The sequence below is a fragment of the Martelella sp. genome (assembly GCF_984369615.1).
The window spans coordinates 1-48,582 of record NZ_CFHTCS010000002.1 but is presented as its reverse complement, the minus strand read 5'-3'; the positions used below and the strand labels follow the sequence as shown (position 1 = coordinate 48,582).

Genomic DNA, 48,582 nt, shown 5'->3' with positions numbered 1-48,582 from the left:
ATCCTTGCGCCGAACCTGGGCATTTGTCCCACGTGCGGACAGCGGAAATGGTCGTACCCGCATCCTGATGTCGTAAGTACATGGGCGTTCGCACGGCTGGTCTAGGCCAATCAGAATGAGCGGGGTTTTATCCGTGGCTAAATCACTGGACAGTTTTGAATGTCGTTCCACACTCGATGTGGACGGAAAAGAGTATGTCTACTACAGCCTGCCGAAGGCTGAAGCGAACGGGCTCGAAGGCGTCTCGAAGCTTCCCTTCTCCATGAAGGTGCTTCTCGAAAATCTTCTGCGCAACGAAGACGGCCGCTCGGTCACCAAAGACGACATTCTTGCTGTCGCCAAGTGGCTTAACGACAAGGGCACGGCCGGCGCCGAGATCGCCTACCGCCCGGCCCGCGTGCTGATGCAGGACTTCACCGGCGTTCCCGCCGTCGTCGATCTCGCCGCCATGCGCGACGGCATCGTCAATCTCGGCGGCGATCCGGAAAAGATCAATCCGCTGGTGCCCGTCGACCTCGTCATCGACCACTCCGTCATCGTCGACGAATTCGGCACGCCGCAGGCTTTCGCCCACAATGTCGAATATGAATACAAGCGCAACGGCGAGCGCTACCGCTTCCTGAAGTGGGGCCAGCAGGCGTTCAAGAATTTCCGCGTTGTTCCCCCCGGCACCGGCATCTGTCACCAGGTGAACCTCGAATATCTCGGCCAGACCGTCTGGACCAAGGAAGAGGATGGTGCCGAGATCGCCTATCCCGACACCTGCGTCGGCACCGACAGCCACACCACCATGATCAACGGACTTGGCGTTCTCGGCTGGGGCGTCGGCGGCATCGAGGCGGAAGCCGCGATGCTCGGCCAGCCGGTCTCGATGTTGCTGCCGGAAGTCATCGGCTTCAAGCTGACGGGCGAGCTCAAGGAAGGCGTGACCGCGACCGACCTCGTGCTGACCGTCGTGCAGATGCTGCGCAAGAAGGGCGTCGTCTCCAAGTTCGTCGAGTTCTACGGCGCCGGCCTTGATTCGATGACGCTCGCCGACCGCGCAACCATCGGCAATATGGGCCCGGAATACGGCGCGACCTGCGGCTTCTTCCCGGTTGACTTCGAAACGCTCCGCTACCTCGATATGTCTGGCCGCACCAGGGAGCGCATCGCGCTGGTCGATGCCTACACCAAGGCGCAGGGCATGTACCGCGAATCGGGCGGCGAGGATCCGGTCTTCACAGACACGCTGGAACTCGACCTCGGCGACGTCGTTCCGTCCATGGCCGGCCCGAAGCGCCCGGAAGGCCGCATCGCGCTCGAAAACATCGCTTCCGGCTTTTCCGAAGCCATGGTCGACATGTACAAGAAGGACAAGGGCGAGATCGACAAGCGCTATGCCGTGGAAGGCACCGATTACGATCTCGGCCATGGCGATGTCGCGATCGCCGCGATCACATCCTGCACCAACACCTCCAACCCCTCGGTGCTGATCGCCGCCGGGCTGCTTGCCCGCAACGCCGTTGCCAAGGGGCTGAAGACAAAACCCTGGGTGAAGACCTCGCTCGCGCCCGGATCGCAGGTTGTCGCCGAATACCTGGAAAAGGCCGGTCTGCAGGATGACCTCGACGCGCTCGGCTTCAACCTTGTCGGCTTCGGCTGCACCACCTGCATCGGCAATTCCGGTCCGCTGCCGGCCCCGGTCTCGAAGACCATCAACGACAAGGGCCTGATTGCCGCCGGCGTTCTGTCCGGCAACCGCAACTTCGAAGGCCGCATCTCGCCGGACGTTCAGGCCAACTATCTGGCCTCCCCGCCGCTGGTTGTCGCCCATGCGCTGGCCGGCACGGTGAGGAAGGACCTGACCACCGAGCCGCTCGGCGAGGACAAGGACGGCAACCCGGTCTACCTCAAGGACATCTGGCCGTCCTCGAAGGAGGTGCAGGAGACGATCGAGAAATACGTCACCCGCGAACTCTACGAGACCAAATATGCCGACGTCTTCAAGGGCGACGAGAACTGGCAGGCGGTACAGATCCCGGATGGTCAGACCTATGCCTGGGACGACGACTCGACCTATGTCCAGAACCCGCCCTACTTCGTTGGCATGGGTAAGACGCCAACGGCCGTTTCCGATATCAAGGATGCCCGCATTCTCGGCCTGTTCGGCGACAAGATCACCACCGACCACATCTCCCCGGCCGGTTCGATCAAGGCGCAATCGCCTGCCGGCGAATATCTGATGGGCCACGATGTGGCGGTTGCCGACTTCAACCAGTACGGCACGCGGCGCGGCAATCATGAAGTGATGATGCGCGGCACCTTCGCCAATATCCGCATCCGCAACCACATGCTCGGCCCGAACGGCAAGGAAGGCGGCTACACCATCCACTATCCGTCCAAGGAAGAGATGTCGATCTTCGACGCGGCCATGGAATACAAGAAGGAAGGCGTTCCGCTCGTCATCTTCGCCGGCGGCGAATATGGCAACGGCTCCTCGCGTGACTGGGCGGCCAAGGGCACCAACCTTCTCGGCGTGCGCGCCGTGATTGCCGAGAGCTACGAGCGTATCCACCGCTCCAACCTCGTCGGCATGGGCGTCATCCCGTTCACCTTCGAAGACGGCGCGACATGGGAAAACCTGGGCCTGAAGGGCGACGAGACCGTTTCGATCGAAGGTCTTGCCGACATCAAGCCGCGCGAGAAGAAGATCGCCAAAGTCACCTTTGCCGACGGCACGGTGAAGGAGGTTCCGATCCTCTGCCGCATCGATACGCTCGACGAACTCACCTACGTCAACAATGGCGGCATCCTGCAGACGGTGCTGCGCGATCTGGCCGCCTGAGAAGGCCACAGCCATTGATGTGAGATTTGAAGCCGGGCGGCGCAAGCTGCCCGGTTTTTTTGTGGTCTTGAAACCCGGCGCCTGAAAAAAGGTCAGGCCGCCTCGCCGAGCAATCCGGCTTCGATGATAGTCAAAAAGCGCTGAACATCTTCAGCGGTTAGCTTAGAATCCAGGTCACCATGAATGAGCCTGTTCCGTCGTTTGGAAAGTTCTCTCAGGAGATCCGCTTCGGCCGGTGTGAAGTACCCCTCCTGAGCGAGCACCTCAACAATACGTCCCGGCGTTTGCGGCTTCGCAAACTGATCGGATTTCGTCACCCTCGCCAGAGCCTCCAGGCTGGCCCAAGCGAGAAGGAATGCGGCCTGTGGGTGATCACCTGACAGATGCCTTGCCTCTTCGAGGAAAATTCTCGCCTTTTCAGGTGTCAGCAGAGGCAAAGCGGCTGTCGGCTCACCATCAAATGAGACGACACGCAGGCTCCAATCGGAGTGTGTTGCTAGCACCGTCGTCAACTGCTCGAGCTTGTGTTTCTTTTCTGATGAACGAGAAACAACTTCTACGATAAGTTTCGTGTCCGCTCTAAAAGCCGCCATGTCGGGCCGCAATAGACTGAGATCAGTTGGTATGATTGGACTGACAGGCCCTATCACAACCGAGAACCCTTCCGCGCGAAGACCGGCTGCGACATTTTCGATGATTTCCGTTTCAATCAGCATGGTCATCGAGCTGCATCCTCCAGCGGGGTGTCTGAAATACGAATATACAACACGGGTCTTTCAGCGACCAGAGCCTCCGTCAGACGTTGCGTTGGAGCAACAAAGGTCACGGTGCGTTCGGGCTCGAATTTCTGCACGACCAGCCGTTCCACTTGTCTGTCGTCCAAGTAAATGTACTGGCAGAACGCATCAAGGATCGGTTTGACGATGTTGTCGATGTCTCCCTGCATAGGCTCGCTCGGAAAATAAAGCAGCGTCACGGCGACCGACGCATCGCTTGCGAAATGGTTCTCAGGAAGAGCTGCCTTACTCGCCTCGCGAACAAGCGCTTTCCAAGCGTCACGCGTCGCTGGCCGCTTGGCCTGAAGCGAGACCGGCGTCCCGAACACAAGAAATTCCATCGGGAACTTCAAATCCATCTCGCCTCCACGGCGCTAGGTCGGCAACAGAACTGCAACTTTGAATAGTAAACACAACAAGGATAATGGTGAGAAGCTAAAATAGTCATTCCGACTTCGGTTGTCTCAACCTTCCTTGAGTTCTAGTAATAGGCAGCCTCAAAAGCACGGAATCATCGAGCATGTCACCCATACCCTTCGCAGTCATCGGTTCGGGATGGCGGGCGTCTTTCTTTCTCAAGATCGCCGGAGCTTTTCCCGACCATTTCCGCGCCGTCGGCATCGTCTCAGGTCGGCCGGAGACCGAACGCAGGGCGCTGGCGGAGCGTTGGAACGTCGCGGTATTTGCTTCTGTCGACGCGCTTCTGGCGGCGACACGGCCCGAATTCGCTGTCGTGTCAGTGCGAAAGGACGAGATCGTCGAACGTATCTCGGAATTTGCCGCGCGCGATCTTCCCGTCCTCGCCGAAACCCCGGTCGCCCCCGATCACGAGGGATTGCGCGCGCTCCACGCACTGGTCGAGGCGGGCGCGAGGATCGAGGTGGCCGAGCAGTATTTCCTCCACCCGGTCATTTCGGCAATGCGGCGCCTGATCACAGACGGGCTGATCGGAACGCCCGGCTACGCCCATGTCTCGATCATGCAGACTTATCACGGCATATCCGTCATGCGGAAACTGCTCGGCATCGGCTTTGAAAACGCGACTGTCACCGCCAGCAGTTTTTCGCTGCCCGTGGTCAAGGGGCCGGGCCGCTACGACCAGCCGGAACGCCTCGAGATCATCGAGGCCGACCAGACCATCGCCACCTTCGATTTCGGCGACAGGATCGGCATCTACGACTTTGCCGAGAGCCAGCACAGAAGCCGCATCCGCGCGCCGCGCATTACCGTGCGCGGCGAACGCGGCGAGATCACGCCGGAGCGTGCAACCTATCTGATCGACGAGCGCACGCCGATGTCTGTGGAACTTGCCCGCATGGACAAGGGACATTTCACCAATTTCGAGGGCTATCACCATCACGGCATCATGGCGGGCGGACGCTATGTCTACGAAAACCCCTTCCCCGGTCCGCACCTGACGGATGATGAGATCGCGGTCGCGACCTGCCTGCAGAACATGCGGAGTTTCGTCGAAAGGGGCATTTCATCCTATAGCTTCGCCGAAGCCGCGCAGGATTGTTATCTTGCCGCGACGATGCAAAAGGCCGCCGCGGACAAGACGCCGGTGACGAGCGAGACGCAAGCCTGGCGCCGCGCCACCGTCTGAAGCCGCCAGACCGGGTTGCAAATCCTTCACACTTGAAACCGGAACGATGCGCGCGCCTTCGCGTTTTGCCGCCAAGGGACACATTGAGCGGAGCAAAGCGTGAGCAGCAACCAGGACGACGACCAAAACGCGCTGACCGGGATCACCCGCGAGGCGCTCGACCATTCCGACGGCGAGCGGGTTTCCGTTGACGACATGCTCACCACTTTCGGATCGGCCTCCTTCGTGCCGCTCCTGATCCTGCCGTCTCTGCTGGTGATGTCGCCGCTGGGAGGCGTGCCGGGGCTTTCATCACTCTTCGGCATCATGATCGTGCTGATCGCCGGCCAACGTCTGATCGGGCGGAAAAGCATCTGGCTTCCCGGCGTCATCCGCCGCCGTTCGATCGAAAGCGGCAAGGCTGCCAGGGCGATGGAGAAGATGCTGCCTGCGACCCGTTTCATCGATCGGCATTCGCGCCGGCGGCTTGCCTTTCTCTTCCGAGATCCGCTCGCCCTCATCCTGCCGCTGGCCTGCGTTCTGGCCGGCGCGTTCATGCCGGTTCTCGAACTCGTCCCCTTCGCTTCGGCCTTTCTCGGGCTTGCTGTCATGCTGATTGCCTATGCGATGCTGAGCCGCGACGGTTTGTTCGCGCTCCTGGCGCTGGTACCGATTGCAGCGGCTCTCTGGACGGGAAAGACCGTCATCTTTTGATTACATGTTTTTTCACCCCATCGTGACTTTCGGTTGAAGGGCGATGAGGCTAGATTGACGCCATGCTTGACAAGCGCCGGCTGATAATGGCCGCGCTATCCCTTTAACCGGTGAAGGTTCCTGCCGTGCTGAAGCAGACGATCATATCGGCCGCCTTTATTGCGGCTTTCGCCGTCTCCACGGCCGAGGCAGGCAAGATCCAGAACCCGCTCGGCGTTCTCGAGCTGTTCACCTCGCAGGGTTGCTCGTCCTGCCCGCCGGCCGACAAGGCAGCAGCCGAGATCGCCGGTCAAGGGGACATCATCGTCCTGAGCTTTCACGTCGATTACTGGAACTATCTCGGCTGGACGGACACGATGAGCAGCCGTCAAAACACCGAACGGCAATATGCCTATGGCGAAGCCATGGGCCGCAGCGGGGTCTACACCCCGCAGGCGATCCTCAACGGCCGCGAGCAGATGATCGGCACCAGCAGGGCCGACCTCAACGACAGCCTCGAAACGCTTGCCGCCAAAGGAGACGGCCTCAACGTGCCGGTTTCCACGCAAATGCACGGCGACGAGGTGCTGATCGATATCGGCGCGGGCTCCGGCAAGGCGGACGTCCTCGTCGTCTATCTCAAGGGCGAGGAAGAGGTCGCCATCAAGGAAGGCGAGAACAAGGGCAAGACGATCACCTACCGCAACATCGTCACCGATGTGCAAACGGTGGGCATGTGGCACGGTTCGCCGACCAGGATCACCCTCCCCGCCCGCGTTCTCGACGCGCGCGAGAGCGATGGCTGCGCCATTCTCCTGCAATCGACCGACAGGGCGGGCAATCCCGGCCCGATCCTCGGCGCCACGCTGATCACCACCCGCTGAAGTGCCTGCCGAACGGGATTTTCGGCGCCCCAACGCCGGGTTTGCCCGAGGAATTAACAACTTCTTTACCATGTTCGGCGAAAGCTAGACGCCAAGACCTTTGATGCGGTCTTGCGTGCGTGAAGGGGACAGCTTGCTTGATGCGCCGCAGGAACCGCCAACCGGAGCGGGCGAAAACCATGGCGCAAACGCGGATGACCCAGGACGCAACGGGCGGCAGGCCCTCCCTCGATGCGCTCAACCGCACGATCGAAGGGCTCGAGTCGCGCCTCAGCGATCTGATGGACGCGCGCCCCTCGCCGCAGCGTCCCACCCCGCGCCGCTTTCCAGACCCCCAACAGGAGCGGTTCCCGCGCGAGCGCTCAGCCATGCCCAACCCCGGCTCCGCCCGCGTCGATGCCGAACTGCGCGAGATCGGCCGCACGCTGAAAGACTTGCGCGCCAGCGTGCGCGAGGACTTCTCCGCAAGCCTGCGCGACGAGCTTACCGGGCTGCACACCATGCTCAGCCATCTCGACCGGCAGACCGATACGCGCGATCTCGACGAGGAAACCCGCGGTGAGTTGATCCGCATTTCCGAGGCCGTGGACTGGCTGGTTGCCAATGCGGCGGCTGACGACGACAGCCGGCTGATGGCCGAGTTCGACCATCTGCAATCGCTTCTGCGCGGCCTTGCCGACGCCAAGAGCATCACCCGGCTGGAGAACCGGTTCGAAAACATCGAACGCCAGCTTGCCCCCTTCGATGCCGGCCGGCTCGATGCCGAACTGGCAGCCCTTGCGCGCGGCATTGATGACCTCCGCCGCCAGGCCGACGACGATGACAGCGCCCGCAGCCTCGAGGATATCGAGCACCGCCTGTCGTCGCTGGCCCAGGCTATGGAGATGCTGTGCACCCGCTTTCCCGCCGTCGGCAAGAAGCTCGACGGGCAGATCGGCGCAATCGAACGGCGGATCGACGACATCAACCGCAACCTCGAAAACCTCGGACGCCGGCAGGCCGAACCCGTCCGCGATGCCGCAATCGAACGGCTCGAGGGGCGACTGTCCGAACTTGCGAGCGCGGTTACCGCCGTCGACTGGCAGATGCGCGACCAGGGCGCCAAACAGGCAACGCTTCTGGAAAACCTCGACGGCATGGCCCGTCGTTTCGAAGGCCATCGCGGCGATGACGGACATCTGAAGCTCGAGGCGCGCATCGAGAAGCTCGCCGCCGCCGTGGAACGGATCGGCCCGGGAGTGGACCGCCACGCCCTCGGCAAGGCCGTTGCCGAGCTCTCCGACAAGATCGGCGGGATCGACATGGACGGCGCGGAGCGCAGGCTTTCCGAGAAGATCGAAGCCACCGCGTCCGCCGGCTTCGGAGAGGACGACCGGCGTGAACTGAAGACACATCTGGACCGGCTGGCAGGCCTCGTCGCCGACAGCGCGCTGGAGCCGCGCGCGCTCGAAGACGTCGTCAGCCGCATCAACGAGCGGATCGGACGCATCGACGTTCAGGGCAGCGAGCGCCGCCTTGCCGCCAAACTGGATTCGCTGAGCCTTTCCGCCACGGGCGATGATGACCGGGCAGCGCTTCGCGACGAGATCAGACGGCTTGCCGGCCTCATCGAAAACGGCCGGCGCGGCATCGAGCCGGCGGCCCTCGATCAGGCCGTGGCGAAGATCAACGACAACATTTCCCGCATCGATCTCGCTGGCGCCGAGCGCAGGCTCTCCTCCCAGATTGCCGCCATGCCGGCGCGCGCAAGCGAGCCCGCCGGCAAGACGGCATCCCTGGACACGGAAGCATTCGAAAGGCGCCTTGCCGCCCGCATCGACGCGCTCGACCTCTCCGGCACCGAGGAGCGCCTCACGCGCCGGATCGCCGCGCTTGAAAACGACGGCGCGGAGGACCGGCTCAGCGCCCAGCTCTCCGCCCTTGCCAGCCGTTTCGACGAAAGCCGGCGCGACACCGGCGCGCCCGCGCTTTCCAAACTCGAACGCCAGATCGCCGAACTGACCACGCTCGTCAGCCGGCCGGATCCGAAACTGCCGCTGGCCGAGCTTGAGGACCGCATCGGCGCGCGCATCGAGAGCCTGACGGCCAGCAATGACGATTATCTCATCGAGGCGGCGCAACATGCCGCCGAGGAGGCGCTGAAGACGTTCGAAGCCCGCCGCAAGGGCGAGGCCGACGAACATATCGCCGTCATCAAGGCGCTGGCCGCCGACATGAGAAACCTCCATAAGGCCGGCCGCGACAGCGAGGGCGCCGCGTCCTTGCACGAAACGCTGAAGACGATCGCGGGCAGGCTCGACACGCTGAACGTCGATGATGACGACAAGGCGCCGACCGGTGAGCGGAGGCGCGCGGAGCCCGGCCCTTTCGTCGCGACAGCGGCGACCGCCGCACCGGAAGCGAAGCGCGATGCTGAGGAGTCACTCCGGGAAGAGCGGCAACCGCCACGCTTCGAGACCCGGTTTGCAGCGCCGGCAGCAAGGCCCGCCCCTGCCCCCGAGGTCAGGACCGACGACACGGCCAGCAACGATGTGCTCGATATCCTCTCGCGCGTGCGCGCCGGACAGAAGTCCGAAGGCCCGGTGCTGCCGGTCCATGACCGGCCCGTGGCCAGGACCGAATACAAGAAGCGCGATCCCGGCAAGCCCGCAGGCCCGCGCAACCAGCGCTTATCCGCCATCGGCCCGCAGGGCGACCTGATTGCCGCGGCGCGCCGTGCCGCCCGTTCGGCGCTCGCCAACGCCGAGGACATGACGCCCTCGGTTACGACCAAGGGAGGCAGGCACGCGAAGGACGGCGATGGCGGCAATGGCGACAATGGCGACAGGGCCGCCGGCGACGGCTTCTCGCGCAGGCCCGTCTACCTTGCCGCCGGCGCCATTCTGCTGGCCATCGTCGCCTACCCCTTCCTCACCGATTTCGGGCGCGATCGGGAAACCATCATGGAGGCGGTCAAGACCTTCGAGAACAACCCGCCGAGCCTTGCCGCGCCTGCGCGCACGCCGGCAGACCAGGCGATTCCGCAGACCCCGGCAACCCGCAACGTCGCGGCCGCCCCCTCCCTGCGCGCGCCCGAGCGCGGCGCGGTCAAGACCAACTTTGCCGCCGAGGCCCGCGAGATTGCCGCCGCACCCGCCGCCGACGCCTTCCGCATGATCGAGGCCGACAACACGCTCGTGACCGGCAGCATCAAGCCGGATGCACCCGTCGCCGCGACGGCCGGCAATTCCGGGTCGGCGCCGCGGGGGGCGCCCGCCGAGCCGCCCGTTGCCGCCGCCCCGCCGGCTGCCAGGCCGCGCGAAATGGAAGCACCGGTCGAAACCGCGTCGGTCACCACCGAGGATGTGCTCGACATGCTGGCCGCGCCGTCGGCCGCACGCGAGGCGTCGTCCGTGCCCTCGACGCCGGTCCGCAAAGACCCGCAGGCAGCAACACGGAAGACGCCGGCCGCTGCCGTCAGCAATTCGCCGCCGCCCGAGGCAAGCGGAAAGAGCGAGGCGCTGACCGCGCAGCGACCGAAGGAACCAGCACCGCTCGACATTACCGTTCCCAAAACCATAAAGCCGGTCGCACTCGCCGATGCGGCGCGGAACGGCAATCCGGACGCGCTTTACGAGATCGGCATGCGCTACCAGGAAGGCCTTGGTCTCAAGCGCGATCCGGCCGAAGCGGCCGCCTGGTTCGACGAAGCCGCCGAACGCGGTTCCGCGCCTGCCGCCTTCCAGCTCGGCAGCCTCTATGAAAAGGGCATCGGCGTCGACCAGGATGCAGCGAAGGCGATCACGCTCTACCGCTCGGCCGCCCGGGCCGGCAATGTCAGCGCCATGCACAACCTCGCCGTCATGCTCGCAAACGGCGCCGGCAGCGGCAAACCCGACTTCGCCGAAGCCGCGAAATGGTTCAGGGAAGCCGCCGAGCACGGCGTCGCCGACAGCCAGTTCAATCTCGCCATCCTGCATGCGCGCGGCGCCGGCGTCGATGCCGATCTCGCCCAGTCCTACAAATGGTTTGCGATCGCCGCGGCCGGCGGCGACGAGGAAGCCGCCAAACGGCGCAACGAAGTGGCCGAGGCCCTGTCCGACGCCGATCTCAACCGCGGCCGGAAGCTCGCAGCGGACTGGGAAGCCAGGGAGCCTCTCCCGGCCGCCAATACAGTGACCGCGCCGCCCGAATGGCTGCCGCAGGAAAAGATCGCAAGCGCGCCCGACAAGCAGGCGATCATCCGCGACATCCAGTCGATCCTCAATGAACGCGGATATGACGCCGGTCCCGAAGACGGACTTCTCGGCGCAAAGACCGATTCCGCGATCAAGGCCTTCCAGACGAAAAACGGCCTTGAGCCAAACGGCGCGATCACGCCCGCTCTGGTGGAGACATTGCTCAACAGCAACAGCGTCTGAGAAGAATAAGCGGATCGCAACCGTTTGAATTGACACAAGCGACATCAAGTCGCAGAAAGAAACCGGACCTTAAACAGGCTGGACGAGACCCGTCCGGCCCTTCCGCTATTGGGGAAACGCGTGTCGATTTACCTGCCGATTGCCGAACTTTCGGTGAATATCTTCGTCATTCTCGGCATGGGCGCGGCAGTCGGTTTCCTCTCTGGCATGTTCGGCGTCGGCGGCGGTTTCCTGATCACGCCGCTCCTGATCTTCTACCATATTCCCCCGGTCGTCGCCGTTGCCACCGGAGCGAGCCAGGTGGTCGCTTCTTCGGTCTCGGGCACACTCACCCATTTCAGGCGCGGCACGCTCGACATGAAGCTCGGGACGGTGCTTCTGACCGGCGGTCTCGTGGGCGCGACGATCGGCGTATGGCTGTTTTCGCTTCTGCGCGACCTCGGCCAACTCGATCTGGTGATCTCGATCCTCTATGTCGTGCTGTTGAGCTCGATCGGCGGGCTGATGCTGGTGGAAAGCATCAGGGCGATCCGCCGCAGCGCCAGCCAGAAGCCGGTTTCCTTCCGCAAGCCCGGCCAGCACAACTGGGTCCACCGCCTGCCTTTCAAGATGCGCTTCAAGAAGTCGAAGCTCTATCTGAGCGTCATTCCGGTGTTCCTGCTCGGCGGCACGATCGGCGTCCTGACCTCCTCACTCGGCATCGGCGGCGGCTTCATCATGGTGCCGGCGATGATCTATCTCCTGCGCATCCCGACCAATATCGTCGTCGGCACGTCACTGTTCCAGATCATCTTCGTCTCCGCCTACACAACCGTGGTTCAGGCCGTGACCAATTATGCGGTCGATATCGTGCTCGCGACGATCCTGATGCTCTCGAGCGTCATCGGCGCGCAATACGGCGTCCGCGTCGGCCAGAAGCTGAAGGGCGAACAGTTGCGAGCGCTGCTCGCGCTGCTCATCCTGGCCGTCGGCGTGCGCCTTGCCTTCGGTCTGGTCGCAACGCCGACCGACCTGTTCTCCGTCGTCTTCGAGGGAGCGCCGGAATGATGAGAAAGCTGCTGACCCTCTTCGCCCTCGTTCTTGCGCCCGCCCTTTCCGCCGCGCAGGAACAGGCGCCCGTCATCCAGCAGGAAACGCTGGAGATCGGCACATCGACCAACGAGATCGCCATCACCTCGGACTTTTCCGGCGCCGACCTCACCGTGTTCGGCGCGATCAACGATGCCGATCCGATCCTTCTGTCAAAGGGCGGTTATGACATCGTCGTGATCCTCGAAGGCCCGAAGGCGGAGGCCGACGTGCGCCGCAAGGAGCGGGTCTTCGGCATCTGGATCAACCGCCAGACCATTTCTTTCGAGCATGTACCGCGCTCCTATTCGATCTCCAGCACGCGCCCGCTGGAAGACGTCACCTCGCCGCAGGAACTGAATTCGGGCGGCATCGGCGTCACGCATCTGCGAATATCGCCGGTCGGCTATTTCGGCGATGCCAGCGATGTCGCGACCTTCCGCCAGGCGATGCTCCGGCTGAACGCGGCCGACGGGCTTTACGATACCGAGGATGACGGCGTGAAATTCGTCTCCAACAGCCTGTTTCGCGCGAGCCTGAGGCTGCCGGTGAACATTCCCGAAGGCACCCACACCGTGCAGGCTTACCTGTTCAAGGAAGGACGCCAGATATCAACACAGAACCTGCCGCTCAATGTGGTCAAGACCGGGCTCGAGGCGCAGCTCACCACCGCCGCCCACGAGTATCCGCTGTTCTACGGCCTCGGCGCGGTGTTCATTGCGCTGTTTTCCGGCTGGTTCGCCAGCGTCATTTTCAGGAAGAACTGAGATCCTCGAGCAGCCGCCCGAGCGTGCTTTCGCCAAGCATCGCCATGGCCGGCGCGGTGCGGCGGTAGTACCAGACAAGCCCCATCGCCTGCTGGAATGCCCAGGCCGCCCCGCGCTGCCATTCGGCATCGTCGCATCCCAGATGGCGGCGCAACAGCATCCGCCGTTCACGATCAAGCATATGCCAGCCTGCCACGAGATCGAGCGCGGGATCGGCAGGACCAAACCCGCCGCCGTCGAGCACCCCGAAAAGCCGGCCGTCCCCGACCAGAAGATTGCCCGGTATAAGATCCTTGTGGTTCATGACCAGCGTGGCGGCCGGCGGCAAGAGCCGAAACCGGTCCCAAAGGGCCCTCAGGCGTGCGACATCAAGCAGGCCGTCGCTCTTTTCGAAACAGACAGCCATCCAGTCATCATGGTCGGCAAGTCGTCCGCCCCTGCCTTTCCCGCCGAAAGGCCTGCCGCGGGTATCCGCCCGGCGGAAACCGGCGATCAAACGCGCGATATCCCGCGCGAATTCATCCGATGCGGCAAGTCCGTCAGGCGTCGCGACATCCCCCGCAATCCATGTCTGCACCGAAAATGGCAGCGGATAGCTCAGACCGGGACGGCCAAGACCGAGCGGTCGCGGTGACGGGACGGAGCAGTTTTCGGCGAGCTCACTCATCGCCTCGGCTTCGGCCAAAAGCAGAGCAGAACATTTCGCGGGGTCCATTGCCCGCCTGCGAAACCGAGCGGCCGCCCTGTCCCCGATGCGAAAGATCACGTTGTCGGTACCGGCCCCGGTGAGCGCCTCAACGGGCAGACCGCGAAAACGCGGGAACTGCGTTTCGATCAACCTCTTTGCAAGCGCTTCGTCGATGGGGACTTCATCGTCATGCATCATCGTGCAAGCGCTGCAAAGGGCAGCGCATAGACGCGGTCCGGCCCCAGCATGTGGACGGTGAGCGCCGCGCGGTCGAACAGGCCGGCAAAGGCCTTGTGGCGCAGATCGAGGCCGCCGCGCGCAGTTGCAAAGGCCGGCAGGATCAGCCGGTTGTCATCTGCGGCAAAACACGGACGACGGACGGACTTGCCCGGACGGGTGAGCGTGGCGGAGGGATGGAGATGACCGCAGATTTCCGCTTTTCCCCGTCGCGACGGCTCATGGCGAAAGGTCAGCCCCTCGCATGTCCATTCGTCGAACACCCGCCCCGGCAGGCCAAAAACGCCGGCGGGATCGTGATTGCCGTTGATCCAAACCCAATCACGGCCTGCGGCAAGCGCCGAAAGCGCCGCGCGGTGATCATCCGCCATCTCCCGCGCGCCCACGCGATCGTGAAAATTGTCGCCGAGCGAGACGACGCGGGCCGGACGGTGGCGGGCGATAACGGCAGCAAGAGCAGAGAGCGTGCGCGCCGTGTCGTAGGGCGGCACGAAAACGCCGCGCCGGGCATGCGCCGCGCCGCGTTCCAGATGCAGGTCGGAAACGACAAGCAAAGAGAGCGTGGGAAAGAACAGCGCGCCGGAGCAATCGAAAACGACCGGATGGCCGGCAAAGCGCGGCCCGCTGTCGTCGAAACGCTCGCTCTCCAGTGATGCTGTGCTCAAGTTCATGCGCCGGGTTTGTCCTGTCCTTCGTGAGCGTCTTCGTTTTCCGCCGCCTCAAGCGCCGCGGCGAGTTCATCGACGGCCTCGCGCAACACCGCTTCGCCGGCCCCGCCATTGACGCTTTCCCGACCGATTTCCAGGAGCACCGGCACGGCGAGCGGCGAGACGCGCTTCAGACGGTAATGCGTGAGATGGCCCTTGATTCGCTGGAGCATTGTGCCAAGGCGGGCGATATCCAGCAAGCCGGAAGCCGCATCCGCCCGCGTCGCCTGCAGCAGGATATGGTCCGGCTCGTGGCTCCTCAGGACGTCATAGATCAGATCGGCGGAAACCGTCATCTGCCGCCCGGTCTTCTCCTTGCCCGGATAGCGACGCTCGATCAGCCCGGCAATCGTCGCGCATGCGCGAAACGTGCGTTTGAGCATGTAGCTTTCATCGAGCCAGGCTTCGAGATCATCGCCCAGCATGTCCTCGTCAAACAGCGCCTTGAGGTCGAGCGCGCCGGAGGCCAACATTTCGCCGATATCCTTCAGGCCCCAGACGGCGAGCGAATAATCCGTGGACACGAAGCCGGTCGGCTGCGCGCCCGCCCGCTCCAGCCGCCGGGTTAAAAGCATGCCGAGCGTCTGGTGCGCGAGCCTGCCCTCGAAGGGATAGGCGACCATGTAGAAGCGGTTTTCCAGCGGAAAGGTTTCAACCAGGAGCTCGCCGCGCTTGGGCAGATGCGAATGCCTCTCCTGCAGCGAGAGCCATTCGCGCACGGACGCGGGCAGCGCCTTGCGCCGCTCTTCATCGTCCAGCATGGCGCGCACGCCGTCCGCCAGAAAGGTGGACAGCGGAAACTTGCCGCCGGCATAGGCCGGGATTTTCGGATCGCTGTCGAAGGCGGCGGACGCCATGCACTCGTTTTCCCGGATGCCCTCGAACCGCAGCACCTTGCCGGCGAACAGGAAGGTGTCGCCGGGCCTGAGCATCTCGATGAAATATTCCTCAACCTCGCCCAGCACCGCGCCGCCGCGCAAGGGCCCGCCGCGCTTTCCCGGCCGAACAAGTCTGATCTTCAGCATCGGCATCTCGACGATGGTGCCGAGGTTCAGCCGGTACTGGCGGGCAAAATCGGGATGCGTCAGGCGGTAGAGCCCGTCGGCGGTCTTTCTGATCTTGGCATAGCGTTCATAGGTTCTGAGCGCATAGCCGCCGGTGGCGACGAAATCGACCACGCGGAAAAAGGTCTCGCGGGCGAGCCCGTGATAGGGCAGCGCCGAGCGCACCTCGTCAAACAGCAGGTCCGGATCAAAGGGTCCGGCGCAGGCCATGCCGAGCACGTGCTGGGCCAGCACATCGAGCGCGCCATCGCCGATCGGCGGACTATCCTGCGCGCCGACATAATTGGCATCGAGCGCTGCCTGACACTCCATCACCTCGAACCGATTGGCGGGCACCAGAATGGCGCGACTCGGCTCGTCCATGCGGTGATTGGCGCGGCCGATGCGCTGGGCAAGGCGGCTTGCGCCCTTCGGCGCGCCGATATGCATCACAAGGTCGATATCGCCCCAGTCGATGCCGAGGTCGAGCGTCGAGGTGGCGACGACGGCGCAGAGCTTTCCGGCGGCCATCGCCGCTTCCACCTTGCGACGCTGGCCGACATCGAGCGAGCCGTGATGCAGCGCGATCGGCAGATTGTCGTCATTGATGCTCCAGAGCTCCTGGAACACGATCTCCGCCTGCGAGCGGGTGTTGACGAAGATCAGCGTCATCCTGCGCCGCTTGAGCTCTTCGTAGATGTCGGGGGCGGCATAGCGCGCCGAGTGACCGGACCAGGGGATGCGCTGCGAGGCTTTCAAAATCGTGATTTCCGGCCGCGCGCCGCCGGCAACGGTGATCAGCCCGGCATGGGGCGGCTCCACCTCGCCGGTCTGGGCCACCAGCCAGCGCTGCAACTCCATCGGGTCGGAGACCGTGGCCGAAAGGCCGATCGCCGTCAGTTCCGGGCGCAGCCGCCTCAGCCGCGCAAGGCCAAGCGACAGGAGATGGCCGCGCTTGGAGGTCACCAGCGAATGCAGTTCATCGAAGATCACGAAGCGCAGGTCCTCGAAGAAGCGGTCGGCATCCTTGCCCGCCAGAAGCAGCGCGAGCTGTTCCGGCGTCGTCAGCAGGATATCCGGCGGCTTCATGCGCTGGCGCTGACGCTTGGCCTGCGGCGTGTCGCCGGTGCGGGTTTCCATGGTGATGGCAAGCCCGCTTTCGCTCACCGGACGTTCCAGATTGCGGGCGATATCGACGGCCAGCGCCTTCAGCGGCGAGATATAGAGCGTATGGACCCCGCGCGGGCGCGTTCCGGGCTTCAGCGGGCCTCGGGCGTCAAGATCGGCAAGGGAGGGCAGGAAACCGGCGAGCGTCTTGCCCGCCCCGGTCGGCGCGATCAGCAGCATGTCCTCGCCGGCGCCGGCGCGGGCCAGCAGGCCAAGCTGGTGCGGCCGCGGCCGCCAGCCATTGGCGGAAAACCAGCGGCGAAAGCGCTCTGGCAGCAGAGATGTTTCCGTTTCGTTCATGAGGCCAGGTTTACAGCAAACAGGCTTCGGGGAAAGGCTTTTCTACATCGCGATATAGCGGTCGCGGCGATGGTTGAAGGAGAGGATAAGGTTGATGACCAGAGCGCCGGCAACCGAACAGGCGATGATGAAGGGCGTCGCCACGAAGAAGGACAGCACCAGCACCAAGCAATCGAGGCCAAGCTGGACATAGCCGGCCTTGAAGCCGAAGCGATCCTGCAGGAACAGCGCCAGAATGCCGAAGCCGCCGAGACTGGCGCTGTGGCGAAAGAAAATCAGAAGCGCGGTCCCGACCAGCGCGCCGCCGAAGAGGCCGGCGGCCAGCGGGTGGGTCTCGCCGATCGTCAGAAATTGCGGGATGATGCCGGTCAGCGCCGAGGTCAGTCCGACGGCGATGAAGGTTTTCAGCGTGAAGGCAAGGCCAAGCCGTTTCCAGGCGAAATAATAAAACGGCAGGTTGACCGCGAAAAAGGCAAGCCCGAAGCCGATACCGGTCGAATAGACCAGAAGAAAGGCAAGCCCCGCCGTGCCGCCGGTCAACAATCCGCCGGCCTTGAGCACGAGGACGCCGAGCGAAGCCAGCATGGCGCCCGTGACAATGCCCTGGAGATCCTCCAGCGCCGAATGATTTTCGGTGGTGGAGTTGAGGATATTCCTGAGAAACCTGTTTTCTGACACGTGGCGACATTCCGGCTGGAAAAAAGGGCGCGAACAAGTGCATTCCCGACACGACAAGGCCGGGGCGCGGCCCCGGCCTCTTCTTCAACCAAAACCGCGCTTTCGTCAAATCCTCAAACGACGTCATCCTGGTTGACGCGGCCGCCCTCGCCTTCCCAGTTGAGGATGCGGCGGGTTTCGCTCTCGGTGAACTTCAGCCGGATGCCGACTCCGCCTTCCTTGTCTTCCGGCAGGAAAACGACGCCGAGCGCCTCGAGCGTCACCTTCAGCTTGTCGTGGCTGGCCTCGCCGAAATCGGCCCTGCCGTTTTCGAATTCGGCGATCTTGTCTTCGGCAAGACCGCTCTCATGGGCAAGCGCCTCGCGATCGATATGGGCGAGGATGCGGGCAGCGTGACAGAGTTCCGGTGTCAGTGTCATGACAGGCCTCCTTGATGCGGTTTCTGAAATATGTCTTCAGAAACGCGTCACAACGGCATGATGTTCCGTTCGGCCAGAAACAGGATGCCGGGAACCGGCTCGCCGGCATCCTTGCGCAGGACCGTGCTGCGTTCCGCCTTCAAAGACAGGCCGGCCTGCGCAAGCAGCTTCCTGACATAGGTCGCGGAATGTGCATAGCGCAGCGAGGGAAGCAGAGTGAAATCGCTTCCCGGCGCCCCGGCCTCCACCGAATACAGGAACAGCCCGCCCGGAGCGATAAGCGCAACGACGTTCTCCATCAGGCTTTCGAGACCGCCGAGATACATCAGCACGTCAGCAGCGATCACCAGATCGGCCCGCTGCTTTGCCAGGTCTTCGATGAAAAGTCCGCTTTCGCCCGGCGCCAGCAGCAGATCAGCCTGCGCCAGCACGTCATAAAGTCCCTTTTCCTCCGCCTTCTGCAGCATATTCTGCGACAGGTCGAAACCCTCAAGCCGGGCAACGCGGCGGGCAAACGCTTCGCCCGAAAGCCCCGTGCCACAGCCAAGATCGACAGCCAGCTCGAACCGGCGGTCGGCACCTTCCGTTTCGGCAAGAAGGGCTGCAAGGCGCTGAGGCGCGCTGTAATCCAGCCGCTCGGTCAGCGCCTCATCGAAATGCTCGGCATAGGAATCGAACAGCGCCTCCACATAGCGACCCGGCGGATGGGCGGGCGCACGCGCAGCACCCAGCACGGCCAGCTTCAGCCGCGCGGCGAAAATGTCGTCATCATCCAGTTTTTCGAGGATTTCGAGCGTCTCGATCGCCCGGTCGGTCTCGCCGGCATGTTCGAGATAGGCTGAGAGCATGGCAAGGCCTGCCGGCCAGTCGGGCGCAAGGTCGAGCGCCTGTTCCATCAGCTCGGCGGCGGCGGCGAACTCGCCGGCCTCATCCAGCATCCGCGCGTAATCGGCGCGGCGGTCGGCGATCAGATCGCCGGAGGAGAAGAATAAGATGTTCAAATGGGTCGGGACCGGACTATTGGACTGATCGCCAATGTCGCTTTTCAGGACGAAAAGCAAGCGGAATTGCGCGGCGGGCCTTGCCTTCTCTCACAGCGGTTTCCATCTTGATTGCGCCCCAATGTCGCCTTAAGGACGGACCGGAAAAAGGACGCGCGCAATGAGCAATGAAGTCAATCGATTTTTGGGCGGAACCGTCGTCGGCACGATCGTCAAGCTGCTGGTGGTCTCGCTGATCGTCGGTTTCATCCTGTCCGCGCTCAATATCTATCCGCTCGATCTATGGTACGGCGTCATCGATTTCTTCGGCAATCTCTGGCGGCGCGGCTTTGCAGCGATCGGCGAGATCGGCCATTATTTCGTCCTCGGCGCCATCATCGTCGTGCCCGTCTTCATCATCATCCGCATATTGAGCTATCGCCGTTGACCCTATCCACGACCAGCCGCCGGGCCCTTGCTCTTTCCGTCCTCGCAATCGGGCTTTCGGCCTGCAGTCTCTTCGGCGGCAGCGGACTGCCGCGCGGAGATGTCGATGCCACCGCGATGACCTCCACATTCCTGCCCTGGGTCAACGATCTTCGGGAAAGCCGCGGCCTTGCGCCCGTCAGCCCGTCCAGAGCCTGCAACGCCGTTGCCGTCGATCAGGCAAGCCGCATGGCCCTTGCCGACAGGATGAACCACCTCACCGGTCCGGAAAGCGTCGCCGCAAGGTTCAAGCGCAACGACCTGCCGCTGCCGGCGGCCGAGAACATCGCCATGCATCAGAAAACGTCCGAGCGGGCATTTCAGGCCTGGGTGGCGTCACCGAAGCATCTGGACAACATGCTGGGAAATTATTCCCACCTCGGCGTAGCCAAGGCGACGAGCCCGAAATCCGGCGACACGCCCTTCTGGTCCATGTGCCTCAGCAGTTAAGCCTCGAACGGTTTTGCCGCCCATTCATCGACGGCCGTATCGCGCAATGCACGAAGCGATGACGCGCCGTCCCTGTCGAGCGCCTCCAGCATGGCGGCAAGAGCGTCGGCGATCAGCTGCGGCCCCTCATAGACCATGCCCGAATAGATCTGCACCAGATCCGCGCCGGCGCGGATCTTTTCAAGCGCGCGGGAGCCGGTCGAAACCCCGCCGACACCGATGATCACCTTTTCCGGACCGAGACGCTGCCTGACGCGCGCCAGAAGCGCGGTCGAGCGCTCAAACAGCGGCGCGCCGGAAAGGCCGCCGCTTTCGCCCGCCAGTTTTGCGTCCGTCAGGCCGTCACGCGCAAGCGTGGTGTTGGAAACGATCACGCCGTCGAGCGTGCTTGCCGCGACCTCGGCGATGATATCGTCAAGCCCTGCCTCGGTCAGGTCCGGCGCAATCTTCAGGAACACCGGCAAACGGGTTTCCGCCTTCTCCCGCGCTCCGGCGACCGCATCGAGCAACTGTCTGAGCTGTTCGCGCGCCTGCAGGTCTCTGAGGCCCGGCGTATTGGGCGAGGATATGTTGACTGTCAGATAATCGGCAAGCGAGGCGAAACGGGCAATGCCCGCGACATAGTCGGCAATCCGGTCTTCGGACGTCTTGTTGGCGCCGATATTGACGCCGACGATTCCGCGCCGTTTGCGGGCCGCAAGCCGGGCCGCAAGCGCTTCGTGACCGTCATTGTTGAAGCCCATGCGGTTGATCACCGCTTCGTCCTTCACCAGCCGGAAGAGCCGGGGCTTCGGATTTCCCGGCTGAGGGCGCGGCGTGACGGTGCCGACTTCGACATGGCCGAAGCCGAGCTTGACCAGGCCGTCGATCGCCTCGCCGTTCTTGTCGAGGCCGGCTGCAACGCCGAGCGGGTTGGCAAAGGACAGGCCTGCCGCGGAAACGGCAAGGCGGGGATCGGCGGCATGGCGCGCGCGCGGCAGAAGACCGGATGCGATGCCCTTGATGGTGAGCCCGTGGGCCACTTCCGGGTCGAGCATGAAGACGGCGTTGCGCGCGCCGCATTTGAACAGGTTGATCATGCGACAAGCCCGCTGAAATCATGGCCGCCGGCGCTTGTTTCGGGGATCGGCTTCTCCCAGAGCACGGCGGAAAAGGGAAGGACCGCATAAAGATGGGGAAACAGCGCGCCACCGCGCGACGGCTCGTATTTCAGTGCAGGCCCTAGCGCCTGCGGGTCGACCGCGACCAGCAGGAGGTCGCGCTGTCCGCCGAAATGACGGGCTGCGGTCTCCTCCACCTGTTCCGCCGTCGAAAAGTGGATAAACCCGTCGGAAAGATCGACGGGGGCTCCCCGATAGACGCCGGCAAGGCGGGCGGCCTGCCATTCTGAGCGCGCGACAATCTTGAATATCGGTTGCGGCATGAGCATCGGCTCCGGTGGCTTGGTTGCGGCACGGTTTGAACCAGGAAGGGGCAAAAGTCCATGACAATTGAGACCCGCCGCATGAAAGCAACAGCAAATGCGGGCTTTTCCGCGTCGTTCCCGTTTTTTTTATTGATATCCGTTGCAAACACGCGATCATGGAGGAGACTTACGTCGTTTTGTTGCAGCATTGACGCGTTGCCTCTCTCGCGTGACAAGTGGCTCAGGTTGTGACATTGCCTTTGGGAGGAGGCAGGAAATGACCGGACAGACAATACTGATCGCCGATGATCACCCGTTGTTCCGCAGCGCCCTGAAACAGGCCATCAGCGGCATGGCGACCTATTACGCCGTTGTCGAGGCTGGCGATTTCGACGGCGTGCAGCTGGCCGCCCGGGAAAACCCCGAGGCGGACCTGCTGCTGCTCGATCTCGCCATGCCGGGGGTCAGCGGGCTTTCCGGCCTGATCACGCTGAAGGCGGAGTTTTCCAGCCTGCCGATCGTGGTGATTTCGGCAAGCGATGACGACGATACGATCCGCCGCTCGCTGGCGCTCGGCGCCTCCGGCTTCATCTCCAAATCCGCCGGCATCGATGAATTGCGCAACGGCATTCGCACCGTGCTTTCCGGCGAGATCTATACGCCGGAGAACTTCGAGGGCGGCGAGGAGACCGACCCCGACATCGCCGACATGCTGGAACGGCTGCAGACGCTCACCCCACAGCAGTCGCGCGTGCTGCGCATGTTGTGCGAGGGCCTTCTCAACAAGCAGATCGCCTACGAACTCGGCGTATCCGAGGCGACCGTGAAGGCGCATGTTTCGGCGATCCTCCTGAAGCTTAATGTCGACAGCCGCACCCAGGCGGTGATCCAGTTGGGCAAGGTCAATATGGCCATGGTCGCGTGACGCGCGACAAAGGATTTTATTCCTGTCATGGCTTTACGTCATGATAGGCCATGCGCTATAGTCCCGCCGTTATCAACGCGCCAACGTGGCCGGAGTGAACAGTCATGTCCAGCAGGCTTCGCCACAGCGCCATCTGGGACGCGATCGATGATCTGGCCGCGCGCCACAAGCTGACCCCTTCGGGCCTTGCGCGCAGGGCCGGGCTTGATCCGACCGCTTTCAACAAGTCCAAACGGCTTGGCAAGGACGGGCGTGAACGCTGGCCGTCGATGGAATCGATCGCCAAGGTGCTCGATGCGACGGGCAGCGATCTGACCGCCTTTCTCGACGCGGAAGCCGGCCGCGCGAACGATGGGGGCGCGCCGCCATCAGGCGCCTTCCCGCCGCAACCCTCCACCATTCCCCTGCTCGGCCTTGCCCGCGCCGGCACCGGCGGCTTTTTCGACGACGGCGGCTTTCCCGTCGGCCAGGGCTGGGACGAGGTCGATTTTCCCGCGCCCGCGCGCGACAGCCACAGCGTCTATGCGCTCGAGGTGCAGGGCGACAGCATGCTGCCGCTCTACCGCGACGGCGACGTGCTGATCGTCGAGGCCAACGCCGAAACCCGCAAGGGCGACCGCGTCGTGGTCAAGACCCATGACGGCGAAGTCATGGCCAAGGTTCTGGTGCGCCGCACCAGCCGCCAGATCGAGCTCATGTCGATCAACCCCGCCCACGAAAACCTCACCTTCGATCTTGCCGCCGTGGAATGGATCGCCCGCATCATCTGGGCGAGCCAGTGAAGCATTTCGCAGTCAGCCGGAACGCCTGACGTCCGCGAAAATGCAGGAAAACCAATAGAATGCTGAAATCCGCATCCAATCGAAAGACATGCCCATGACCCGGACACCGCTCACTCATTATGATGCCCTGATCTATGTGATGGTCATGGCTTCAGCCGTAGACAGCGCCATGAGCGATGACGAACTGGCTCGCATCGGCCATATCACCCGCTCGCTGCCGGCCTTCCGCGGGTTTGACGAGGACCGCATAACCGATGTGGCCCATGCCTGCGCCGACATCCTGTCCGGCGACGAGGGCATGGATATCGCCCTCGAAATCATCCGCGACACGCTGCCGGCGCGGCTTTACGACACGGCCTACGCGCTCGCGGTCGAGATCATGTCGGTGGACCAGGCGATCAGACCGGAGGAGATCCGCCTGCTGCAGTTGCTGCGCGACAGGTTGCACCTCGACAAACTGACCTGTGCAGCAATCGAACGCGGCGCGATTGCGCGCTACCGCGCACTTTAACGCATTTCGCAGTCAGATGGAGTCACATGACTGCGAAAATTAATCAAAAACAAAGAGATAGGGCGGTTACGCGCGTCCGTGACAGGCGAAACCGCTTTGGATGTCAGCGTCGGGCGCGAAAGTGGGATTCGTTTTCCGACAAGCCGATGATCTGGACGCGGTTGCCGATTTTTCGGCCGAGAACGCGTGGGACAGGTCGCAGGCTCGAAGAATCTTAGCGTGTATTTGATAAAAATCACTCTTACATGTTGTGATTTTTTCAAAACGTGCCTTTACTTGAAACCTGCAGAATTGCACGTATTGCGGGTTTCAGGAGGGTTCGATGACGGCTTCGTCCTTGTACGCGGTACCGCGCCCAGGCCCGAAGTCATCGACCCGGCGGGACGGGCGGGTGAGCGATCCGTTTGCCGGCGAACGACGCATGCTGCGCCGCCTTGGCTACGAGGACGCGCTGATCGAACGGGCCGAAACATCCGCCCGGCAAAACGGCACCACCATAGAGGACGAACTTCTCGCCGAAGGCTCTGTTCTGCCGGAGGCCTATTATCGTCGCCTCGCCTTCTATCTCGGCCTGCCTTTCCTTGCACGGATCGACCCCGAAGCCGTTTCCGACCGGCGCAGGATCGACCGGCTGCTGGTCTCTCCGTCCGGCCTGCGCCTGGAAAGCGGCGAGGGCGGCGCGACATTCGCGATCATCCCGCGCGCGAAAGACCTGGCAGATCTGCATGCCCGCCTTTCCTTCCGCCCCGCCATTCGCCGGGCCGTGGTGGTAACCATGCCGTCGACGATCCGCGAGACCGTCTGGCAGGTGGGGGCTCAGCGCCGGCTCGCCAACACGATCCACCGGCTGATGGTATGGGAGCCGCGCTTTTCGGCGCGGATCGTGTTCTGGGGCAAGCAGGGCTTTCTGCTCGGCGGCAGCGTTGCCACCTTTCTCGTCGGACTCGTCCTTTTCACCGCCGAGACGCTGCTCCTGACGCATATCCTGTTTTCAACTCTCTACGCCCTCTCCCTCCTCATCCGGCTTGCGGCGGTGGCAAGCAGTCCCGGCGAGGCAACGCAATCCGTGGAAGACGAGGAGGAAGGCGCCTTGCCGGTTTATACGGTGCTGGTCGCCCTCTACCGCGAAGCCAACATGATCCCGCAGCTCGTCGACCACATGAAGAGACTGAACTGGCCTGCCTCGCGGCTCGACGTCAAGCTTGTCTGCGAAGCCGATGACAGCGCCACCATCGCCGCCATAAGGGCCGAGAGGCTGCCGCCGCAATTCGAACTGGTCAGCGTTCCTCCGGCCCTGCCGCGCACCAAGCCGAAGGCGCTGGACTACGCGCTTTCCGGCGCGCGCGGATCTCTTCTCACCATCTATGATGCCGAAGACCGGCCGCATCCCGACCAACTGCGCGAGGCCTGGCGCGCCTTTCGGAAGGGACCGGCGTCGCTTGGCTGTCTGCAAGCGCCGCTTGTCGTCGACAATATCGGGCAAAACTGGATCTCGGCGCTGTTTGCCTGCGAATATGCAGGCCTCTTCCGCGGCATCCTGCCGTTTCTGGCGCGCCACCGTTTCCCCCTGCCGCTTGGCGGAACGTCGAACCATTTCCGCACCGATGTCCTGCGCGCGTGCCGCGCCTGGGACCCCTACAATGTGGCCGAAGACGCCGATCTTGGCCTGAGGCTGCACCGTCTCGGCTATCACTGCGGCGTGATCGGCAACCCGACGCTGGAGGAAGCGCCGACAAACGCGAAAGCCTGGACCGCCCAGCGCTCACGCTGGATCAAGGGCTGGCTGCAGACGCTTCTGGTCGCGCTGCGCGAGCCATCCCGGCTCTTTTCGGAACTGGGCACGCTCGGCGCACTGGTGTTTCTCGCCAACGGCGCAGGCGTCATCCTGTCCTCGCTGCTGCACCCGCTTCTTTTCGCCGCGCTGTTCATGACGACCGCCGCGATCATCCACCCAGGCTACGATTCCGGCCCGTTTCACCAGGTTCTCTCGGGCATCGATATTGCCAACATCCTGGCAAGCTACTGGGTTTTCCTGAGGCTCGGCCTGTCCCGCATGCAGCCGCAGGAAGCGCGGCAGATGCGCGCGGATGCGCTCTACCTGCCGCTCTACTGGCTGATGCTATCCTTAGCTGCCTGGAAGGCGCTGGCCGAGCTCTATCGTGCCCCGTTTTTGTGGCGCAAGACGGCGCATCGGCCGAGCCGGAAGGAGAGCCACTGAGGCGCATCGGACAGGCCTGTGATGAGAGCAAGCGCCGTTCAATCGGCGAGGCGCTCCCGGACGGGCGCGTCGCAATCCATTGGAGCGGGTAACGGGAATCGAACCCGTGCGTTCAGCTTGGGAAGCTGACAGGCTACCATTACATCATACCCGCGCATGGCCTGATGGCGATCATTACCACCGCCGCGGGCTTTCCGGCAAGCTGAAAAACAGGTCGTCGGCCCGGAGCGCCGGAGCCGGCAGGCAATAATCAAAGGTGGCAACACCGGAGGGGTTGACGGCGCGCGCGGCGTGGCTAAATCTGTGAGCGCCGATCGCAACAGGGCAGACCCGCAGGGGCCGGCCATTTTTCGCGCGACGGGGTCATCCCCCCAAAATCCGCGCGCGACGGCAAACCCGGTGCCGGGCCCCTCTGGCGAGAGTTTGACGGCGCTCTCGTGATGTCGGCACCGCCCGCAAATTAGCCGGCGGACATGTCTATCATGCTTCACAACCATCGCGTCGGATCGCGTGCGCAAGGCGCATGCGCGTCCAACGACATCGCCGCACCATCGAAGGTGCTGCCATGACCTCCACCCTTTCCTATTTCAAATGGGCCTTCATCGTCACGGCGGTCGGTCTTCTCGCCAGCGCCGCCTACGGCTATTTCAGCTTCGGGGCCGGCGGAGCGCTGACCTTTCTCTTCATCACCGCCGTGCTCGCAGTGCTCGAAATCTCGCTCTCCTTCGACAATGCGGTGGTCAACGCCAACAAGCTGAAGGCGATGAGTCATGTCTGGCAGCGGCGCTTCCTCACCTGGGGCATTCTGATCGCCGTTTTCGGCATGCGGCTTGTCTTTCCGCTGGTCATCGTCGCGCTTGCCGCGAAAATCGGACCAATCGCCGCCATTCATCTGGCCTTCGCCGAGCCGCGCGCCTATGCCGAGATCATGCATCATGCCCATCTGCCGATCGCCGCTTTCGGCGGCACCTTTCTTCTGATGGTCGGGCTCACCTATTTTTTCGATCATGACAAGGACGTGCACTGGCTGCCCTGGCTGGAGGAACCGATGGCGCGATCGGCCTCGATCAAGGGCATCGAGATCGGCATCGCGCTCGTTCTCATCCTCGTCTTTTCCGGCCTGGTGGCCGAAGAGCGCGCGCAAGATTTCCTCTATCCCGCCCTTTACGGCCTGATCACCTTCCTTGCTGTCGAAATCCTGAGCGGTTTTCTGGATGCAAGCCAGGCCAAGGCGGCAAAAACGGCGGCCCAGGGCGGGCTCGGCGCCTTCATCTATCTGGAAGTACTGGACGCGAGCTTTTCCTTCGACGGGGTGGTCGGCGCCTTCGCCCTGACGAAAAACCTGCTGGTGATCGCCATCGGGCTCGGCATCGGCGCGATGTATGTGCGCTCGCTGACGATCCTGCTGGTCGACCGCAAGACGCTGTCGCATTTCCGCTTTCTCGAACACGGCGCCTTCTACGCCATCCTGGTGCTGGCGGTGATCATGTTCGCCCAGACGCTGGTCCATATCCCCGAAGCGGTGACCGGGCTTGTCGGCGCTGGCCTGATCGGGCTTTCGCTCTGGTCATCGTTGCGCTGGCGAAAGCTGGAGCGGATAAAACAGGCGCTTTAGAACATTGCCGACCCGCAAGACCGGTTTCCGCCCTCGCTGGGATTGCTCAGGCGCCGCGTCGGTTCGCGCGGTCAAAGGATGACCTGACTGACCGGAGACATGAAGGAGCGGCGGCCCCTATTCGGCCGCCGCCCTGTGAAAGATCGCGATCTGGTTGAGGAAGGCGCGCAGCAAAGCCGGTTTCAGCGGCTTGTGCTGAACGACAATGTCCTCCTCCTCCGCCAGATCGCGCACGTCCTGGGTGCGGTCCGCCGTCAGCAAAAGGGCCGGAACGTGACGCTGGTAATGCTCGCGCAGGGCAACGACCGCGCGCACGCCGCTGCCGCCATTGTCGAGGTGATAGTCGGCGATGATGACGTCGGGCACAATGTCGATCGCGCCGGCTGTTTCCGCGCTGCGGGCGACGTGGACATCCGCTCCCCAGCCGCCGAGGAGCACCCGCATCCCCTCGAGAATGGCCTCCTCATTGTCGATGCAGAGCACCTTGAGGCCGGCGATGGCCTGGCCGGGCAAACGGCCCGTCGGCTTTGCCGCCTGCGGCGCGGTCTCGGCTCCGGCGTCGGCAAGCGGCACGGTCAGCCGGAACACGGTGCCCCCGCCAGGCGCAGGAGAGAGCGCGACCGGGTGTTCGAGCATGCGGGCCAGCCGGTCGACGATCGAAAGGCCGAGGCCAAGCCCCTGGGCCGCGCGCGCGCCCTCGTCCAGCCGGGTGAACTCCTTGAACACGCTTTCCGCCTTTGAGGCCGGAATGCCGATGCCGGTATCATGCACCTCGATCACCGCGTGATCGCCATGGCGGCGCACGCCGACCAGCACCTTGCCGGAAATCGTGTACTTGATCGCGTTCGACACCAGGTTCTGCACCAGACGCCTGAGGGCGTGGGCGTCCGAGCGCACCTTGAGCGACGATCTGACCACGGTGAATTTCAGCCCCCGCTCGTCGGCAAGCGGACGAAAGTCGGTTTCGACCCGTCTCAACATGTCGCCGAGATTCACTGCGGTGAAATGCGGTTTCATCGCGCCGGCGTCGAGCCGGGAAATGTCCAGAACAGCACCCAGGATATCCTCGACCGATTGCAGCGCGGAATCGATCTTCTCGGCGAATGCGCGATCCTCGCCATCGGCGGGCATGCGCTCGCCCAGCGCAGTTGCATAAAGCCGGGCGGCGTTGAGCGGCTGCAGGATGTCATGCCCGGCGGCGGCGAAGAACCGCGTCTTGCCGATATTCGCCTCGTCGGCGGCCGCACGCGCGACACGCAGCGCCTTGTTGACCTCGGTGAGCTCCGCCGTGCGCGCGGCCACGCGCTGTTCCAGCGTCTCATTGGCCTGCTTGAGCGCCAGATCGGCCTCCACCCGCTGGGTGACATCGGTGAAGGTGACGACCATGCCGGCTTCGGGCATGGCGCGCGACTGCACCTCGATGATCCGTCGTCCCTTGTCGAGAACCATCGGAAAGGCGCTCTCGTGCGCGCGCAGCCGGCGCAGCGCCTCGCGCGCCTCGTCACCGGTAAGATCGCCGCGCGAGGACAACCGGCCCATGATGTTGATCAGCGGATAGCCCACCTGGCCGACCTCTTCGGGCAGGTTGAGCAGCGCGCGAAAGCGCTTGTTCCAGACGGTGAGTCGGTTGGAGGCATCGAAAACCGCAATGCCCTGATCGATCTGGGCGAGAGCGGTCTGCAACAGGCCCTGATTATACTGCAGCGCCTCGCTTGCCTGATCGAGCAGGAAGGCGGCATCGCCGGAGGCCGCTTCGGCGCGCTGCAGCACCAACGACAGGACAAGCCGCGCCGAGGAGGAGCCGATGGCGCTGCCGAGCAATTGTTCGGAAAAGTGAATGAGCGCCATGTCGGCCTGTTCGTCATCGCCCATGCGCCGGCCGGCATTGCGCTCGAAGGTGGCAAACGAGCGCGCGGTACGCTCCGTGCCGAGATAGCCGTTCAGCGTCTCGCGCAGCATGCCGACGGAAACGCCCGTGCCGATGCCGCGCGCGGAGGACTGCCAGCGGGCCTGGCGCTTGACGAAGATGCCGGACTGGATTCGCTCCAGCGGACGCGCCTGCCGGCTGAGCGAGCCGAGAACGAGGCCGGCGACATTGATCAGCAACGACAGGCAGGTGACGTTCAGCAGAATATCGGCATCCGGGCCGACGAAAAGTCCGGTGCCTGGAATGATGAAATTCATCACTTCGCCGGCAATCGCCGAATGGTCCGGCCCGCCAAGGCTCGGCACGAACAGCAGATAGACCCAGGTGAGGAAGCCGAGCGACAGGCCTAGGATGGCGCCGCGCGCATTGGCCGTGCGCCAGACAAGGCCGATGAACAGCGCGGGCGCGACCTGGGCGATGGCCGCGAAAGCCAGAAGCCCGATCGAGAACAGGCCCCGGTCGCTGTCGATATGGCGGTAATAGGCATAGCCGAGCAGCATGACGCCGAGGATCGAGGCGCGGCGGATGTTGAGCAGCAGCGAATAGAAATCCTGTCGGTGGGCGCCGCCGGCAATCATCCGCCGCCTGAGCAGGATGGGGTTGACGATATCGTTCGAGAGCATGATGGCGAGCGCCACCGAGGCGACGATGACCATGGCCGTTGCCGCCGAAAAGCCGCCAAGGAAGGTGACCAGCGAGATCAGCGGCTGCCCCTGGGTGAGCGGCAGCTGCAGCACGTAGAGATCGGGGTCGACGCCCGGCCCCAGCGTTATCGCCCCGCCGATCGCAACCGGCAGCACCAGCAGGTTTATGGCGATCAGATAGGCCGGAAACAGGAAACGGGCGAGACTGAGCTCGCCCTCGGTTCGGTTCTCGACAACGGTCACATGGAACTGGCGCGGCAGAAGCAGGATGGCGAAGGCCGAGAGGACGGTGAGCAGCACCCAGCGGCTGATCGGCGTCTCATAGGTGAGTGCCGCTGCGGCCGCGGCATTTTCCCGCGCGGCGGCCAGAAGATCTGCAGGTCCGTTGTAGAGAATGAACAGCACGAACAGACCGACCGAACCGAAGGCCACCAGCTTGACCACCGATTCCATGGCGATCGCCAGGATCAGCCCGTCCTGATGCTCCGTCGCGTCCGTGTGGCGGGTGCCGAAGACGATGGCAAAGCTTGCAAGGGCCAGCGTGACGGCGAGCGGCAGGCCGACGCCGAAGGCCGCGCCGACGGAGGGTGGATCGATCGTACCACCGACCATGACGGCGACCGAATCGGAGACCGCCTTCAATTGCAGCGCGATATAGGGAATGGCGGCGGCAAGCGAGATCAGCGCCACGAGGCCGGCCACCATCGGGTTCTTGCCATAGCGAGCGGCGAGAAAGTCGGCCGCCGAGGTCAGTTTTTCCGATTTCGCCAGCGAGACGATGCGCCGGACCACCGGCATGCCAACGGTGAAGACCAGGATGGGGCCGATATAGATGCCGAGAAACTCGAGCCCGCGCGTTGCGGCGAGGCCGACGCCGCCGAAATAGGTCCAGGAGGTACAATAAACGGCGAGCGACAGCGCATAGACGAAGTTGCGGCCCGACCGCGGCGCAAGCTCGCGCTTTGCCCGCCGGTCGCCGTAGCTCGCCACGGCAAACAGCAGCATGATGTAGAGCAGTGCCGCCAACAAGATCAGCCAGCCCGGCAGCATGGAACGCCTCCCTTCGCGAGCTTCTCCACCATAGGCTATCGGCGGCCGGTTTCAAATGCGACTGTCGCAGCACGAGCCATCACAAAAAACAATGATTTCGTCGCCGAATTTGATGGAAGGCAGGCCATGCTCCGCACTAAAACGGATTGAGCACGGAGAACCGCATGACACTCATTTCAAGCCTCAGCCGAAGGGCACAGGACGCGCCGGAAAGCGGCATTGTCGAAATCATCAATTACGGTCGCGACCGCGACAGGCTTCTGCCGCTATGGGCGGGCGAAGGCGACCTGCCGACGCCGCAGTTCATCCGTGACGCGGCCAAGGCCGGGCTCGACAATGGCGAGACCTTTTATACCCATCAGCGCGGCATTCCGCCGCTGCGCGCAGCGATCGCCGACTACTACGCCCGCCATTTCGGGGCAAGGCTTTCGCCGGAGCATGTCTATGTCACCGGGTCAGGCATGCATGCGATCAAGATCATGGTCGAGGCGATGACGGAGCCCGGCGACGAGGCGATCTATTTCACCCCCGCCTGGCCGAATATCGCCGCAGCGCTCGGCGTTTCCGGCGCGCGGAAGGTCGGCGTGCCGCTTGAATTCGCCGATGGCCGCTGGAACCTTGATCCCGCCCGCGTGGAAGCGGCGATCACCGAAAAAACCCGGATGATCTTCGTCAACACGCCGGCCAACCCAACCGGCTGGACGGCGAGCCTTGCCGATCTTTCCGCCCTTATGGAGATCGCGCGCCGCCACGGCATCTGGATCCTCGCCGACGAGATCTACGCGCTCTATCATTTTGCCGGCGGCCGCGCGCCCTCCTTCCTCGACATCATGGAAGAGGGCGACCGGATCGTGTTCATCAATTCCTTCTCCAAGAACTGGTCGATGACCGGTTGGCGCGTCGGCTGGCTGGTCGCCCCGCCCGAGATCGGCGACACGATTGAAAACCTGGTGCAATACACGACGTCGGGCGTTGCCCAGTTCATGCAGCAGGGTGCGCTCGCCGCAATCCGCGACGGCGACCCTGTGATTGCCGAGAATTATGAGCGCGCGCGGATCGGACGCGACATTTTCTGCGACCGGCTGCTTGCCACCAACCGGGTAGAAACGCTGAAGCCCGACGGCGCGCTCTACGCCTTCCTCAAGGTCGATGGGCTGACCGACAGCCGAAAGGCCGCGCTCGATATCCTCGACAAGACCGGCGTCGGCCTTGCTCCCGGCTCGGCCTTCGGACCCGGCGGGGAACCCTTCCTCAGGGCCTGTTTCCTGCGCAATGCCGACCAGTTGGAAGACGCCGCAGAGCGGCTGGCGGACTATATTGCGGGGATTTGAGAGGGCGACGAGAAGACATAGCCGCACAGCCCGCAATACTCTCTCCCGCTGGCGGGAGAGAAGGTTGGGGGCGACCGGGGGCGCCCCTACAGCTTCACCCGCCCCTTCACCAACTGGTCCTCCCAGGCAAGCGCATGGCGGACAATGGTTTCGAGATCGTCATATTGCGGCTCCCAGCCAAGGATTTCACGCACGCGCGTCGAATCGGCGACCAGTGCCGGCGGATCGCCGGGACGGCGCTCGGCCATGTCCACGCGGAAGTCGACGCCGGAAACCTGCTTGATCGCATCGACCACCTGCAGCACGGAAAAACCGTGACCATAGCCGCAATTGGCGACGAAATTCCCGCCGCCGTTCAGAAGATGCATCAGCGCCTTCACATGGGCATCGATCAGGTCGGTGACGTGGATATAGTCGCGCAGGCAGGTGCCGTCCGGCGTCGGATAATCCGTGCCGAAGATCTGCATGCGGTTGCGCCGGCCGGTGGCCGCCTGCGCAGCGATTTCGATCAGATGCGTGGCATGCTCGCGGGTCTCGCCGGTGCGGCCTTCCGGATCGGCGCCGGCAACGTTGAAATAGCGAAGCGCGGCATATTTCAAACCATAGGCGGCCGCGCTGTCACGCAGCATCACTTCGGTCATCAGCTTCGACCAGCCATAGGGCGAGACCGGCTGCAGGTTCTGTTCCTCATCGAGAAGATCGACGCCGGGTTCCCCGTATACGGCGGCCGTAGAGGAAAACAGGAAGGCCTCGATCTTGGCCGCTACGGCCGTTTCGATCAGCGCGCGTGACTTGACCGTGTTGTTTTCATAATAGGTCAGGGGATCGGACACCGAGTCCGAGACCACGATCGAGCCGGCAAAATGCGCGATGGCATTGATGTTCTCGTCGGCAATCAGCTTCGACACCAGCTTCCTGTCGGCGATATCGCCTTCGACCAGCTTGGCTTGTTCCGGGATCAACTCGCGGTGGCCGGTCGACAGATCGTCGATGACCACGACGTCCTCGCCGCGATCGACGAGCGCATGCGCCATGTGGCTGCCGACATAACCGGCGCCGCCTGTTACGAGTATTGCCATATCTGGACCTCCTTCTGGCGCAACGCGCCCTGCTCAACGTTGTTCTAGACGCCGATCGGCGCGACAGAGAATGCAAGAGAAAGCGGCTTATGGGAAGCGATGCGGTAGGGTTCATGCACGGGCGACCCCCAGCTGTCATCCCCGCCGACGCCCATCTGCCTTGCCGCGATCGTCACCACCGTCTTCGTCACCGGCGGCAGGTCTTCCGGCCGCTCGGCCGTTTCAAGTTCCATCGTGCCATAGGGCAGCGCATTGAACTCGAACGGCGCGCCTTCCGCTGTAAAGCGAAGCCCCCCGCCGGCCTCGTCCGTCACCTCGGCAAAGCGCGTGCCCATCCGGTTGCCGCATTCCTGCGGCACGCAATAGGGCGAGACATTGTCCACAACGCTGCGCGCGAAGATACCGAGACGCGCGCCGCGGCACCGGTCGGCATAGTTTTCATCCGGCCCGAGCCCGTAGTAGCGGAAACGGTCGAGGGCGGGGGGAAGCGTGAACTGCAGGCCGAAGATCGGCAGGTCCGGCAGTCCCTGTCCGCCCGGGAAATCGGCTGTGACATGAATGAGGCCATCGCGCCCGACCCGATATGCAACCTCCGGCATGACCGGGAGGCCCGGAAGCGGAAAACGATAGCGCACCACCGGCTCGGCGCCGTTCATGTCGAACTCGACAGGACCGCGTTTCGCGTAGAGGCTCGCCGTTTGCCAGATCGCATGTTCAAAGCCGTGATTGCGACCGCGGTCATTGTCTGTCATCGCCCGCCAGAAGGTGAGGCGCGGCGGGCGGTGCATGAACTCGATGCCGCCGGCCTTCAGCGACGTCATGCCGCCGAACGCTTCTGAAAACAGCGCGAAATATCTCGGTGCCTCGATGCCGAGATGAAGATCGCCGCGCGTCAGCTTCAGCGGTACGGGGGCAGCGACCTTCGGTTCGCCCTCGATGGTGAAGACATGTTCGCCGAAAGCCGTTTCATGACCGGCCTCCGCCCATGCCGTCTTCTGCTTCAGGCAAAGCGAAGCCTGCACGGCATATTCGCCAGAAGACAGGTCGCCGGGCAGGTCGAGCGGCAGCGTCGCCGTTTCGCCGGCTGCAATCTCCGGCTCCAGGGTTGCCGAGAAAACCGCGACGCCTTCCTTCAGCAGCCGGACGTTGAGCAGACATGCAGAGGAGGAAACGAACAGGTTCCTGTTGCGGATGGTAACCGCATTGCGCGCCGGCGTGATATCGAAAGGCTGGTAGAGCGCCCGCACCTCCTGCACCTTCGGCGTTTCCTCGCGCCATGCCGTGACGATGCCGTCCGCGCAAAAAGTATAGTCCGACGGGCGGTCGTCGAAATCGCCGCCAAGACCGAGCCGGCGGTCGCCCTGCCCGTCGCCGAGCGCCAGCGCCTGGTCGATATAGTCCCAGATAAAGCCGCCCTGATAATGCGGGTACTTGTCGATGAGGTCGGTATAAAGATGCATGCCGCCGCAGGAATTGCCCATGGCATGGGTGTATTCGCAGAGAATGAACGGCTTCTGCGGGTTATTCTTCAGCCAGGCTTCGACATCCTGCGGCTTCGCATACATCCGGCTTTCCATGTCCGACGTGCCGTCGAAGCGCCGGTCGTGAAAAATGCCTTCATAGTGCACGAGTCGCGACGGGTCGCGTTCACGGAACCAGTTCGACATGTCGAAAATGACGCTGCCGCCGAAGCTTTCATTGCCGCAGGACCAGATCAGGATCGAGGCATGGTTCTTGTCGCGCTCCAGCATGGAACGGGCGCGGTCGAGAACGGCGGCGCGCCACTCGGCCCGGTCGCCAGGCACGACCCAGCTCGGCTCCACCGCGCCATCCTTCTGCCAGGAGCCGTGGCTCTCGAGATTGGCTTCGTCGATGACATAGAGCCCGTATTCGTCGCAAAGCCTGTAGAAGGCCGACTGGTTCGGGTAGTGGCTGGTGCGCACGGCATTGATATTGTTGCGTTTGAAGAAGCGCACGTCGAACAGCATGTCTTCATAGGTCACGGCCCGGCCCCGAACCGGATTGAACTCATGCCGGTTGACGCCGTTGAAGACGATGCGTTCGCCGTTCAGATGTATGACGCGGTCGATGACCTCGAAACGGCGGAAGCCGACGCGTTCGGGGATGAATTCGACCGTCTGCCCGGCCGCGTCAATCAGCGTGATGGCGAGATCGTAGAGGTTCGGCGCTTCCGCGCTCCAGAGCTTCGGCTCGGCAATGTCGAAGGCGAGGTCCATCTCCTCCGCGGCTTCGAAACGCTTCTGGCCGACGACCGTTTCGCCGGTCTCATCCGAAAGCGCGACTTCGACCGTCCCGCCCTTCCGCGCCGGCGCGAGCCGCATACGCAACCTGAGTTTCGCCGAGGCATAATCGTCGGCAAGATCGGTGGTCACGAACAGGTCTTCCAGGTGGAGAGCGGGCTGCTGCTCCAGCCAGACATCGCGGAAAATCCCGGTCAGCCGCCAGAAATCCTGGTCCTCGATCCAACTGGCCGAGGAGCGCTGGAACACCTGCACCGCCAGCCGGTTTGCCCCCTCCTCCACAAGGACGGTCACGTCAAAACAGGCCGGCGTGAAACTGTCTTCGCTGTAGCCGAGAAACGCGCCGTTGAGCCAGACGAAGAAGGCGGTCTCGACGCCGTCGAAGGTGAGCACCACGCGGCCGGTTCCCGCGCGTTTTTCGAAGATGAAATCCCGCAGATAGGAGCCGACCAGATTGGCCTCGGGCACTGCCGGCGGACGCAGCGCCTCGATCCCGTCCCAGGGATATTGCGTGTTGACGTACTGGTTCTGCCCGAAGCCCTGAAGCTGCATATAGCCCGGCACTTCGATCGAATCCCAGCCGGAAAAATCGAAATCGCGTTTCTCAAAACCTTGCGGCCGCTTCGCGCTATTCGCGGCCAGCTTGAAAGCCCAGCGGCCGGAAAGGCTTTGACGCAAAGGGTTCTCCGCGCCTTCACGCGCCGTTTCGGCCGAGGGCCAGGCGATGTGATCGGAAACGGGATCAAGACGGTTGACCGCGAAGGTCTCGGGATCAAAAAGCCAGTCGATATTCGGCTTCAGGGGCATTTTCTGTCTTTCCTGGTCTTCGCATGTCGCCGCCGGCGGCAGGGGCCGCCGGATCTCAGATCCCGGTTTTCCGACCGATCAATCGTTCAAATAATGGACTTCGGAAAGCGCGCGCAGCCGGTCGGCCGCCTGCTCCGGCGTCAGATCACGTTGCGGCGAGCCGAGCAGTTCGAAACCGACCATGAATTTCTTCACGGTGGCCGAGCGCAAGAGCGGCGGCAGGAAATGGGCGTGCATGACCCACTCGTCATGATCGTCGCCGTCGGTCGGCCGCTGGTGGAAGCCCATGGAATAGGGAAACGACGTCTTGAAAAGATTGTCATAGCGCACGGTGACCTTCGACAGCGCCTCGGCGAGTTCCTCGCGTTCCTTCTCCGTCATCTCCTCCATCGAGCGGATATGGCGCTTCGGCAGCACCATGGTCTCGAACGGCCAGACTGCCCAATAGGGCACCAGCACCACGAAGCCCTCGTTTTCGAACAGGATACGTTCGCCGAGCGCCAGTTCCTGCTCGAGATAGGCTATCAGAAGCGGCTTTCCGTGCTTCTCGTAATAGGCGCGCTGGTTTTCCGTTTCCTTTGCCGCCTCATTCGGCAGGCTGCGGCTGGCCCAGATCTGGCCGTGCGGATGGGGATTGGAGCAGCCCATCATCGCGCCGCGGTTTTCGAAGATCTGGACGTGATTGATGTCGGGGTGGACGCCAAGCTCCTCATATTGCGCGACCCAGGTATCGACCACCTTGGCAATATCGGCAACCGCCATGCGGGCAAGCGTGAGGTCGTGGCGGGGCGAAAAGCAAATGACGCGGCATATGCCGCTCTCGCCCTCTGCCAGAAGAAGCCCGTCTTCGAAACGCTCCTTCGGCGCGTGCTCCGTCAGCGCCGCGAAATCATTGTCGAAGACGTAAGTGCCCGTGTAGTCGGGGTTCTTCTCGCCGTTGACGCGGGTATTGCCGGGGCAGAGATAGCAATCCGGATCATGGGCCGGCATTTCTTCGGTCGCCGCGTCCTCGACCTGGCCCTGCCAGGGGCGCTTGGCGCGATGCGGCGAGACCAGCACCCAATCGCCCGAAAGCGGATTGTAGCGGCGATGCGGGTGATCGGAAAACGCGTTCATCGGTTCAACTCCTCTCATTCATCCGGCCTTCCTTCATCAAAAAAGGGGACCGGCGCCATCCTGCGGGGCGCAGGCAAAGATGTCGGAGGTGTGGCCGCTGGCCTCGAAATAGGCCGCACGCACCTTCTCGACAAAATCATCGACTGCCCCGGCTGCAACCAGGCTGACCACACAGCCGCCGAAACCGCCTCCGGTCATCCGCGCGCCGAAAACGCCCGGCTGCGACTGGGCAATCTCAACCAGCTTATCGACCTCGGCGCAGGAAATCTCGTAATCATCGCGCATCGAAACGTGGGAGGCGTTCATCAATCGCCCGAAAGCGTCCAGGTCGCCGCGTTCCAGCACCTCGGCGGCGGCGAGCACGCGCCCGTTCTCTGTCACGATATGACGGCAGCGTCGGTAGGTCGCCTCCGGCAGAAGATCGCGATGCTCCTCGAGCGCGTCGAAACTGACATCGCGCAGGGCTTGAATGTCGCCCAGCACGGGTTGAAGCAGGCGCACGCCTTCCTCGCAGGACTGGCGGCGCTTGTTGTATTCGCCGTCGGCAAGCGCGTGATGGACCATGGAATTGGCAACCACGATCCGCGCCTTCGGATCGATCGGCACCGGTTTGCGCTCCAGCGAACGACAGTCGATCATCAGCGCATGGTCATGCACGCCGTTGCAGGAGATGAACTGGTCCATGATGCCGCAGCGCATGCCGACATAGTCGTTTTCCGCCTTCTGGCAGATTTTCGCGAGTTCGACGGTATCGACCGCGTAGCCGGAGAGCGACAGAAGCGCATAGCCGGTGACCACTTCGAGGGCAGCCGACGAGGAGAGGCCGGAACCGACGGGCACGCTCGATGACACCAGAATATCCGCGCCCTTGAGCGTCGTGCCGGCCTTTTCGATCATCACGGCGACGCCGAAGGCGTAATCCGTCCAGTCGCCGCGCGGCGCGTTCGCCTCTGCGTCGAGATCGATTTCGGCGCTCCTGCCGTTGTTGAAGGAGTGGATCGTGATGATCCGGTCTTGGCGCGCGGCGGCGGCCGCCTCTGCCTGGAATTCGAGCGCCGCCGGCATGACGAAACCGTCATTGTAATCGGTATGCTCGCCGATCAGGTTGACGCGTCCCGGCGCGCGGAAAAATCGAGGGCTCCCGCCGAAACGCTCGGCAAAGGCCTCGCGCAGTGAAACGGTGTCGGACATCTTCCCTCCCTGAAAATAAGACGGGCGCATGTGATGATGAATGAGGTTTGGCGTCAACCAGACTTGTCAAGAAGACCGGCTTTTTATGGGCAGACCTGCCAAAAAATGCGGGGATAGCAGAAAAGCGCGCCCCGGCGGAGCAGCCGGGGCGCATCTTGTCTTCAGGACTTACTTGCCGAGTTCCTGCTGAACGCCTTCGTCCATGTTCGTCAGGCCATCCTCAACCGAGATGTTGTCGGTCATGATGTTGTCATGGGCACGGTTCAAGACAACCTCGATATCGGCCGCCTTCAGGTTGACCGGCATTTCGAGATAGCTCTGGAGGGTCTTGAGCGCCCCCTTGCTGGTCTCGTCCGTCGGGAAACCATCCTTCGACGTGATTGTCGCGAGAACCTCGTCCGTCATCAGTGCCGGGAAGGTACCGGTTTCGGCGATCACCTTGGCGCCCTCGGGACCGGCAATGAAGTTTGCGAACTTCATGGCGGCGTCCTTGTTCTCGGAATTGGCCGCGACGCCGATCGAGGTGACGGTGGCAGCCGTGGTGCCGGCCTCGACGCCTTCCATATGCGGATAGCGGGCGATGCCCCAGTTGGTGGACAGCGATTCGCCCGACTGAACCTTCTGGATCTGCGTGCCGATGAACCAGCTTCCCATGGGCAGCATGGCAACCGCGCCGTTGTAGAACGGGCCGGAATAGTGCGTGCCGGAGGTCTTCAGCTGGGCATAGGACGGCACGGCGCCGTCTTCCTGAAGGCTGAGAACGCGTTCATAGCAGGACTGCAGGAATTCGTAAGAGCCGCCATCGAGCGTATGTTCACCGTCCATGATGCAGGGCAGCTGCACGGTCGAGCGCCATGTGTGGAACAGGCCGCCATAGGTCTTGTTGGCGCCAAAACCCGAGGTCAGCGCGCGCGCCTTTTCGGCGAATTCGTCCCAGGTCATGTCGTTGGTCGGATACTCGACGCCGGCCTCATCGAAGAGGTCCTTGTTGTAGTAAAGGATCCAGACATCGGAACGGAACGGCAGGGCATAGACATTGCCGTCAACCGTCAACGCCTCGATCAGGCCGCCATAGGCTTTTGTGTCGATGCCGTTTTCGGCGATATCGTCGTTGAGCGGGGCGAGAAGATTGGCCTTCACCAGATTGGCGTATCCCGGAATGTCCTTCACCTGGACGACATCGAGGTCCGAGCCGCCACCGGAAAGCTGTGTCATCAGCATGGTGGAGAAATCGGCCGAGCCAAGGTCGGTGTGTTCGACGGTGATGTCGGGATACTTGGCCTCGAAGGCGTCGATGATCGGCTGGTAATAGGCCGTCGCGTCCCAGTCCCAGAGCGCCCAGTTGATGGTCGTCTTCTCCTGTGCCTGGGCGGCAAGCGGCATCAGGCCAACCGTTGCCAGAAGGGTCAGTTTGAGCAGGTTTTTCATGATTACTCCTCCGTTTAGGCGCGCTTTTGCGCCGTTGCCATGGTTTTCGCGTCCTCGTCACCGTGATTGATGCGGGAGAACGCGAAACCGGTTGCCTTGTGCGCCGAAAATGCCAATGCGAGCGCGCCAAGGGAAAAGTTGAAAACCACCGGGGTGAACACGGTGACAGGATAAAAGGCGATGTGGACGAGCCAGAGCGCCGCCATGAAGGCGAGGCCGGCGAGAACCGGCAATGGCCGCGCGATCGCCGCGAGCAGCGCCACCTGAAGCAATCGACCGCCGGCAAGTTCAAATCGCGTCATGGCCGAAAACAGGCAGACCGCCACGATCGCGACAAAGGCGATGACGCAGACGCCGATGGCCGTCGGCAGCACGTAGGCGAGCGCGTGCCGGGCGAGCTGGCCGTAGATATAGACCGCGTAGCCGGCAAGACCGAGGATCAGCGCGACGCCAAGCCCCCATGCCGTCGCCTGCAGGAAGTGGCGGACGAAGGCGCGGCGGAAATCCCGCCAGAGCCAGACGTTTTCGTCCTCGATCATCACATTGGCGATGTTCATGCCGGCTGCAAGCGCGGCAGGCGCCGTCACCACCGGAATGGAGCAGACCAGCATCAGGATATTGAGCCTGAACAGGTCCCAGGCCTCGCGAACGAGAATGAAGGCGAAGAGGGCAAGCCCCTTCTTCTTCGGCGCATTCTTGGGAATGCCCGGTCCTTCCCGCATCATCCAGTTGGTCAGCCAGTTCATGTCAAGACGCCTCCCGCGTCCCTCAAACCCGAATTGCTAGTAGAGAATGGATTGCTCCGTTTCCTTGTCGAAGAGATGCGGATTGACGAGATCGGCGATCAGATCGATCGCTTCGCCGTCCTTCGCCGCGCAGCGCGGTGAAACCCGCGCGATCATGTCGTGGCCATGGGCCGTCATGTTGAGATGGATCTCGGCGCCCATCGGCTCGGCCAGATCGACCAGCGCCGTGAACGGGCAGGTGAATTCCGGGGCGATGTCATGGGGCTGGCTTTCGTGGAAGTTTTCCGGCCTGAGACCGAGAATGATTTCCTTGCCCTCATAGGGCGCAAGCCGGTCGGCCTTGTCGCCGACGATCAGCGGAAATGCCGTCTCGTGGAAGCGTCCGACCCAGTTTTGGCCATCGCGCTCGACGGCGACCGGCAGCATGTTCATCTGCGGCGCGCCGATGAAGCCGGCAACGAACATGTTGACCGGATTGTCATAAAGCATCTGCGGCGTGTCGACCTGCTGGATATAGCCGTCCTTCATGACGACGATGCGATCGGCCATGGTCATGGCCTCGACCTGATCGTGAGTGACATAGATGAAGGTGCTGTCAAGCTGCCGGTGCAACTTGGTGATCGCCGTGCGCATGGAGCCGCGGAGCTTGGCGTCGAGGTTCGACAAGGGTTCGTCGAGCAGGAAGACCTCCGGATTGCGCACCATGGCGCGGCCAAGTGCCACGCGCTGGCGCTGACCGCCGGAAAGCGCCTTCGGCTTGCGGTTCAACAGGTGTTCGATATCGAGGATCTTCGCCGTCTCGCGGACCTTCTGGTCGATCTCGGCTTCGGGCGCCTTTCGGAGCTGAAGGCCGAATGCCATGTTCTTGTAGACCGTCATATGCGGATAAAGCGCATAGTTCTGGAACACCATGGCGATATCGCGTTCCTTCGACGGCACGTCGTTTACGAGCTCGTCGCCGATATAGAGTTCGCCCGCCGAAACCTCTTCCAACCCGGCAATCATCCTGAGCGTGGTCGATTTGCCGCAGCCGGACGGCCCCACCAGGATGATGAATTCCTTGTCGGCGATCTCCAGATCGATGTCATGGACGACCGTCAGCGCGCCGTATGTTTTTCTCAGTTTTCTAAGCGAGATACCGGACATAATCGTATCCTCTCAAAGCCGCCGCGGGCGTTACCAGTAGGAGGACCAGTTGCGCGAAAGCCGCGTCAACGCCTCGAGATAATAGTAGTCGCCCCAGGACACGCACTCGTCGACGCCTTCCGGCGTGCAGGTGTTGTAGGGCGTCTTCTTCGAATAGGTTCCGTGAAGCACGAGGCCGTTGGAGACAGCAGGATCCTTCACCGCGTAGTTGTCGGCCAGGCTCTTGACGAAACGCCGGGCGATATCACGATAGGCGGCGGCCTCCGCGCCACCGAGGATATCGGCCATCTCAAGCAGGCCGCAGGCGACGATCGCGGCAGACGAGCTGTCGCGCGGTTCGTCATCGCCGTCGGAAAAGATCATATCCCAATACGGCACCATGTCGGCCGGCAGGCGCGTCATGAAGAAATCGAGCGCCTTCCTGAACATCGCCGCATATTCCGGCTTCGGGTCGTAGCGGTAGGACAGCGCCAGCCCGTAGACCGACCATGCCTGGCCGCGCGCCCAGTCGCTGTCGTCGCGATAGCCCTGAACTGTAACGCCCTTCACAGGGCCGCCCGTCTCGGGGTCCATGAAAAAGGTGTGATAGGTCGAGCCATCCTCGCGGAAGGAATTGGCAAGCGTGGTCGCGGCATGAATGCGGGCAATGTCGCGGTATTTCCCGTCGTCCGTCTCGCGGCTAGCCCAATAGAGCAGCGGCAGGTTCAACAGGCAGTCGATGATGTAGCGATAATTCTCCCGCGCGCCCATTGCGCCCCAGGCCTGAATGAAACCGCCGACTTCGTGAAAACGCGCGATCAACTGATCGGCGGCAAGGATCGCGGCCTTGCGCCCGTCTTCATCGCCGACAAGTTTCCATGCGGCAACGCAGGTCGGCGAATAGAGGAAGCCCATATCATGATGGTCGACCTCGATTTTGTTCTCGATCCGGTGCAAAAAGCTCTGCACCTGGATTTGCGCGGCATGCTGAAATACCTTGTCGCCGGTCAGTTCATAGGCGAGCCAGATCTCGCCCGGCCAGAAGCCGCAGGTCCACTGGTCGTTGTCGATCGCCGGATAGAAATTGGCGACGCTCGAATGGTTCTGCTGGCGATAGGTGAATTCCGGCAGGTTGCGGCGCACCTGGGCGACGGCCGCGGCGATCGCGTCGGCGATCTCGGCGTCGGAAATCGGCTGAACGGCGAAGTCTTTCTGATATATGGTCATGGTCTACCCCTTGATCCCGGCATTGGCGACGCCTTCGACGAAGAAGCGCTGCAGCGCCAGGAAGACGGCGAGGACGGGGATGATGGCAACGACGGATGCGGCCATGATCAGCCCATATTCGGCCGAATATTGCGAGATGAACATTCTGAGGCCGATCTGGATCGTCTTCAGATCCGTCTTGGTCAGGTAGATCATCGGGCCGAGGAAGTCGTTCCAGGCGAAGACGAAGGTGAAGATCGTCAGCGTCGACAACGCCGGCTTCGACAAGGGCAGCATGATCTTCCACCAGATCTGGTACTCGTTCATGCCGTCGACGCGCGCGGCCTCGCACAGCTCATCGGGGATCGACATGTAGAACTGCTTCATCAGGAACACGCCAAAGGCGGTGAAGGCCTGAAGCGCGATCAGCGCCCAGTGGGTGTTGTAGAGCCCGAATTCCCGCATCAGGATGAACTGCGGCACCATATAGACCTGCCAGGGCATGGCGATTGTGGCGATGTATCCCAGGAACAGCACGTCGCGATAGGGGAATTTCAGCTTGGCGAAGGCATAGGCCGCAAAGGACGAGGTGAAGAGCTGCAACAGCGTCACCATGATCGTGATCTTGGCGGTGTTGAAGACGAACAGGCCAAGCGGGATCTTGGTCCAGATCTGCACGTAGTTTTCCCAACGCGGGTTTTCCGGAATCCAGTGGATCGGGAATTCGAAGACCTCCCGGTTGAACTTCAGCGACGCCGAGAGCATCCACGCGAACGGCAGCAGCATGATGACCGTGATGACGATGATCAGCGCGTAGAGGGCAATCGTGGACAGTTTGATCTTGCGACCGAAAATTTGCATCTCACCCTCTCCCTAATCAAGGCTGCGCGAATAGCGGAACTGGATCAGCGTGACGGCCAGAACCAGAACGAAGAGAACAAGCGCGACCATGCTCGAATAGCCGAGATCCCATGAGATGAAGGCCTCGTTGTAGATGTGATAGACCAGCACCAGCGTCGAGGTTCCGGGGCCACCCTGCGTGATCATGTAGACCTGATCGAACACCTTGAAGGAGTTGATGGTCAGCATCACCGAGACGAAGAAGGTGGTGGGCGCCAACTGCGGCAACGTCACGTTCCAGAACTTCTGCCACGCATTGGCGCCATCCAGATCAGCCGCCTCGTAAAGCTCGCGGTTCACGCCCTGAAGGCCCGCCAGATAGATCACCATGAAATAACCGGCCTGCTTCCAGATGCCGAACAGGATGATGGTGACCATCGCCCAGTCCTTGTCCGCCGCCCAGCCGGGCAGGTTCTTCGGGTCGACGCCCATCGTGTAGAGGATCATGTTGACCGGACCCATTTCCGGGTTGAACAGCATGTTCCAGACGACGGCAGCCGCGACAAGCGAGGCGACATAGGGAAAGAACATCGCCGCGCGAAAGAAGTCGCGCCCGAAGATCTTCTTGTTCAGGAGCATGGCCAGACCCAGCGAGCAGGCCATTGTCAGCGGCACGGAGAACACCGTGTAGATGATCGTGTTCCAGAACGCGGCCTGGAAGGCCCTGTCGCGGAAAAGCTCGAAGAAATTGGCAAGGCCGGCAAACTCGATCGGGTTCGAGCCGTCCCAGTGCATGAAGGCAAGCGCGAAGGCGAAGATGATGGGCCCGAGGGTGAAAACCGCGAAACCGAGGAAGTTCGGCGCAATGAAGGAGAAGGCGACGAGACTTGCCCGCCGCTTCTGCTGACTTTTCGTCAGCACACGGCGCTTCTTCCTCTTTTGCCCTGTCGCTAAGCCTAAGCCGGTGGCAGCCAAGTGATCCTCCCATCCTGCGGCCCGCCGCAAGGCGACAGACCGGGAAAGCCTTTTACGAGCGCCATGGCAGACGTCCGTGATTTTGGCTCATCCTATCGCCGGAAAACATATAATACAAGTATCCAAAAATGTATTTTTTCGGCTAAAACTTATCCGACATATGTGCTAGAGGGTTGCGGTATTCATGTTCCGGGTCCTCATGAAGCGCCTGACGGCGCAAGGACAGGCACGAGAAAAGAACAAGTTCATGCCGCGCCGCCGCCCGTTCGCAAAAGGGTCCGGCCGGATACGGGAGGACGGAATGTTTCGCGAGCGCCTGCGGGCCCTGCCAGATACCTTCGAACCTTTTGCGCCTGGCTGGACCGCCGCCGACCGCGACAAATGGTCATCCCTGCCCGAGAGTTACGCCACCCGGCTGACCGAGGCCGCCGAGAACTGTCCTCTCTCATGGCCGGCGCTTCCCGCCAGCGCCTATCTCGCCTTTTCCCGCAACGGCGACCGCATCGGCTACGAGACGCCCTACATGCAGCGCCGCCGCATGCTGAATGCCCTGGCGCTCGGCGAATGCGTTGCCGGCGACGGGCGCTATCTCGACCGGATCATCGACGGCGCGCTGCTGATTGCCGAGGAAAGCGGCTGGCAGCTTCCGGCTCACAATGTCTATATCCGCGATGCGCAGGTATTGCCGCTGCCCGACCCGCGCCGTCCGGTCGTCGATCTCTTCGCCGCCGAGACCGGGGCGGAGCTTGCCGTGCTTGCGACCCTGTTCGAAGCGGAAATGAACGCGGTGACGCCGATGATCGTCTCCCGGCTCGACGATGAGGTCAGCCGCCGCGTCATCCGGCCCTATCTGGAGGAGCACTTCTGGTGGATGGGCCGGGGCGACGAGCCGATGAACAACTGGACCGCCTGGTGCACGCAGAATGTGCTGCTGGCGGCCTTCTCGCGCCCCTTCGACACTGAGACCCGGCGACACGTCGTCGAAAAGGCCGCCGCCAGCCTCGACTTCTTCCTCAAGGACTATGGCGAGGACGGCGCCTGCGAGGAGGGCGTGCTTTACTATCGCCATGCCGGGCTTTGCCTGTTCAATGCCCTCAACATCCTCGCGACGGCCGCGCCCGACGCCTTTGCCCCGCTTTTCCGCGAGCAGAAGATCCGCAATATGGCGGAATTCATCGCCTATATGCATGTGGCAGACGACCGCTATTTCAATTTTGCCGATTCGTCCGCCCGGGCAGGCTTCTGCGGCGCGCGCGAATATCTTTTCGGCAAGGCCGTCGGCTCGACACTCCTTGCCGACTTCGCCGCCGCCGACTGGAAGGCTTCGCCCGAACCCGACGCGCCGGAGGAGATCAACCTTTTCTATCGCCTGCAGGGGGCGATGACCGCCGGGGAACTGGCGGCGCACGAGGCGCAACGCCCGATGCCCGAAGACCGGTTCTTCCCGAGCATCGGCCTCCTGGTGGCCCGCGACCAGCGCTTCGCCCTCGCAGCCAAGGCCGGCGACAACGGCGAAAGCCATAACCACAACGACACAGGCAGCTTCACGATCTACAAGGACGGAAGGCCCTTTGTCATCGATGTCGGCGTCGAGACCTATACCGCCAGGACCTTCTCTGCCCGTCGCTATGAAATCTGGACCATGCAGTCCGCCTTCCACAACCTGCCGAGCTTCGGCGGGGTGACGCAGAAGGACGGCAAGGCCTATGCCGCAAGCGACGTCGCTGTCACGCTGGATGCCGATGCCGCTCGCATATCCATGGAAATTGCCGGGGCGTATCCGAAAGAAGCGGGCGTCCAATCCTACCGGCGGACGGTCGATTTTACCAAAGGCCGGGGAATCACCATCACGGATATCTGCGACGCCGCAAAGCCGGCGACGCTCTCGCTGATGGTTGCAACGAAGCCGGAGGTCATCGAGGGGCGGATCACCCTTCCCGATCTTGGAGAGATCGCCATCGAAGGCGGCGGCAGGCCGCAGGTCGAGGCAATAGCCATCACCGATCAGCGCCTCAGGGCCGCCTGGCCCGACACGCTCTATCGTATTCAAATCCCCCTGGGCGGTCGAACGCTCAGGCTTTCAATCAATTGACGGGAGACCCCCATGGAGATCACGCTTTCCGTTCTCGACAAGGCCGGCGAGGTGCGCGCCCGAAAGACCGGAAACGAGGCTGTTTCGTTGTTTTTCCGGCACGCCTACGCGCCCGGCGACCGGATCACCGTCGAGACCGGCAGCCCCGGAAGCTTCCTCACGCTTTCAATCGATAATACGCTCCCGCCGGCTGTCGTGTTCATGAAAGAGGGCGCGTTCAGCTTCCCCGTTCCCTTTGGCGATGCGAAAACCACCTACGCGCCGACGGCGTTTTCCGGCGAGAACCACAGGATCTCGGCGCATGCGACCGGCCCGGATGCGCTCTCCGGCATCCGCAATCTGGCGCTGAACCCGGCGGACCACGGCGCAAGCGTTGCAGCCTATCCGCACGCCTTCGCCAGCGTCGAAACCCGCGGCGAGGCCGCCTTTGCCGCGCGCAACGCCATCGACGGCGAGATCGCCAGCGACGACCACGGCTTCTGGCCCTATACAAGCTGGGGCATCAATTGCGATCCGGAAGCAATGATGACGGTGGAATTCGGCCGCCGGGTCGTCGCGCGGTCGGTCGTGCTCTTTACCCGCGCCGACTTTCCCCATGACGCCTGGTGGACCTCGGCCCGCATTACCTTCAGCGACGGCCATTCCATCAATGTCCCGCTTGAGAAAACCGGGGCGGGACAGCGCTTTGCCTTTCCCGAGCGCGAAACGGAATGGGTGCGGCTCGAAAAACTGGTCAAGGCTGACGACCCCTCGCCGTTCCCCGCCCTCACCCAGATCGAGGTCTGGGGGCGCGAAGCCGGCCCTTGAGCACTCATCTTGCCCGGGGCGAATGTTGTATTGTATTTTCATTCAACTTATCATACAATTTTTGAAGAAGAGGTGCTTCTGTCGTCCGGCATAAACAGTTCGCAGCCGGCGTCAGGGCCGATGCCTGACCTCAAAGGGGATGAATTTTGGCAACGCAAACCGCCGCACGCAATGGAACCCTGGTCCATAAGGTCAGCGAGGCCTTGCGGCGGTCGATTCTGGACGGCGCGTTTCAGCCCGGCGACAAGCTCCCGAGCGAGGCCCGACTGACCCAGGAACACGGCGTCTCGCGCACCGTGGTGCGCGAGGCCGTTGCCGCCCTCAGGTCCGACGGCCTCGTCGAGCC

General features: G+C 62.8%; 39 protein-coding genes and 1 tRNA gene. 18 read left to right on the top strand and 22 right to left on the bottom strand.

Going from position 1 to position 48,582, the window contains the following annotated elements; all coding sequences use genetic code 11:
• Positions 1-133: 133 nt before the first annotated feature.
• Positions 134-2,827 (top strand): aconitate hydratase AcnA, encoded by a 2,694-nt coding sequence (gene acnA / locus AC5DC2_RS00545; RefSeq protein WP_491697100.1) that lies wholly within the window; start codon positions 134-136, stop codon positions 2,825-2,827.
• 92 nt (positions 2,828-2,919) lie between these two features.
• On the opposite strand, the gene AC5DC2_RS00540 is transcribed toward acnA, so the two are convergent.
• Positions 2,920-3,549 (bottom strand): HepT-like ribonuclease domain-containing protein, encoded by a 630-nt coding sequence (locus AC5DC2_RS00540; protein WP_491697099.1) that lies wholly within the window; start codon positions 3,547-3,549, stop codon positions 2,920-2,922.
• Entirely contained in the window at positions 3,546-3,962 is a 417-nt protein-coding gene (locus AC5DC2_RS00535) for a RusA family crossover junction endodeoxyribonuclease (protein ID WP_491697098.1), read from the bottom strand. Before AC5DC2_RS00535 ends, AC5DC2_RS00540 begins: the two co-directional genes overlap by 4 nt.
• A gap of 161 nt (positions 3,963-4,123) precedes the next feature.
• Between AC5DC2_RS00535 and AC5DC2_RS00530 the strand changes: the two genes are divergently transcribed.
• The 6 genes from AC5DC2_RS00530 (at position 4,124) to AC5DC2_RS00505 (ending at position 13,000) form a co-directional block, all read left to right on the top strand.
• Positions 4,124-5,209: a Gfo/Idh/MocA family protein gene (locus tag AC5DC2_RS00530; protein ID WP_491697097.1), complete on the top strand. Its 1,086-nt coding sequence runs from the start codon at positions 4,124-4,126 to the stop codon at positions 5,207-5,209.
• 99 nt (positions 5,210-5,308) lie between these two features.
• Positions 5,309-5,902, top strand: coding sequence for an exopolysaccharide biosynthesis protein (locus AC5DC2_RS00525; RefSeq protein WP_491697096.1), 594 nt, complete (start codon positions 5,309-5,311; stop codon positions 5,900-5,902).
• Between the two features lie 125 nt (positions 5,903-6,027).
• A complete protein-coding gene (locus tag AC5DC2_RS00520; RefSeq protein ID WP_491697095.1) occupies positions 6,028-6,765 on the top strand; it encodes a DUF1223 domain-containing protein in 738 nt (245 codons plus the stop codon).
• 179 nt (positions 6,766-6,944) lie between these two features.
• Positions 6,945-11,165 (top strand): peptidoglycan-binding protein, encoded by a 4,221-nt coding sequence (locus tag AC5DC2_RS00515; RefSeq protein WP_491697094.1) that lies wholly within the window; start codon positions 6,945-6,947, stop codon positions 11,163-11,165.
• A gap of 120 nt (positions 11,166-11,285) precedes the next feature.
• The gene (locus tag AC5DC2_RS00510; RefSeq protein WP_061449725.1) at positions 11,286-12,212 is read left to right on the top strand and encodes a sulfite exporter TauE/SafE family protein; all 927 of its coding nucleotides are present in this window, start codon (positions 11,286-11,288) and stop codon (positions 12,210-12,212) included.
• Positions 12,212-13,000, top strand: a complete 789-nt coding sequence (locus AC5DC2_RS00505) for a TIGR02186 family protein (protein WP_061449880.1) — start codon at positions 12,212-12,214, stop codon at positions 12,998-13,000. Before AC5DC2_RS00510 ends, AC5DC2_RS00505 begins: the two co-directional genes overlap by 1 nt.
• On the opposite strand, the gene AC5DC2_RS00500 is transcribed toward AC5DC2_RS00505, so the two are convergent.
• The 6 genes from AC5DC2_RS00500 to AC5DC2_RS00475 form a co-directional block, all read right to left on the bottom strand.
• Positions 12,987-13,883, bottom strand: a complete 897-nt coding sequence (locus tag AC5DC2_RS00500; protein WP_491697101.1) for an aminoglycoside phosphotransferase family protein — start codon at positions 13,881-13,883, stop codon at positions 12,987-12,989. The genes AC5DC2_RS00505 and AC5DC2_RS00500 overlap by 14 nt on opposite strands.
• Positions 13,883-14,596, bottom strand: a complete 714-nt coding sequence (gene pdeM / locus AC5DC2_RS00495) for a ligase-associated DNA damage response endonuclease PdeM (RefSeq protein WP_491697093.1) — start codon at positions 14,594-14,596, stop codon at positions 13,883-13,885. The genes AC5DC2_RS00500 and pdeM overlap by 1 nt, the downstream gene beginning before the upstream one ends.
• Positions 14,593-17,142, bottom strand: a complete 2,550-nt coding sequence (locus AC5DC2_RS00490; protein WP_491697092.1) for a ligase-associated DNA damage response DEXH box helicase — start codon at positions 17,140-17,142, stop codon at positions 14,593-14,595. Before AC5DC2_RS00490 ends, pdeM begins: the two co-directional genes overlap by 4 nt.
• 42 nt (positions 17,143-17,184) lie before the next feature.
• Positions 17,185-17,820: a YitT family protein gene (locus AC5DC2_RS00485; RefSeq protein WP_061449728.1), complete on the bottom strand. Its 636-nt coding sequence runs from the start codon at positions 17,818-17,820 to the stop codon at positions 17,185-17,187.
• Between the two features lie 113 nt (positions 17,821-17,933).
• Positions 17,934-18,239, bottom strand: a complete 306-nt coding sequence (locus tag AC5DC2_RS00480) for an XRE family transcriptional regulator (protein WP_491697091.1) — start codon at positions 18,237-18,239, stop codon at positions 17,934-17,936.
• Between the two features lie 47 nt (positions 18,240-18,286).
• Entirely contained in the window at positions 18,287-19,240 is a 954-nt protein-coding gene (locus tag AC5DC2_RS00475) for a class I SAM-dependent DNA methyltransferase (RefSeq protein ID WP_491697090.1), read from the bottom strand.
• A gap of 160 nt (positions 19,241-19,400) precedes the next feature.
• Between AC5DC2_RS00475 and AC5DC2_RS00470 the strand changes: the two genes are divergently transcribed.
• Positions 19,401-19,667, top strand: coding sequence for a DUF6460 domain-containing protein (locus tag AC5DC2_RS00470; protein ID WP_491697089.1), 267 nt, complete (start codon positions 19,401-19,403; stop codon positions 19,665-19,667).
• On the top strand, positions 19,664-20,155 hold the full coding sequence (locus AC5DC2_RS00465) for a CAP domain-containing protein (RefSeq protein ID WP_491697088.1): 492 nt from the start codon (positions 19,664-19,666) through the stop codon (positions 20,153-20,155). The genes AC5DC2_RS00470 and AC5DC2_RS00465 overlap by 4 nt, the downstream gene beginning before the upstream one ends.
• On the opposite strand, the gene AC5DC2_RS00460 is transcribed toward AC5DC2_RS00465, so the two are convergent.
• Both AC5DC2_RS00460 and AC5DC2_RS00455 read right to left on the bottom strand, forming a co-directional pair.
• A complete protein-coding gene (locus AC5DC2_RS00460; protein ID WP_491697087.1) occupies positions 20,152-21,234 on the bottom strand; it encodes a quinone-dependent dihydroorotate dehydrogenase in 1,083 nt (360 codons plus the stop codon). The two genes, AC5DC2_RS00465 and AC5DC2_RS00460, sit on opposite strands and share 4 nt — an antisense overlap.
• A complete protein-coding gene (locus AC5DC2_RS00455; protein WP_491697086.1) occupies positions 21,231-21,578 on the bottom strand; it encodes a DUF952 domain-containing protein in 348 nt (115 codons plus the stop codon). Before AC5DC2_RS00455 ends, AC5DC2_RS00460 begins: the two co-directional genes overlap by 4 nt.
• 259 nt (positions 21,579-21,837) lie before the next feature.
• On the opposite strand from AC5DC2_RS00455, the gene AC5DC2_RS00450 reads away from it, so the two are divergent.
• The 4 genes from AC5DC2_RS00450 to AC5DC2_RS00435 all read left to right on the top strand — a co-directional run bounded on the left by AC5DC2_RS00450 (position 21,838) and on the right by AC5DC2_RS00435 (position 25,996).
• A complete protein-coding gene (locus AC5DC2_RS00450) occupies positions 21,838-22,485 on the top strand; it encodes a response regulator (RefSeq protein WP_061449735.1) in 648 nt (215 codons plus the stop codon).
• Between the two features lie 104 nt (positions 22,486-22,589).
• A complete protein-coding gene (locus AC5DC2_RS00445; protein ID WP_061449736.1) occupies positions 22,590-23,267 on the top strand; it encodes a S24 family peptidase in 678 nt (225 codons plus the stop codon).
• A 94-nt stretch (positions 23,268-23,361) separates the two neighbouring features.
• Positions 23,362-23,778: a tellurite resistance TerB family protein gene (locus AC5DC2_RS00440; protein WP_061449737.1), complete on the top strand. Its 417-nt coding sequence runs from the start codon at positions 23,362-23,364 to the stop codon at positions 23,776-23,778.
• Between the two features lie 391 nt (positions 23,779-24,169).
• Positions 24,170-25,996: a glycosyltransferase family 2 protein gene (locus AC5DC2_RS00435; protein WP_491697085.1), complete on the top strand. Its 1,827-nt coding sequence runs from the start codon at positions 24,170-24,172 to the stop codon at positions 25,994-25,996.
• A gap of 80 nt (positions 25,997-26,076) precedes the next feature.
• Here AC5DC2_RS00435 and AC5DC2_RS00430 read toward each other — a convergent pair.
• Positions 26,077-26,150, bottom strand: a tRNA-Gly gene (locus AC5DC2_RS00430).
• Positions 26,151-26,561: 411 nt separating this feature from the next.
• Between AC5DC2_RS00430 and AC5DC2_RS00425 the strand changes: the two genes are divergently transcribed.
• Positions 26,562-27,611: a DUF475 domain-containing protein gene (locus tag AC5DC2_RS00425; protein WP_491697084.1), complete on the top strand. Its 1,050-nt coding sequence runs from the start codon at positions 26,562-26,564 to the stop codon at positions 27,609-27,611.
• A gap of 117 nt (positions 27,612-27,728) precedes the next feature.
• Here AC5DC2_RS00425 and AC5DC2_RS00420 read toward each other — a convergent pair whose 3' ends face one another.
• Positions 27,729-31,232: a PAS domain-containing hybrid sensor histidine kinase/response regulator gene (locus tag AC5DC2_RS00420; RefSeq protein WP_491697083.1), complete on the bottom strand. Its 3,504-nt coding sequence runs from the start codon at positions 31,230-31,232 to the stop codon at positions 27,729-27,731.
• Positions 31,233-31,396: 164 nt separating this feature from the next.
• Between AC5DC2_RS00420 and AC5DC2_RS00415 the strand changes: the two genes are divergently transcribed.
• Positions 31,397-32,563 (top strand): pyridoxal phosphate-dependent aminotransferase, encoded by a 1,167-nt coding sequence (locus tag AC5DC2_RS00415; protein ID WP_491697082.1) that lies wholly within the window; start codon positions 31,397-31,399, stop codon positions 32,561-32,563.
• A gap of 86 nt (positions 32,564-32,649) precedes the next feature.
• On the opposite strand, the gene galE is transcribed toward AC5DC2_RS00415, so the two are convergent.
• The 10 genes from galE to AC5DC2_RS00365 form a co-directional block, all read right to left on the bottom strand.
• Entirely contained in the window at positions 32,650-33,642 is a 993-nt protein-coding gene (gene galE, locus AC5DC2_RS00410; RefSeq protein ID WP_061449741.1) for a UDP-glucose 4-epimerase GalE, read from the bottom strand.
• A 44-nt stretch (positions 33,643-33,686) separates the two neighbouring features.
• Positions 33,687-36,710: a beta-galactosidase, LacZ type gene (gene lacZ, locus AC5DC2_RS00405; protein WP_491697081.1), complete on the bottom strand. Its 3,024-nt coding sequence runs from the start codon at positions 36,708-36,710 to the stop codon at positions 33,687-33,689.
• A gap of 78 nt (positions 36,711-36,788) precedes the next feature.
• The gene (locus AC5DC2_RS00400) at positions 36,789-37,826 is read right to left on the bottom strand and encodes a UDP-glucose--hexose-1-phosphate uridylyltransferase (RefSeq protein ID WP_491697080.1); all 1,038 of its coding nucleotides are present in this window, start codon (positions 37,824-37,826) and stop codon (positions 36,789-36,791) included.
• Positions 37,827-37,862: 36 nt separating this feature from the next.
• Positions 37,863-39,017: a galactokinase gene (locus AC5DC2_RS00395; protein ID WP_491697079.1), complete on the bottom strand. Its 1,155-nt coding sequence runs from the start codon at positions 39,015-39,017 to the stop codon at positions 37,863-37,865.
• A 168-nt stretch (positions 39,018-39,185) separates the two neighbouring features.
• A complete protein-coding gene (locus AC5DC2_RS00390) occupies positions 39,186-40,445 on the bottom strand; it encodes an ABC transporter substrate-binding protein (protein WP_491697078.1) in 1,260 nt (419 codons plus the stop codon).
• A gap of 14 nt (positions 40,446-40,459) precedes the next feature.
• On the bottom strand, positions 40,460-41,191 hold the full coding sequence (locus AC5DC2_RS00385) for a DUF624 domain-containing protein (RefSeq protein WP_491697077.1): 732 nt from the start codon (positions 41,189-41,191) through the stop codon (positions 40,460-40,462).
• A gap of 36 nt (positions 41,192-41,227) precedes the next feature.
• Complete coding sequence (locus tag AC5DC2_RS00380) at positions 41,228-42,337, bottom strand: ABC transporter ATP-binding protein (RefSeq protein ID WP_491697076.1); 1,110 nt, start codon at positions 42,335-42,337, stop codon at positions 41,228-41,230.
• Between the two features lie 30 nt (positions 42,338-42,367).
• Positions 42,368-43,543, bottom strand: a complete 1,176-nt coding sequence (locus tag AC5DC2_RS00375) for a glycoside hydrolase family 88 protein (RefSeq protein WP_491697075.1) — start codon at positions 43,541-43,543, stop codon at positions 42,368-42,370.
• Positions 43,544-43,546: 3 nt separating this feature from the next.
• Positions 43,547-44,383, bottom strand: coding sequence for a carbohydrate ABC transporter permease (locus AC5DC2_RS00370; protein ID WP_061449748.1), 837 nt, complete (start codon positions 44,381-44,383; stop codon positions 43,547-43,549).
• Between the two features lie 12 nt (positions 44,384-44,395).
• Positions 44,396-45,337 (bottom strand): carbohydrate ABC transporter permease, encoded by a 942-nt coding sequence (locus tag AC5DC2_RS00365; protein ID WP_061449749.1) that lies wholly within the window; start codon positions 45,335-45,337, stop codon positions 44,396-44,398.
• Between the two features lie 301 nt (positions 45,338-45,638).
• On the opposite strand from AC5DC2_RS00365, the gene AC5DC2_RS00360 reads away from it, so the two are divergent.
• From AC5DC2_RS00360 to AC5DC2_RS00350, 3 genes are all read left to right on the top strand, one after another.
• Positions 45,639-47,429, top strand: coding sequence for a heparinase II/III domain-containing protein (locus AC5DC2_RS00360; RefSeq protein WP_491697074.1), 1,791 nt, complete (start codon positions 45,639-45,641; stop codon positions 47,427-47,429).
• Between the two features lie 12 nt (positions 47,430-47,441).
• Positions 47,442-48,236, top strand: coding sequence for a DUF7402 domain-containing protein (locus AC5DC2_RS00355; protein ID WP_491697073.1), 795 nt, complete (start codon positions 47,442-47,444; stop codon positions 48,234-48,236).
• 146 nt (positions 48,237-48,382) lie between these two features.
• The coding region (locus AC5DC2_RS00350) for a winged helix-turn-helix domain-containing protein (protein ID WP_491697072.1) at positions 48,383-48,582 on the top strand (200 nt) is incomplete at its 3' end.

What these genes read in the sequence shown, in the direction of transcription:
- AC5DC2_RS00540 (WP_491697099.1), bottom strand. Translation starts at nt 3,549, where the DNA reads ATGACCATGCTGATTGAAACGGAAATCATCGAAAATGTCGCAGCCGGT.
- AC5DC2_RS00535 (WP_491697098.1), bottom strand. Translation starts at nt 3,962, where the DNA reads ATGGATTTGAAGTTCCCGATGGAATTTCTTGTGTTCGGGACGCCGGTC.
- AC5DC2_RS00530 (WP_491697097.1), top strand. Translation starts at nt 4,124, where the DNA reads ATGTCACCCATACCCTTCGCAGTCATCGGTTCGGGATGGCGGGCGTCT.
- AC5DC2_RS00515 (WP_491697094.1), top strand. Translation starts at nt 6,945, where the DNA reads ATGGCGCAAACGCGGATGACCCAGGACGCAACGGGCGGCAGGCCCTCC.
- AC5DC2_RS00505 (WP_061449880.1), top strand. Translation starts at nt 12,212, where the DNA reads ATGAGAAAGCTGCTGACCCTCTTCGCCCTCGTTCTTGCGCCCGCCCTT.
- AC5DC2_RS00500 (WP_491697101.1), bottom strand. Translation starts at nt 13,883, where the DNA reads ATGCATGACGATGAAGTCCCCATCGACGAAGCGCTTGCAAAGAGGTTG.
- pdeM (WP_491697093.1), bottom strand. Translation starts at nt 14,596, where the DNA reads ATGAACTTGAGCACAGCATCACTGGAGAGCGAGCGTTTCGACGACAGC.
- AC5DC2_RS00490 (WP_491697092.1), bottom strand. Translation starts at nt 17,142, where the DNA reads ATGAACGAAACGGAAACATCTCTGCTGCCAGAGCGCTTTCGCCGCTGG.
- AC5DC2_RS00480 (WP_491697091.1), bottom strand. Translation starts at nt 18,239, where the DNA reads ATGACACTGACACCGGAACTCTGTCACGCTGCCCGCATCCTCGCCCAT.
- AC5DC2_RS00470 (WP_491697089.1), top strand. Translation starts at nt 19,401, where the DNA reads ATGAGCAATGAAGTCAATCGATTTTTGGGCGGAACCGTCGTCGGCACG.
- AC5DC2_RS00460 (WP_491697087.1), bottom strand. Translation starts at nt 21,234, where the DNA reads ATGATCAACCTGTTCAAATGCGGCGCGCGCAACGCCGTCTTCATGCTC.
- AC5DC2_RS00455 (WP_491697086.1), bottom strand. Translation starts at nt 21,578, where the DNA reads ATGCCGCAACCGATATTCAAGATTGTCGCGCGCTCAGAATGGCAGGCC.
- AC5DC2_RS00450 (WP_061449735.1), top strand. Translation starts at nt 21,838, where the DNA reads ATGACCGGACAGACAATACTGATCGCCGATGATCACCCGTTGTTCCGC.
- AC5DC2_RS00445 (WP_061449736.1), top strand. Translation starts at nt 22,590, where the DNA reads ATGTCCAGCAGGCTTCGCCACAGCGCCATCTGGGACGCGATCGATGAT.
- AC5DC2_RS00440 (WP_061449737.1), top strand. Translation starts at nt 23,362, where the DNA reads ATGACCCGGACACCGCTCACTCATTATGATGCCCTGATCTATGTGATG.
- AC5DC2_RS00425 (WP_491697084.1), top strand. Translation starts at nt 26,562, where the DNA reads ATGACCTCCACCCTTTCCTATTTCAAATGGGCCTTCATCGTCACGGCG.
- AC5DC2_RS00420 (WP_491697083.1), bottom strand. Translation starts at nt 31,232, where the DNA reads ATGCTGCCGGGCTGGCTGATCTTGTTGGCGGCACTGCTCTACATCATG.
- AC5DC2_RS00415 (WP_491697082.1), top strand. Translation starts at nt 31,397, where the DNA reads ATGACACTCATTTCAAGCCTCAGCCGAAGGGCACAGGACGCGCCGGAA.
- galE (WP_061449741.1), bottom strand. Translation starts at nt 33,642, where the DNA reads ATGGCAATACTCGTAACAGGCGGCGCCGGTTATGTCGGCAGCCACATG.
- lacZ (WP_491697081.1), bottom strand. Translation starts at nt 36,710, where the DNA reads ATGCCCCTGAAGCCGAATATCGACTGGCTTTTTGATCCCGAGACCTTC.
- AC5DC2_RS00400 (WP_491697080.1), bottom strand. Translation starts at nt 37,826, where the DNA reads ATGAACGCGTTTTCCGATCACCCGCATCGCCGCTACAATCCGCTTTCG.
- AC5DC2_RS00395 (WP_491697079.1), bottom strand. Translation starts at nt 39,017, where the DNA reads ATGTCCGACACCGTTTCACTGCGCGAGGCCTTTGCCGAGCGTTTCGGC.
- AC5DC2_RS00390 (WP_491697078.1), bottom strand. Translation starts at nt 40,445, where the DNA reads ATGAAAAACCTGCTCAAACTGACCCTTCTGGCAACGGTTGGCCTGATG.
- AC5DC2_RS00385 (WP_491697077.1), bottom strand. Translation starts at nt 41,191, where the DNA reads ATGAACTGGCTGACCAACTGGATGATGCGGGAAGGACCGGGCATTCCC.
- AC5DC2_RS00380 (WP_491697076.1), bottom strand. Translation starts at nt 42,337, where the DNA reads ATGTCCGGTATCTCGCTTAGAAAACTGAGAAAAACATACGGCGCGCTG.
- AC5DC2_RS00375 (WP_491697075.1), bottom strand. Translation starts at nt 43,543, where the DNA reads ATGACCATATATCAGAAAGACTTCGCCGTTCAGCCGATTTCCGACGCC.
- AC5DC2_RS00370 (WP_061449748.1), bottom strand. Translation starts at nt 44,383, where the DNA reads ATGCAAATTTTCGGTCGCAAGATCAAACTGTCCACGATTGCCCTCTAC.
- AC5DC2_RS00360 (WP_491697074.1), top strand. Translation starts at nt 45,639, where the DNA reads ATGTTTCGCGAGCGCCTGCGGGCCCTGCCAGATACCTTCGAACCTTTT.
- AC5DC2_RS00355 (WP_491697073.1), top strand. Translation starts at nt 47,442, where the DNA reads ATGGAGATCACGCTTTCCGTTCTCGACAAGGCCGGCGAGGTGCGCGCC.